The organism is Nocardiopsis dassonvillei, from assembly GCF_964273065.1.
GTDB lineage: Bacteria > Actinomycetota > Actinomycetes > Streptosporangiales > Streptosporangiaceae > Nocardiopsis > Nocardiopsis dassonvillei_B.
Genome location: NZ_OZ186815.1, coordinates 3,819,637 through 3,875,434, shown reverse-complemented (window position 1 = coordinate 3,875,434; position 55,798 = coordinate 3,819,637). Strand labels below are relative to the sequence as shown.

Below are 55,798 nucleotides of genomic sequence, written 5' to 3'. Positions count from 1 at the left end.
GCGGGCCGGGTTCCGGTCGAGGACATCCCGGGTGGAGAGGTCGCAGCCCTCGATCTGCGGCACCCGCGCGACGGGCACCCCCGTCGCCTCGGCGACCCGGGTCTGTGCGGGCCCGCCTCGTCCGCGCGTCTCGGCGAGCCGCCGGGCCCGCGCCTGCTCCCGCGGCCGCTCCACCTCTGCCTCGAACTCCTCGGGCCCCCGGCGCTCTCCACCGCCCGCTCCGGGTGGCCGCTGTCACGCCATCTGCGGTAGCCGCTCATCCGCCCGCCTCCTCTTTCCGATCATCACGGGGAGGGGGAGACGACGGGGAGGCCTTCGGCCTCCGCCGCCTTCGCCAGTCTCACGTCGTACGTGACGAAGCCGGTCAGGGCCGCGCCGAGTCCCAGGGCGCAGGCCACGTGCAACGCGTCGAGGGACCGCAGGCGGGTTCCCGGTCCCAGGTCGCCCGCCGTGTCGAACACCTGGGCGGGCATGTGCAGGTGGGCCGCCCTGGACAGCCACTCGGCAGCCCTGACCAGGGTCTCGGGCCGCGCGCCGACCGCGTGCAGAGCCCGACGAAGTTCGGTGCGGGTCAGATAGGAGGTGATCTGGCGGGCGCCGGCTTGGCCGTTCAACCAGCGTTCCAGAGCCTCCGACTCGGCCTCCTCCTTGAAGAGCTTGAGTGCGGCACACGCGTCCAGATAGACGAACCTCACCGGTCCTCTTCCTCACGCAGTTCCAGCAAGGCGTCGGATGCGAGACGGGTGCCGGGCGGGGAGGGCTCTCTGCGCATCCCGGCGGCCTCCTCCGCCATGGGCAGCGACTCCAGGTCACGGAGGTCGATGAGCCCGTTGTCCACGGCCTTGGCCAGTGCTTCCTCGGCCGGATCCGGCGGCACGAGGCGGCCGACGACCTCTCCGTGCCTGGTGATCAGGAAATGCTCGCCTCTGCGCGCGCGGTCGATGACCTCGGCCGTGTTCCGCTGCAGTTCGCGGATGGTGATCTGGTGTTCCATGAGCAGCATCTCCATACCGTGCAGCGTAGAGCCGAAGGCGGCTCCTTGTCTGACATTCTTCCCAGTTGACAGGCGGACACTCTATTCGCCGGACATCTCGGCTCGGTATTGGGTGGCACCGCGGGGGTGCCGCTGGCGGAGCTGCGCGAGGCCTACGAGTCCGCCCTGCCCGCCCTGCTCGGCGACCTGTAGGACCGGACCGTCCGCGGGGGCGGGGCGCCGTCGCGGCGCCCCGCCCCCGCGGCGTCGGACGGGGGGCGCCCGTTAGTCCGGCGCGGGTGGAGGTAGTGGTAGGACCGGAGGTGGTCGCCATGGGTCGGGAGAAGTTGCGGCGGGGACGGCTGAAGGGGCCGCTGGGCAGCCACGAGCGCCCGGCGAGCGCGCTGGGCTTCCGCCTGGTGCTGGCGGTGTTCGGCTGCCTGGTGCTGGCGGCGGGCACGGCGGCGGCGTTCGTGATGGACGCCCCGGTGTGGCTGGTGGTGGTGCTCGGCGCGGCGTTCGCGGCGTCCTGCGTGAACGTGTACTGGGTGGCCCGGCGGCTGCGGTACGAGCGGCCCGGCCGCTGATCACTCCAGGTCGAGGTCGACCGAGATCATCCGGTGGTCGGAGTGCGGCACGTCCGGGTTCTCCGGGTTCTCCGCGGTGAACTCCTCGGTGACGAGGATGTGGTCGATCTCCTGGGGCGGCCCCGCCAGGCTGGGGACGGTGTTGAAGGGCCTCTCGAAGGGGTCGTGCAGTCCGGCGTCGGTGAGGATCGACCACGCCGGGTTCTCCGGTCCGATGTTGAGGTCCCCGGCCAGGACGACCGGCCGCCCCTGGGCGCGGGCCCCCTCGACGACGGCCGCGAGGTCGTGCAGCTGGGCGCGGGCGCTCTCGGCGGTGAAGTCGTAGGTCTCCGGCTGCACGTGGGTGGCGATGACGCTGACCTCGGTGCCGCCGTCCCAGCGGACCACGGCCTCCAGCGCCTGGGCGCCGGTGGGCCCGCTGGGGGTGAGGGTGTGCCCGCGCACCTCGGTGACCTCGCGGGAGGTCAGCAGGGCGTCGCCCCACAGGGGGTCGGCCGCGGGCGCCCAGTAGGCCTGCATGCCGAGCTGCTCGGCGGTGAGGGAGAGCGCCTCGTGGCCGCCGTTGAGCAGCCATCCGCGGTCGACCTCGCTCAGGACGACGATGTCGGGGCGGTCCCGTTCCAGCAGCCCGATCTGCTCGTGCAGGGCGTAGCGCCCGTCCATGCCGAACCCCATGCGCACGTTGTAGGCGGCCACCCGCAGTCCCGGCACGGGTTCGCGGACCTCCTCCGCGCCGCCGCGGAAGGTCGCGTGCCAGGACGGCACGGCGACCGTGAGGACCAGGGCCAGCGCGGCCGCCCCCGCGGTCAGCCAGGGCCGCCCGGCGCGGGCGGGGACGGGGCCGCGGCCGCTCATCGCGACCGCCAGGGGCACCAGGGCCAGGAACGGCACCACCGCGTTGCCGTAGTACAGGTCGTAGGCGGCGTAGAACCCGAAGACCGCGACCGCCAGCAGGAACAGCCCGCCGGACGCGGCCCACCCGGTGGCGGCGCGGCCGGGCCGGCCGGTCCGGTGGACCGCCCACCCCGCGCAGCCCGCCAGGGCGAGCTGGCCGATCGGCAGCGCGGCCAGGGCCCAGGAGGGCCACACCCCGGGAACGCCCCCGATCTCGGTGGGCGACGCCCACAGCACGGCGAGCGCCGCCGCCAGGACGGCGAACGGGACCGCCGGGTGCCCGGTGGACCAGCGCGGGTCGGCGGCGACCATCACGGAGAGGACCGCGGTGGTGGCGACCAGCGCGGCGGCGACCGGTGTGTCCCCGATGACCTCGCCCACGGCCGGGTTGGCGGTGTAGAGCCCGGAGAGGAACAGCAGCGGGCCCAGGGCGAGCCAGGCCCGGGCGGGGGCGGGCCTGGGCCCGGCGTGGCCCGACCCGTACCGGTACGCCCCGGCCGCGGCCCAGGCGAACAGGGCGACCTCGACGGCGACCCCGGCCCAGGCCGCGGGGCCGTCCCGCCAGGCGAGGTCGACGGTGTTGAGGAGGGTGTGGACCACGGCGGTGGCGGCGACGCCGGTGACGACGCCGACCATCACCCCGTGCCCGGTGGCCCGGGGGTGGTCGACGGTGGTCATGGCGGAGGCGGTCAGCCACACCGTGCCGGTGCCCACCAGGAAGGACGCCAGGTAGAGCTGGGGTGCGCCGCCGTCGGCGGCCTGGAGGGCCAGGCGCCCGACGGCGAGCACGGCGCCCGCGGCCAGCGCGGTGCGCCCGGGGCCCAGGTACCGGGCCGCGGCGACGAAGGGGACGGGGGCGAGGAACCAGGCGAGGGCGTACAGGCCCATCAGTTCCGCCGGGGTCTCCCCCGCCCGCCCGAAGAGGGTGGTGAGCGAGGGCAGGAACACCCGCAGGGCGTCCAGGAACAGCACCGTTCCCACGGCCACGGCGAATCGGTCCCAGCGCATGGTCCTCCCGGGGGTCGGCCCGTTGAACATGAATGATTCTCACGTCTTGTGCGCACCGGGACAAGGGGCACGGATCACTCGATTCCCACGGAGAACGCCATCCATGCCGACCGAGACCGGGACGCGTCGTAAAAGCGACCTCCCCCCGTCCCTTCCGTGACCTCCGCGTTCACGGCCGGGCCCGGGGCGGCGCGCCCCGGGCCCGGTCCGGGGCGCGCGGGTCACCGGCCCTCGAACCCCTCCGGGATCCACGGCCGCCACACGTCCGGGTTCTCCCGCACCCAGACCTCCGCCGCCTCGGTGGGGTCCAGGCCCTCGTCGGCGATCATCCGGGCCACCGCGTTCTGGTCGGCGTTGCTCCACGTCCAGTTGTCGAGGAACCGGTACGCGGGATCTCCCTCCTCCACGAACCCGGCCCGGAAGATCTTGTTCAGCTCGTAGGCCGGATAGTCGCAGGGCACCGAGGCCGGATCGGCGTCACAGCCCTCCTCGTAGGGCGGGAGGTCGATCTTGACCAGGTCCAGCTCCTCCTGGAGCCACTGCGGGTCGTAGAAGTAGAAGAGCACCGGCTCCCGGGCGGCGTACCGCCGCCGCACCTCGGTGATCTGCGCGGGCTCCGAGCCGGCGAACACGATCTCCAGGTCGAGGTCGAAGGCGTCGATCATCCCCTGGTCCTGGGTGACGAACCCGGGCGCGCCGCCCAGGAACTCGCCCCGGTCCCCGGTCTCCGCGGTGCGGAAGATGTCCGTGTTCTCCCGGAGCCCCTCCAGGGTGGTGATCTCGGGGTACTCCTCCGCCACGTAGGCGGGTACGTACCAGCCGATCACCCCCTCGTTTCCGTTGGGGCCCCCGTCGACGGCGGTGCCGTTGCCCCCGGGGCCGTACAGCTCCATGAGGTCCTCGTGGCCCCAGTTCTCCACGATGACGTCGATGACGCCCTGGTCGATGGCCTGCCAGGACGGCTGCTCGTCCACCCGGACCAGTTGCACCTGGTAGCCCATCTCCTCGCGGAGGATGTACGCGAGCACCTCGGCGCTGGCCTCGTAGCCGACCCAGCCGTTGAGCGCCATGCGCACCGTGCCCGGGTCCCGGGCGACCTGGTCGGTGCGCACCGCGCAGGAGGAGACCAGTGCCACCGCCGCCGCGGCCGCCAGGATCCGGACGAGGAGTCCCCTACGCACGCTGCACCTTCCTTCCCTGGGTGACCCGGTCCAGGAACAGGCCCAGGCACACGATGGCCAGACCCGAGGCCAGACCCAGCCCCAGCTCGTTCTGCGCCAGGCCGAACACCACGTCGAAACCCAGCGACCCGGCGCCCACGAGGGCGCCCATGACCACCATGGACAGCACGAGGATGAGCCCCTGGTTGACGGCGAGCAGCAGCGAGCCCCTCGCCAGCGGCAGCTCGACCTTGGTCAGCAGCTGCCACCTGGTGGAACCCTGCGAGACCGCCGCCTCCAGGGCCGCCGGGGACACCCCCCGGATACCGTCGTCGACCAGGCGGATCACCGGCGGCAGGGCGAAGATGACCGCAGCCACCAGGGCGGGAACCCGCCCGATGCCGAACAGCGCCACCGCCGGGATGAGGTACACGAACGGCGGCAGGGTCTGCATGGCGTCCAGGACCGGCCGCAGGATCGCGGCGAACACGTCGCTGCGCGACATGAGCACCCCCGCGGCCACCCCCAGCGCGACGGTGAGCACCGACGCCACCAGCACCTGGGAAAGCGTGTCCATGGCGTTGGCCCACACCCCCAGCAGGCCCACGGCCAGGAAGGACCCCGCCGACACCAGGGCGGCGCGCGGGCCGGCGAAGATCCAGCCCAGCGCCGTGGCGCACAGCACCACCAGCCACCAGGGCGACCCGCCCAGCAGCGTGCTCAGCGGGCCCAGCACCCAGTCCAGCGTCCAGGCGCCCAGGGCCGTGGTGAGCGGGCCCAGCACCGCCTGGAGCCAGGCCTCGAAGGCGTTCACCGGGCCGCTGATGTCGATGGACACGTCGCGCGGCCAGCCCCCCGCCCCCAGCAGGCGGGACACCGACACGGTGGTGATGAGGACGATCAGGTCGGCGCCCAGCAGAGGCAGCCTGTACCGCTCGGGAATCGCGGCGGCGCCGCGCGAACCGTGCCCGACGGCGCCGGTCACCCGGTCCATGGCGATGGCGAGCATGACGATCGCCAGTCCGGCCTGGAGCGCCTGGCCCACGTTGACCTTGGACAGCGCCTGGTAGATGGCGTCGCCCAGCCCGCCCGCACCGATGACCGACGCGATGACGACCATGGACACGGCCAGCATGATGGTCTGGTTGACGCCCAGCAGGATGGTGCGCCGGGCGCCGGGCAGCTGCACCTTGGTGAGGATCTGCCAGGGCGTGGAACCCAGCGAGGTGGTCGCCTCGATCGCGCCCTGCGGGACCTCCCGGATGGCCAGCGCGGTGATGCGCACCGCCGGGGGGATCGCGTAGACGGCGGTGACCACGGCCGCCGCCGGGTCGCCGATGCCGAACAGCAGCACGAACGGCAGCAGGTACGCGAACGCGGGCATGATCTGCATGAAGTCCAGCACCGGCCGGACGGCGCGCTGGAAGCGGTCGCTGCGCCCGGCCAGGACGCCCAGCGGGATGCCGAACAGCAGGGCGATGGACACCGAGGTGACGATCAGCGCCAGCGTCCTCATCGACTCGTCCCACAGCCCGGTCAGGGCGAACACCCCGAAGGTGGACAGGACCAGCAGCGCCACCCGCCATCCGGCCACCCGCCAGGCGAGGATGGTGCCGAGCACCGTCACACCGGGCCAGGTCAGGAACTCCAGGAACCGGTTGATCAGCACGACGGCCGACCCCAGCCCCACCGAGACGTAGTTGAAGAAGTACAGGAACAGCGGGCTGTCGTTGCGGTTGACGACGATCCAGGCGTAGACGCCGTCCAGCCACGCCATGAACCGCTCGCCGGTACCGGTGGGGAAGCCGGGTCCGCCTCCCCAGGCCAGGCGGGCGATCCAGTGGCCCGCCACCAGGACGGCGACCGTCAGCAGCGCCCACGGCCAGGGGGACCGCAGGAGCGCCCCCGGGTCGCGGCGCGTTCGCTCCCGGGTCCGCGTGCGCCGGTCCTCCCGGTCCCGGTACACCCGGCCGGGCCCGCCGGAGCCCCCGGGCGGGGTCGTCACGGCCATGTCAGCCACCCGCCCCGGTCGGTGCGGGACCGCCGTGGCCCCGCGGGCCGGCCCCGGGGCGCGGCGCCGCCGGGCCCCCGCCGCCCCGCCGGCCCGGGCCCGGTGCACCGGCTCCGCCCGCCGGTCCGCCGGAGCCGTGGTCGGCGTCCGACAGCTCCCCCAGCGTCTCCTCCTCGATGGCGGCGGCCACGGAGGCGTCGGCCAGCTGGTCCTCGGCGATGGCGCGCAGCACGTCGTCGCGGCCCACGTAGCCGAGCAGCATCCCGTCCTCCACCACCCGCACCGGTGCGGTGCTGGCGGCGAGCACCGGCAGGACCTCCGCCAGGACGGTCCCGGGCGCGGTGACCGGCCCGTCGGTGCTCTCCCCGGGGAAGGGGTCGCGCACCAGCCAACGGGCGGTGAGCACGGTGGTGCGGGCGACGTCGGAGGTGAAGTCGGCGACGTACGCGTCGGCGGGCCGCCCCACCACCTCCTCGGGGGTGCCCACCTGGACGAGCTCGCCGTCGCGCATGATGGCGATGCGGTCGCCCAGCTTGAGCGCCTCCTGGAGGTCGTGGGTGATGAACACCGAGGTCTTGGCCAGCTCGCGCTGGAGCCGGACGACCTCCTGCTGCATGTCCCGGCGGATGAGCGGGTCCAGGGCGCTGAACGGCTCGTCGAACAGCAGCACCTCGGGGTCCACGGCCAGGGCCCGGGCCAGGCCGACGCGCTGCTGCATGCCGCCGGAAAGCTCGCCCGGCCGGGAGTCCTCGTAGCCCGAGAGGCCGACCATCTCGATCATCTGCTCGGCCCGCTCGTAGCGTTCGGGGCGCGCCATGCCGCGCACCTCGAGGCCGTAGGCGACGTTGTCGATGATCCTGCGGTCGGGCAGCAGGCCGAAGTGCTGGAAGACCATGGCGATCTTGTGGCGGCGCAGCTCGCGCAGCCGCTGCGGGGTGGCCTCCCCGATGTCCTCGCCGTCGAGCAGGACCTGCCCGGCGGTGGGCTCGATGAGGCGGCTCAGGCAGCGGATGAGCGTGGACTTGCCCGAGCCGGACAGGCCCATGACCACGAAGATCTCGCCGGGCCGGACGTCGAAGGAGACGTCGCGCACCGCGACGGTGCAGCCGGTCTCCTCCTTGATCCGGTCCCGGTCGGCGCGTTCCAGGTCGCTTCCGATGATGCCGCCGGCGTTCCTGCCGAAGATCTTCCACAGGTTGCGGACGGAGAACATGACGTCCTGCGTGCCGCCCCGCGGCGCCGCGGGTCCGGTCGTCGGGGCGCTCATCGGGCCTCCTCCCGGCGGTGGTCCTCGCGCACCAGGTCGGCGGCGCGTTCGCCCAGGGCCAGGACCATGACCATGGGGTTGGGGGTGGGCAGGGTCGGGAAGACGGACGCGTCGGCGATGCGCAGCCCGCGCAGGCCCCGGACCCGCAGCCGCGGGTCGACCACGGCCAGCGGGTCGTCGGCGGCGCCCATCCGGCAGGTGCCCGCCGGGTGGTAGACGGTGTGGGCGGCGCGGCGGCCGTACTCCGACAGCTCCTCGTCGGTCCGCACCCCGGGGCCGGGGGCGACCTCGGCCTCGATCCAGGAGCGGAACGGCTCGGCCTCGGCGACCCGCCGGGCGATCCTGAGGCCGTCGACGATGGTCTGCTCGTCGTAGCCGTCGGGGTCGGTGAAGTAGCGGAAGTCCAGGGCGGGCTTGTCCCGCGGGTCCGCGCTGGTGAGGTAGAGCCTGCCTCGCGAGCGCGGACGCGGGATGTTCGGTGTCATGCAGACCGCGTGGCCGTCGGGCGGGGATTCGTAGCCCAGCCGCTTCGTGTTGTCGTCGAAGGGGATCTGGTAGATGTGGAACATCAGGTCCGGGCGCGGGTCGGAGTCGTCGCGCCGGACGAACAGGGCCGCGTCGGAGTCCATCACCGTGTTCTCCGGGACGGGCCTGCCGGTCTTCCACATGATGATCGTCTCGGGGTGGTCGAGCAGGTTCTCGCCCACGCCCGGCAGGTCGTGCCGGGGCTCCACGCCGACCTCGCGCAGGTGCCCGGCGTCGCCCACGCCCGAGAGCAGCAGCAGCCGGGGCGTGTCGACGGCTCCCGCGCACAGGATCACCTCGCGCCGGGCCGACACCGAGAGGCGCTCCCCGTCCCTGCCGGTGGCCTCCACCCCGGTGGCGCGGTCCCCGTCCAGGACGACCCGGTCCACCCACGTCTCCAGCAGGACGGTGAGGTTGTCGCGCACGTCCATGATCGGGTGCAGGTAGGCGACCGACGCCGAGGAGCGGTACCCGGTGTAGGGGTCGTACGCGACGGACAGGAACCCGGCGCCCCCGGCGAACCCGCCGCCGTGCGAGGTCAGGGCGTTGAAGTCCTCGACGACCGGGACCCCGGTGGCCTTGGCCGCCGACTCCACCCAGTCGCGGACCATGGCGTTGCGGTCCTTCTCGGCGACCGGGACGATGTTGCACTTGATCCGGTCGGCGTAGGACTGGACGGTGGCGTTGTCCCAGCCCTCGGCCCCGGCGGCCACCCAGTCGTCGAGGTCCTCGGCGAAGGGCCGGAAGCTGATGAGCGTGTTGTGGGAGGAGCACCCGCCCAGCACCCGGGCCCGGGAGTGCAGGATGTGGGAGTTGCCGCGCGGCTGCTCGGTGGTCGTGTACCGCATGTCGAGGTCGCCGCCCAGGACGCTCAGCCAGTCGCGCAGGCGGAGCACGTGCTCCAGGTCGCGGTCGTCGGGGCCGGCCTCGATCAGGCAGACGGTGGTACCGGGGTCCTCGGTGAGCCGGTCGGCGAGCACCGACCCCGCGGTGCCGCCGCCGACGATGACGTAGTCGTAGGTGTGGTCGTGGGACACGGCCTGATTCCTCTCGTTGGTCTCTCGGGGGAAGGGGGAACCGACCCGTGCTGTCGTCTTCGTCCGTCTCCCGGTGCCGTCGGGGCGGGTCCGCGGCGGCGTCCCGCCGCGGACCGTGCGGTCAGCCGAACCAGCGCTGCGGTTCGGGCGACAGGTTGCGGTAGATGTGCTTGGCCTCCCGGTACTCCGCGAGCCCGGTCGGGCCGAGCTCGCGGCCGATGCCGCTGCGGCCGAAACCGCCCCACTCGGCGCCGGGGAAGTAGGGGCCGTAGTCGTTGATCCAGACGGTGCCGTGGCGCAGGGCCGCGGCCACGCGCTCGCCGCGCGCGGTGTCGTCAGTCCACACACCGCCCGAGAGCCCGTAGTCGGTGTCGTTGCCCAGCGCGATCGCCTCGTCCTCGGTGCGGAAGCGCTCGACGGTGACGACCGGGCCGAACACCTCGGTCCGCACGATGTCCATGGAGCGGTCGCAGTCGACGAACACCGTGGGGCGGTAGAAGTAGCCCGCCCGCAGCTCCGGCTCGTCGGGCCGCCTGCCGCCCGCGATGATCCGGGCGCCCTCCTCGACGCCGCGGGCGACGGCGGCCTCGACCTTGGCGCGGTGCTGCTCCGACACCAGCGGTCCGCAGCGCACGCCCTCGTCCTGGCCGCGGCCGATGCGGATGGCGTCGGCGCGGCGGGCCAGCTCGGCGGTGAAGGCGTCGTGGACGTCCTCGTGCACGATGAGCCGGGCCCCGGCGGAGCAGACCTGGCCGGAGTGGAAGAACGCGGCGGCGAGCGCGTAGTCCACGGCGGTGTCCAGGTCCACGTCCGGGAAGACGATGTTGGGGTTCTTGCCGCCCAGCTCCAGCGCGATCCTCTTGACCGTGGACGCGGCGGCCGCCATGATCCGCCGCCCGGTGGCCAGCCCGCCGGTGAAGGACACCAGATCCACCCCGGGGTGCTCCGCCAGGGCCGCGCCCGCCTCCGGGCCGCTGCCGGTGACCACGTTGACGACGCCGGCGGGGACGCCCGCCTCCGCCACGAGTTCCATGAGCTTGAGGGTGGTGACCGGGGTGACCTCGGTGGGCTTGATCACGCAGGTGTTCCCCGCGGCCAGCGCCGGGGCGAGCTTCCAGGCGAGCTGGAGCAGCGGGTAGTTCCACGGGGTGATGAGGCCGCAGACGCCGACGGGCTCGTACACGATCCGGCTCTGCACGCCCTCGGGCGCGGACACCAGGCGGCCGGCGTCCTTGTCCGCCAGGCCCGCGTAGTAGCGGAAGACCTCGGTGACGTCGTCGACGTCGATGCCGCCCTCCTCCACGGTCTTGCCGGTGTCGAGGGACTCCTCCAGGGCGATCTCGGCCCGGTCCCGCTGGAGGAGGTCGGCGATGCGCTCCAGCAGGCGGCCGCGCTCTCCCGCGGCGGTGCTCCGCCAGGGACCGGCGAAGGCCCGCCCGGCGGCGGCGACCGCGTCCTCGGCGTCGGCCCGGCCGCCCTCGCTGACGACGGTCAGCACGGAGGCGTCGGCGGGGTCGATGATCTCCCGCACCCGGCCGTCGCGGGCGGCTCGCCACTCGCCGTCGATGTGGATGCTGGTGGCGCGGGTCGAGCCCGGGAGCGCCAGGTAGGGCGCCTCCGGGAGGGTGTCATGGCGTTCGTTCACGGGCCCGGTCTGCCCTCGTCCGCTGGTCACAAACAACCCCTTCTCATGGAGCACTTGCGTCGCAATGCCCACAAAACGGCTCTGAGCAGCGAAAAGGCCCGCATGAGACGCGACGGCCCGTGGTCCGCGTCACGCGGCCCCGCGGTCGGAGACTACGTCCGGCCAGGGGGCCGACCGGGACGGACATCCGCACCTGGGGAATACGGGGAAGAGTCTTTGACGTACATTTAGGTGTACCTAAGTGGGTTCGCCCGGTCCTCGGGCGCCCAGCACCGGCGGCCCGCCCTCGGGCCGCGCCCGCGCACGCCTTGAGGAAACATGCTGCTGGAACAGGAACGCCGGGACGTCTGCCTCACCGCCCGCACCCTCGCCGCCCTCCCCGGTATCGCCCCCGGCGAGTCCGCCACCCTCAGCGTGCGCAGCGGCGACCTGGTGGTCGTCACCCCGCACGGGGTCCCGCTGGACCAGATCCAGCCCGCCGACTGCCCGGTGATGTCGCTCGACGACCGGATGCTGGAGGGCCGCCGCGACCCGGCGGCCGAGACCACCCTGCACATGGCGGTGCACCGTCAGGCCGCCGGCCACGGCCGCGAGACCACCGCCGTGGTGAACGCGTTCACCGCCGACACCGTCGCCGTGTCGTCGGTGCTGGTCGAGCTGCCGCCGATCCACCACCGGGCCGCCGCCCTGGGCGGGGCGATCGCGGTCACCCCGTACACCACCTACGGCACCGGCGACATCGCCGACCAGGCCGTCAAGGCGCTCAAGGGCCGCGACGCCGCCCTGCTGTCGGACCACGGCGGGGTCGCCCTGGGCCGGGGCCTGGAGCACGCACTGGAGAACCTGCGCCTGCTCGACTGGCTGTGCGCCGCCTACCTGCGCGCCCGCCGGCTCGGCGAGCCCCGCGTCCTCTCCGAGGACGAGCTGGCCGCCGTCGCCCAGCGCGACACCTACGGCTGGGCCGGCCCCGACATCTGGTAGGCGCTACTCCTCCTCGTCAGGGCGGGTCCAGGCCAGGTAGCAGGCCGGGAAGAGGTTGTGCAGCGCCAGCACGGTCCACACGGCCACGGACGCCAGGCCGATCGGCACCTCCGCCACCACGCCGAGGACGTCCCTGGTGACCAGGTGCGCGATCCCGCCCAGGGCCGCCAGGGCCGTCATCATCCACTCGGTCACCGTGTGGCCCAGAGCGCGGGCGTGGTCGGTCTCGGCACGCTGGCGCTCGTCCACCACCCGCTCATAGCCCCTGAGCACACGGGCTCCGGCGTTCAGCCGCTGGGCGAGGGGTGCGTGGAAGACCAGCACGATGACCAGGACCAGCGCCGAACCGATGACCAGCGCGCCCGACCGGGCGGCCACCATGACGGCGAACGCCGCCGTGCCCAGCAGGGCCGTACCCAGGACCAGCGCGACCAGGCGCAGCCGGGTGGAGCGGCGGGCCCAGGCGGCCCGGGCGCGGGGCTCCTCCATCTTCTCGGTGAGGATCTCGTCGGCTGTGCGAACGCCGTCGGGCAGGCCGGCGGGGCGGTGGGGGGTGTTCACGGGGGCTCCTCTTCGCGTCGGAGGGTTTCTAGGCGTCGTCTTCGTCGTCGGGGACCTCGTCGGGGCGGGTCCAGGCCAGGTAGCAGGCCGGGAACGCGGCGTGGGCCATGGCGGTGAACACCACCAGCGGCGCCAGCACGGCGAGCGGGAGCTCGGCGCCCATGTCGGTCCCGGGCGCCGCCGTGGCGAACCCGGCGGCCACCGCGATGAGCAGGGTCGCCATACCGGCGGTCACGTGGTGGCCGAGCCGGGTGGCCCGGTCCATCTCCGCCCGCTGGAACTCGTCCAGGCCCCCGTAACCCACCACCCAGCGGGCCGCGATGTTGATGTGGGTCGAGATCACGGCACCCGCGACCAGCAGGGCGACGAACCCGACGAGCCCGGCGGTGGACCACGACTCGCCCACGACGAGGGGCAGGGCGAGGAAGGCCGTCGCCGCCAGCGTGACGGCGACGAAGACGACCACCGCGGCGCGGCGGCGCGAGCGGGCCGCCCAGAACGCCCGCCTCCGCGGGTTCTCGATCATGGCGCGGATGCGCTCCTGGGTCCGGCTGTCGGGCTGTCCGATGAACATGGTGATCCTCACTGGTCGTGCGGTCGGCTCAGCCGCCGATGCGGGGGAAGGGCTCGGTGGAGAACACGACCTCCACCGGGACCTCGAAGTAGCGGGCGATCCGCAGGGCCAGGTGGAGGCTGGGGCTGTACTCGCCCCGCTCCAGGTAGCCCACGGTCTGGTAGTGCACCCCGAGTGCTTCGGCGAGCTGGCGTCGGGAGACGTCCCGCTCCGCCCGCAGCATCGCGATGCGGTTGTAGATGGCCTCGGCGTTCCCGGCCCTCTTCTTCTCAGTAGGCACGCTGCATCGCTTTCTCCCGGGCCTGCTGGACCCTCGATCCGGACGTCTTGCGGGTCATCCGGCGCAGCACCCGCTGCGCGACCGCGAACCCGGCCACGGACCACAGTGCCAGCACTCCTGCGGCCTGGGGCAGCTGCCAGGAGCCCGTGAGCTCGGCGGCGGCGTGGGCACCGGGGAGCAGGGCGGCGCGCACCCCCATGCCCGACCAGTAGACCGGGAAGACCTGGGCGACCGCCTGCACCCAGGACGGCATCACCGAGATCGGGAACAGGACCCCGGACACCAGGGTCAGCCCCATCACCGGGAGCATGGTCAGGCCGACCCCGGTACGCGGGTTGCTCAGGGTGGCGCCGATGACCGCGCCGATCGGCGCCAGCGCCGTCATGGACAGCAGCGACACCCACACCAGGGTGAACACCCCGGTCGCGCCCTGGACCGCCAACCCGTCGACCAGGAGGAGGCCGGGCAGCAGCATGAAGGCCAGGGCCGCCGCGCTCATGGTGACCAGGTGCCAGGTCTTGCCCACCGCGTAGCCGACCATCCCGTCGGGCGCGACGCGGGCGCGCAGCAGGGTGCCGTCCTCGCGCTCGCTGCCGATGAGCTGGGCGACGGTGGCGGTGCCCAGCATGAGCAGCAGCATCGTCACCCCGCCGGTCATCATCATCGCGGCGACGGGGACGTCCGCGCCCTCGACCGTGTCGTCCCCGACGAAGAAGGTCAGGGCGACGAAGACGGCGGGCATGGCGAGGTACCCGCCGATGACCTCGCCCGGGTCGGCGAACGAGTTCCTGAACTCGGTCCAGCCGCGCGAGAACCCGGCGCGGGCGGCGTTGAGTGCGGGGTTCATCGGATCTCCTCGGCGAACTCGGCGGCGGCGCGGTCGGCGTCGCCGGACTCGGAGCGCTGGACCAGGTCCAGGTAGACCTCCTCCAGCGAGGGGCGCAGGACCCTCAGGTCGGCGATGGCGTCGCCGTGCACCCGGTGCAGTTCGGCGACGTGCCGGGCCGGGTGGTCGGTGGTGTGCACGTGGCGGGCGCCGTCGACGGTCCAGGTGACCTCGCTCTGCATGCCGACCAGGGCGGAGAGCCGGTCGGCGCTGCCGTCGGCGACGATGCGCCCGCCCGCGAGGATGAGGATGCGGTCGGCGAGCTTCTCCGCCTCGGCCAGGTCGTGGGTGGTGAGCAGGATGGTGGTGTCGTCCTCGTCGGCGAGCCGGTGGATCAGCTCGTGGAAGTCGCGCCTGGCCCGGGGGTCCAGTCCGGTGGTGGGCTCGTCGAGGAAGAGCAGTTCGGGGCGGCCGACCAGGCCCAGGGCGACGTCGACGCGGCGGCGCTGGCCGCCGGAGAGGGTGCGCAGCCGCTTGTGCGCGTGCCCGGTCAGGCCCAGGGCCGCCAGCAGCTCGTCGGTGTCGTAGGGGCGGGGGCGGCCGGGCTCGGAGTAGGGGGCGTGGAACCGGCCGAAGTGGTGGACGAGGTCGCGCACCTTCCAGGAGGCGTGGTCGCGCCAGGACTGCATGACCACGCCGATCCGGGCCCGCCAGCGCTCGTCGCCGCGGGCGGGGTCCGTGCCCAGCACCTCGACCTCCCCGGCGGAGCGGAGGCGGAAGCCCTCCAGGATCTCGATGGTGGTGGTCTTGCCCGCGCCGTTGGGGCCGAGCAGGGCGACGACCTCGCCGCGGCGGGCGGTCAGGTCGACGCCGCGCAGGACCTCGGTCGTCCCGTAGTTCATGCGCAGGCCGCGCACGGTGACCGCGGCCTCGGCCGGAGTCCCGTCCGCCACCTCCCGGGCCACCGATCGTGCTCCGGCGTCCGCCATGGCCGTGCCTCCTTCGTTGTCTCTCTACTGCGATAGATAGTACATGTACTACAAGGAAGACAACAGTCGCTATACATCGATGTAGAGGTGGTACACCCTGCCGCAGACGGGCCATGGGCCGCCCAGGCGCAGCTCAGCACGGCCGCCGCGGCCGCGTCCGGACGACTTCCGGAAATCTCCCGGCCCCGTGCCGGAACCCCTGGGGCCCCCGAAACCGGGTACGGATACTCAGGTAGGACTTGACCCGAGACCCCACACTGGTGCGGAAGACCGCAGATCCCGCTGGGAGGCCCCCAAGATGCGCTGCAGCTACATCCGGCTCCTCGTCAACGACTACGAGGCCTGCTTCCGCTTCTACTCCGACGTGCTCAAACTCCCCGTGCTGCGCGGCGACGAGTACAGCCGCTACGCCGAGTTCGACGTGTCCTCCACCACCCGCCTGGCGCTGAACCAGCGCGAGGTCATGGCCGAGGCGCTGGAGACCGACACCGCCGACCCCGAGCTCCCCCACCAGGACCGCATGGCCGTGGTGTTCGAGGTGGACGACGTGGACGCCACCGCCGCCCGGCTGGTCGCCGACGGCGCGCGCCAGGTGATGGCGCCGCGCGACTGGACGGCCTGGGGGACCCGCGCCGCCCACTTCCGCGACCCGGACGGCTACCTGCTGGAGATCAGCAGCCCGCTCATCTGAATCACGGGGCCACGTGCTCCGCCAGCAGCTCGTTGACCCGGTCCGCCCGCTCCACCCCGAGCAGGTGGGCGGCGCCCGCGACCACCTCGAACCGGGCGTCGGCGATACCGTCGGCGAGCCTGCGCCCGTGCCCGGGGGGCAGCATCGGGTCGTGCGCGGCCGACACCACCAGTGCGGGCACCCGCACGCCCGCGACCAGGTGCCGCTGGTCCATGGCCTGCATCGCGTCGCACACCGACGCGAACGCGCCGGGGTCGACCCGGCCCAGCTCGCCGACGAGCGCCTCCACCACGTCGGGGCGCTCCTCGACCAGGTCGGGGGTGAACCAGGGCAGCGACACGTCGGCCAGCACCGACTCCATCCCCGCCTCGCGCACCCGGTCCGCCAGGCGGTCCCACCGGTGTGCGGGGGGCGTGCGGGGCGCGGCGGCCAGCAGGGCGATCCGCTCCAGGGTGCGCGGCGAGTTGGCGGCGATCCACACCACCAGCGAGGCGGCGAGGCCGGCGCCCACCGCCGACACCCGGGACAGCTCCAGCCGCTCCAGCAGTGCCAGCACGTCCAGTGCCAGGTCCTCGACCCCGCACGGCCCGCCCGCGGCCGGCGAGGAGCCGTGGCCGCGGTGGTCGATCCGCAGGACCCGTCGGTTGCGGGTCAGCTCGGGCATCTGCGGCTCCCACACCGACAGGGTGGTGCCGAACGGCGGGACGAGCAGCACGACGGGAGCGTGCCGCGGTCCGTCGATCCGGTACTGGAGCGGAATGGTCATGAGGCCTCCGAGTCGCCAGAACGCCAGGGTATCCGCAAGCGTCGGAACCCTCTCGATTTTCGTTCCGACTGGAGGACAGGAACTGACCTACAGCCTTCCTAGGGTGGAACCACCGACACACCGAAGGCGAAGGCGGTACACCATGGCGACGGCGACGATGGCGGACACCGAGCGCACCTCCCTCCTGAAGATGCTCTCCGACCAGCGCGGCTTCCTCCTGCACACCCTCGGGGGGCTCGACGAGGAGCAGGCGACCCGGCGCACCACCGCCAGCGAGCTGACCCTGGCGGGGCTGGTGAAGCACGTGACGGCGGCGGAGCGGAACTGGATCCGGTTCGCCCAGGACGGTCCGCCGCGGAGCCGGTCGACTACGAGGACCCGGAGAGCTGGAAGGTGCAGGCCGACAGCTTCGCCCTGCTGGAGGGCGAGACCCTGGAGGGCGTGCTGGCCGAGTACGAGCGGACCGCGGCCGCGACCGAGGAGTACGTCCTCTCCCTGCCCGACCTGGAGGGGAGCCACCCGCTCCCGGAGGCCCCGTGGTTCGAGGAGGGCGCCTCCTGGTCGGTCCGCGACGTGCTCCTGCACATCCTGAGGGAGACCGCCCAGCACTGCGGCCACGCCGACATCATCCGCGAGTCCCTCGACGGCCAGAAGACCATGGGCTGACCTGCGCGTTCTCCATCTCATGGTGGTGTACCCGACCTGTACCGGCCGGGTACACCACCATGAGGCGGCCACGGCCCTGACCCGGATCGACATCGACGATGAGGCGCTCCAGGCGGCCACGGGACTCTCCGGAGCACGCACCGGGAAGGAGACCGTCGACCCCGCTCCCAGGGAGTACGCCGCCCGACACTCTCCGACGTGCGGGAACACTCCGTGCGGGACGTCGCCCGAAGCGGAGTGGGAGGGATCTCCGTGTCCGGGGTGACAACCGTCATCCCGGACCGGTGACAACGGCTTCTACCGGCCCGGAGTCCCGGCGGCGAGGATGGTGCACATGACGAAGACACAGAGCACCTCCCCCGACTGGACCCTCGGCCTCTCCCTCGGACTGGCGATCGGCATGGGCTTCGCCGCCGTCCTCACCGACCTCCTCCTGGGCGTCTCCCTCTCCGCCTGCTTCGGCGTCGCCCTCTCCTACGCCCTCCCCCTGGCCCGGAACGCCGCGGGCACCGCCCGGTGACCCCGGACACGCGGACGGGGTGCGCCCGAAGGCGCACCCCGCCGGAAAAAGCGGCGGGGGCCGCTTCCGCATCCCCCCTCAAAGTACGGAAGCAGCCCCCGCTCTGGGAAACGGCCTGCGACTCCTCCCCCCTGGAGTCGCGGCCTGGAAGGTCCGCACGCGGTCGGCTCGGTGCGCTCGGTGCCCTGCGGCTCCGGAGCGACTTTGTCGTTCCGCGTTGGTAGAGACACTACCCACCCCGACCTCACCAGACAACCCTAAGTCACGGGGAATTACTTAAAGTGATCGCCATTCCTCCGTCCATCCCGCCCCAAGCCGCCGCGGCCAGCGTCAAACCGGGGTCATGACCGGCCCCGCCGGAGGCGGACATAGCCTGGTCGGGTGAGATCACCGCTGCTCAGTCCCCGATGGATCGGCATCCACCTCGGCATCCTCCTGGTCGCCGCGGTGTGCGCCGCCGGCACCTCGTGGCAGTTCGTCCGCGCCTTCGAGCCGGACCGCGAGGTCATCACCAACCCCGCCGAGGACCTCGCCGACGCCGTACCGCTCGACGGGCTCCTCGAACCCGGCGAGTACATGCACCCGGACACCTTCGCCAACACGGCGGTCACCGTCACCGGGCGCTACGCCCCCGAGGACACCCTGCTGGTACCGCGCACCCAGGACGGCGCCCGCGGCCACGACGTGATCCTGCCGCTGGTCACCGCCGACGGTTCCGCCGTCACCGTCGCCCGCGGCTGGGTCCCCGAGGGGGCGCAGGCCCCGGAGGTCGCCGGCGGCGAGGTCTCCGTCACCGGCTGGCTGCTGCCGCCGGTCTCCGACGGCGGGTTCACCCCCGTCGCCACCGAGGAGGGGACGGTGGAGCGGATCGCCACCTCGCTGCTGGTCAACGAGTGGGACCACCCGCTCTACGAGGGGTACGTGGTCCTGCCCGAGGGCGACCCGGCGACCGCGGGTCTGACCCCGGTGCCGCCGCCCGAGCCGCCCACCGGCTTCACGGTCAACTGGCGCAGCCTGAGCTACACCGTCCAGTGGGCGATGTTCGGCGTCTCCGCCCTGGTGTTCTGGGTCCTGCTGATGCGCCGGGAGCTGGCGGACGCGCGGACGGCCCGGAACGCGGAAGGGGCCCCCTCCGCGTCGGAGGAGGCCCCGGAGGGCGATGGTCAGCCCGCGGCGGCGGGTTCCTGAGCCGGGGCGCCGCCCGCCCCGGCCTCCTTGGCCCTCTCCGCCCCGACCACCCTGTGCTCGACCACGAAGCCGAGGACCGGGATGGTCCCGGCCAGGACCACCCCGAGCGTCTTGGGCGCGCTCCAGCGCCGGTCCAGGGCGACCCACAGCACCACCAGCACGTACACCATGTAGATGTAGCCGTGCGGCATGGCGATGAACAGCATCAGCGGCGACTCGGGGCCGAACCAGTGCTCCAGCCCGGCCGGCGCGGCCATCAGGGAGAACCGCGCGGTCTCACCGATGAGGTACTTGGCGGGCATGGCCACGAAGGTCAGGCCCAGCAGGAAGACACCGGTCACATAGGCCAGCACCCGGTACAACGCCAACGAAACCCGACTCTTGTCCACCGCTACTTCACACCCACTCAGACGACTCGCACCCCGAGGAGGGTCGGGGTCCCTTCCCCGAGGCTAAACGCTGTCCGGAACCGGCCGTCCCCGGGGTGGCGCGTGCCGTCCCTCACCCCCTCCCCCGGCCGGGGTCACTTCTTGGCGACCCGGTCCGGGCTGGCCCACCGGCCGTCGGAGTCGGCGGTCCACGCCTTCGGGAGCATCCTGAGCGTGATGAACGCGTCCACGACCCGGATCGGGAAGAAGAGCAGCCCGTACACCAGGTACGACGGCCGCCGCCGGATCGCGGTCATGACACAGGTGAGCATGTAGTCGGGGATGAACAGGCCCATCGCGAGCGCCGTCAGCGGCAGGAACGCGGTGACCGCGGTGAAGGAGGTCCCCACGAACGGCACCGCCACGAACGCCTCCCCGGCGAGCGTGCCGACCAGGACGAACACGGCGACGACCGTGGTGAGCAGCAGGATGGCCGAGACCACCACGACCTCGAGGATGTACAGGCCGAGGAACACCCAGAACGTGCTGGGCCAGATGCCGTGGCGCCGCACCGTCTGCCAGAACCCCAGGGTCCACCGGCCCACCTGCTTGCGGTAGTCGGAGAAGGTGAACGGGTCCTGGCTGTACGCCTTGGTGTCCGGCCGCATCGAGATCCGTCCCAGGCGCTTGTGCTGCACCTCGAACGTCATGTTGAAGTCCTCGATGACCAGGCCCTTGGGGTTGACCTCGATCTGCCGCAGGGCCTCGGTGCGGTAGACGCTGGCGAAGCCGGGGACGATGAACGACGCGTTGGTCCCGCGCCAGGTCTGCCCGAACCGCATGAAGTACTGGAGCATGAAGTACAGGCGGTCGCGGTAGGCCGAGATCATCCGCCCCACGAAGCTGCGCTCGCGCGGCTTCCACTCCGACACCACGAACCCGGCGACGGCGGCCACCTTGGGGTCCTGGAGCTGGCGGCGGACCCCGTCGACGTACCCCTCGTCGAGCTCGGTGTCGGCGTCGAGGATGAGGACCGCGTCGTAGTTCTCGGTGAGCGCGAACTCCTCGATGACGGCCTCGATGGCCCCGGCCTTGCCCCGGTTGGTGAGCAGTTCCAGGACGTTGACGCCGGTCTTGGCGGCGATGTCGGCGGTGGAGTCCTTGGAGGAGTCCGACACGACGTAGATGTCCCACCGGGGGAACAGGCCGAGCGCCGAGGAGATGGCCCCGCCGATGACCGGCTCCTCGTTGTGCGCCGGGATGATCACGGCGATGGTGGCGGTCCCGGGGCCCTCCCCGGCCCGGGCCGGCCCGGCGTCGGTGCCGGCCGCGTCGTCCGCGGGACCGCCCGAGCCGACGAGGACCCGCTCGCGGGCGCGGACGGCGCGGCGCTCGCCGACCGGCGTCTCACGCCGCAGCACGGCCCGGACGGAGTCGTCGCCCAGGCGCAGCAGCCCGACGGCGGTCCAGAGCAGGAGGTTGGCGCCGAAGGCCAGCCACAGGAACACGTACCCCAGGGGTCCGAGTCCGGCCGCGGCCGCCATGTCGGTCGCGAAGTCGAACCAGAGGACGAAGAGTGCGGCGGCCAGGGCCAGGGCGATCAGCCCGACCAGCAGGCCGCCGACGAAACGCACGATACGCACAGCCTTGGGACCCCTCCCGAAAGTGATCGGTTTCGGACCGACATTAACCCGCTAAGTCGACGATAGGTTGACGCCCTGTCACCTGGAAGGGTTCACCCGAGTTCGCGTCCTATGTAGGCCACGGAAATCGTATACACGGGCTTGCGTGAAGTGGTACCCATTAGAAGATATTTGGGACCGGGGACCGGGGGCGTACGCGCCGTCGGTTTATCCCCGGCCGGCCCGGGCCTCCCGGGCCCCGCGTGATCCGCGACGGACGGAGACAAGGAGAGTGCACGGCGTGATCGGCGATTCTGCTTCTCCATCACCCGAACCCGCTCCGACCGACTCGGGTCGAGAACCCGGTACCGGCCCTCTGACCGGTACGGACTCCTCCCCGGACCGGCGCGTCCGGGTGGCGATCCATCAGCCGCACTACCTGCCGTGGCTGGGAACGATCGACAAACTCGACCGCTGCGACCGTTTCGTCATCCTCGATACGGTCCAGTTCGAACGGCGAGGCTGGCAAAACCGCAACTATGTGGCCGGACGTGGCCGTCCGACACTATTGACAGTTCCGGTGACACAAGGCAGCCGAGACGACCTGATTCTGGACAAAGTCATTGACAACAGCCAGAAATGGAGGGAGAAGCACTACAAGGCACTGGCGGAGCACTGCTACCCCAAGACGCCCTACTGGAACCAATACAGGGAAGAAATCGCCCACCTGTACGAAACGGAGTGGGACAGCCTCGCGGACCTCGCCATCGCGACCACCCGGATGGTGATGCGCGGCTTCGGCATCGACACGCCGATCCTGCGCGCGAGCGAGATCGGTGACTTCCCGGGCCGCAAGAGCGAGCTGCTGGCCCAGATCTGCACCAAGGCCGGAGCGGACGTCATGCTGTCCGGCGACGGCGCCCGGGACTACCTCGACCCGCAGATCCTGCTGCGCTACGGGATCGACGTCGAGTGGCAGGGGTTCCGGCATCCGGTCTACCGCCAGCACCAGCGTGAGGCCGACGACTTCGTTCCCCGGCTGTCGGCGCTCGACCTGCTGCTCAACGCAGGTCCCGACGCCCTGGAGATCCTCCGCCGGGCGAGAGCACAGGACTGATCTCCACACGAACCGATCTCTCCGTGGCGGCCGCGACCGCCGTGTCACAGGCGCCCCGCGACCGCCCCGCCGACCGCGGGCGCGCATCCCCCATTCGGTAGGCAAAGGACGGGAAAGCAGCATGACAACGGACTGGTGCCAGGAACGCATCCTGGTCTTCGCACCCCACCCCGACGACGAGACGCTCGGCTGCGGCGGCCTCATGAGCAAGGCCAAATCCGCGGGCGCCGAGGTCTTCGTGCAGTTCATGACCGTCGGGGACACCGCAGACCAGTCGCCGAAGGGCTTCTCCACCGCGGAGGAGCGCTACGCCGAGATCAAGAAGGTCGCGGACCACTTCCGCTGGGACGACTGGCACATGGCCCTGCCCGGTGACGAGTACCACCTGCGCCTGGACGCCGTCCCCCGCGTGGACCTCACCCAGATCATCGAGAGCACCAGTCCGCTCTCCATCTCCCGGCTGCGCCCCACCATGGTCGTGGCCCCCCACAGGACCAGCTACAACCAGGACCACCAGGTGACCGCCGAGGCGGTGCACACCGCGCTGCGCCCCTCCGACCGGACGGTGCGGCACCACCCCCGCCTGGTCATGGCCTACGAGGAGGCCGCCGACCAGTGGCGGCTGGAGCAGGCGCCCTCCCCCAACCTCATCGTCGAGCTGTCCGAGAAGGAGATGGGGGACAAGCTCCTCGGCATGGAGCTGTACGGGTCCCAGAGCCACCGCCATCCCCACACCCGCTCGGAGCTGACCCTGCGCAGCCTGGCCGTCCTGCGCGGCATGCAGGCCGGCGTCGCCTTCGGCGAGGGTTTCCACATCCTGCGCTGCCTGGCCTGAGCGGCGCCGGTCCCCGCCCCGGCACCGAAGACTCCCTCACCCATCCCGTTTCGCGCCATCACCCCCGTGAAGAAGACGAGTTCCAACGCCTGAAAGTGGAGGGGAAACCATGAAGGCCGTAGTCACCGGAGGAGCCGGGTTCATCGGCTCGCACCTGTGCGACCACCTGGTCGCACAGGGACACGAGGTGGTCGTCCTGGACGACCTGTCGACCGGGTCCCTGGAGAACCTGGTCCAACTGCGGGACGTGCCCGGCTTCCGCTTCGTACAAGGGGACATCCTGGACCGGGCCCTGGTCGACGACCTGGTCGCGGAGGCCGACACCGTGTTCCACCTGGCCGCGGCGGTGGGCGTCTACAACATCGTGGACAACCCTCTGCGGTCCCTGCGGATCAACCTGCACGGCACGGAGAACGTGGTGGAGGCCGCGGTCGCCCACCGGGTGCCCTACATGGTCGCGTCCACCAGCGAGGTGTACGGCAAGAACGACGCGGACGGGCTCAAGGAGGACGACGACCGCATCTACGGTTCGGCCACCAAGAGCCGCTGGTCCTACGCGGCCGCCAAGGGCCTGGACGAGCTGGTGGCCTACGTGCACGGCTCCGAGTCCGGTGTCCCGTGCGTGATCACCCGCTTCTTCAACGTCGTGGGCCCGCGCCAGACCGGCCGCTACGGCATGGTCGTGCCGCGGTTCGTCGACCAGGCGCTGTCCGGGCGGCCCATCACGGTGTACGGAACGGGGGCCCAGCGCCGCTGCTTCGGCTCGGTGTACGACGTGGTGCCCGGGATGCTGCGGCTGATGGACACCCCGGCGGCCTACAACCGGGCGGTCAACCTGGGCGGGCACGAGGAGGTGTCCATCAAGGGGCTGGCCGACCGCGTGGTGGAGCTGACCGGTTCGGACAGCGAGATCGTCTACATCGACTACGACGAGGCCTACGGCGAGGGCTACGAGGACATGCAGCGCCGCTACCCGGACACCTCGCTGGCCAGGGGCCTCGTGGGCTACGAGCCCGTCCACGACCTCAACGCCATCATCGGCTCGATCGTGGAGCACCGCCGGGCGCAGGACACCGTTCCGCAGCCCGTCTGAGAACCGGCCCGGCCGCTCTCCGCCCGCCCCAGGGCAGGAGCGTGAGCCCTCCCGCCTCACCGCCCGCCAAGGGCATCCGCTCCATCCCCGCTCATGGAGACCCCGCCCCTCTTCAGGGGGCAGGCCTCCCCCCTGCCCCGGGGAGACCACCCGCGCCGCACCGCGGGAACGATCGTCCGCACGCCTGCCCGGGCCCGCCCCCGGCGGCGCGGAGCGGACGGGCCGTGACGGCGGCCCCACCGCCCGGGACCCCGTCCGGTCCACACGGCCGACCGCGCAGGGCCCGCCCCGAACGCCCTCCGCGGGTACCCGTCACCGCTCGGCGGCGGACCGCGCCACCCCGCCCGCAGGCCCGCCCGGCCGCCCCCCACCACGTTCCGGCACAGGCTCGTTCCGGCACAGGCGCGAACCCCTCCCCCCGTCGGCCGCCGCGGCTCCCGCGTCCCGGCCCCCACACGGCCCCGGCCCCGTCCGCCTCCGGCCGCCCCCACCACGTTCCGGCACAGGCGCGGACGCCGTCCCACGGAGTTCCGCGCCCCGGCGAGCGCCCAGCGCCGCCGCGGAGCCCCGGTCCGCGCCCCGACCGCGGCGCTCGGACACGGTGCCGCGCCGTTCCGGGCGGACTCAGCCCAGGAGTACGGCGAGGATCTGCACGGCGCTCAGGACCAGGACCGCCGAGCAGAGCAGGATCATCGCCCAGGGCGCGGCCACCGCGGGCGGCGGCCCGCCGGTGCCCGGGTCGCACAGCCCGTTCCGGCTGCGCCGCCACCTCAGCCACAGGTGCAGGCCCACGATCCCGGCGACGAACAGGAAGCCGATCATCAGCGCCATCCGCACCAGGGGCGGCGCCTGGGGGACCGCCGTGGTTCCCGCCGCCAGCTCTCCGCGCAGGAACAGCAGCCCCACCACGACCAGCAGGATCAGGGTGCGCTGCCACGCGAGCAGGGTGCGCTCGGGTTGCAGTCCGGGGTCGTCCCGGTCGATCGGGCTGGTCACAGCAAGTGTCCCAGCAGGACCACCAGGCACACCATCCCCACGGCGAACGTGGTCAGCAGCGGCAGCACGCTCAGCCTCAGGGTTCCGCCGTTGCGCATGATGCGCTGGACCCGGTACCAGCGCATCGGTGCGTAGACGGTGATGATCGCGGCCAGGGCCGCCAGGGTCAGCCCGACCACCGTCCGCGGCGCCTGGTCCCAGCCCAGGGGGAGCAGGTGCAGCACGGCCACCGCCCCGGCCAGCAGGGCGAGCGCGGTGCGCACCCAGGCCAGGAAGGTGCGTTCGTTGGCCAGGGTGAAGCGGTAGTCGACGGGGTCACCACCCGCCCCGGTGTCCCCGTCAGCGGCGTCGGCGCTCATCGGAACTCCTTCGTCTCGTCCGTCCCGTTCCTCGACGGTAGTCTTCCCTCGACTTTCCGCCCAAACAGGCATGCACCACGTGTCGAGTAGGAAACTTCCAGGCCGACGAGCCGCTTCGGACACGCTCCGCGGGCATGTGGAACAAACGAGTGGGCACGATCGCTGTAGTGCACCGAAGAGGAAGGCGGCCGGGCCCCGGTCCGACCGACCGACACCGACAGACGGCAGGAGAACCCGTGGCCACCCTCGAACTCACCAAGGACAACTTCGCGGACACGTTGCAGAACAACGACTTCGTCCTCATCGACTTCTGGGCCGACTGGTGCGGACCCTGCCGCCAGTTCGCCCCGGTCTTCGAGCAGTCCTCGGTGAAGAACGCCGACATCGTGCACGCCAAGGTGGACACCGAGGCCGAGCGCGAGCTCGCCTTCGAGTTCAAGATCCAGTCCATCCCGACGCTGATGATCGTGCGGGACCAGACCGTGATCTACAGCGAGCCGGGCGCGCTGCCCTCCGAGGCACTGGAGAGCCTGATCACCCAGGCCCGCGAGCTGGACATGGACGAGGTCAAGCAGAAGATCGCCGAGCAGTCCGGCGAGGCGGGCGCCTGAGGGCCGCCCCGCCGTCCCGGAACCGGTGCCCCGGCCCCGCGGCCGGGGCACCGCCGTGTCCGGATCCGGCCGGGGCGGGCCGTGGCCGGCAGCGGACCCGGCGCCCGCCCCGGCCGGGGAGAAAGCGGTCGGAGGCCGCACCGTGCGCGGTACGGTGACCGTCGTCGCGGTGGGTGCGCACGGGCCCGCCGCCCCCTGGCCGCGCTGCTGAGGGACGCGCACTCCGACCTGTCCGGCGGGGCCCCGACCGCACCGGCCCCGGTCGGCACACGTCCTCGAACCGTTCCCCACCGGCCCCGGCCCGGTGTCGCGGGCACCGTGCCGGTGCACCCTGCCGGAACGGGAGGAGCACGACCTCCCCGCCCGCCCGGGGCGGCCGACGGCCGAAATCACCGTGAAGCCGGCCGCGCGCGCCGCGGAGACCCCCGGCCCGGGCCCTCCACCAGGCAGGACCCGACCTGATGGAGGCGGACAGGCCGCTTCGGTGACGGGAGGGCAACGGTCCGCGTCATCACGGATCCGAGTTCACCGCCCACGTTCATTCAGGCAACGGGGATCGTTCACCTGAGCTTCACACGGACATATTTGCATGGGTTCGACCGCGCTCCGCCGGTTGACCCTCCATGAGCCCGCAAGCACCGTCCGACCCGGAAGTGGCCCCATGTCCATCAGCAACACCGCGTCCGCTCGCGGCACCGACTCCGGTCGCGGAGTCGCCCCCGACACCATCCGGTACAACCGCGAGGTGCCCGGACTGGGCGACCCCGTCTTCGACGTCTCCGGCCTCTCCATCTACTACGGCTCCAACAAGGCCGTGCGCGACGTGGACCTCAAGGTCGGCCCGCGTCAGATCACCGCGATGATCGGCCCCTCCGGCTGCGGCAAGAGCACGGTGCTTCGCACGCTCAACCGGATGAACGACCTCATCCCCGGTGCCCGCATCGAGGGCAGGGTCGAGTACCACGGCGAGGACCTGTACGCCCCGCACGTGGACCCCATCGAGGTGCGCCGCCGCATCGGCATGGTCTTCCAGAAGCCCAACCCGTTCCCCAAGTCGATCTACGACAACGTCGCCTACGGCCCGCGCATCAACGGCGTGCGCGGCAACATGGACGACCTGGTCGAGGAGACCCTCACCAAGGCCGCCCTGTGGGACGAGGTCAAGGACAAGCTCAAGGAGAGCGCCTTCGCCCTCTCCGGCGGCCAGCAGCAGCGGCTCTGCATCGCCCGGACGATCGCGGTGAACCCCGAGGTCATCCTCATGGACGAGCCCTGCTCGGCGCTGGACCCGATCGCCACGCTCAAGATCGAGGACCTGATGTACGAGCTGGCGGCCGAGTACACGATCGTCATCGTCACCCACAACATGCAGCAGGCCGCCCGCGTCTCCGACCGCACCGCGTTCTTCACCGCGGGCGTCGACGAGCAGGGCGAGCGCTACGGCAGCCTGGTGGAGTTCGACGAGACCGCGACGATCTTCAGCAAGCCCGCCGACCAGCGCACCGAGGACTACATCTCCGGCCGCTTCGGCTGATCGGAGCCCCTACCCGCCCAGGCCTCTTCGGCACGCCCCTCCGACGAAGTGGAACCACGACCATGACCGCGCTCTCCGCCTCCACGTCCGTGCCCCGCCCATCGGGCGCCCCGGACGACGCGGTGGAGCGCGCCGAGGGTCCGCTGCGGGTCCTGCTGGTGGAGCCGGAGTCCGAGCAGTCCCACCAGCTGGTGCTCTCGCTCAGCGGCCACGACGTGGACATCACGGTGTGCGTCGACGGCGCCGAGGCTCTGCTGCGGGTGGGGCTGATGCGCCCGGACACGATCGTGACCAGCGCGACCCCGCCCGAGGTGGACCTGGAGACGCTGGTGCGGGTGACCCGGCGGGCCACGGACATCCCGATCCTCATCGGGGTGGGCCCCGGCGACTCCCAGCGGGCGCTGCGCGCGCTGGCCGCCGGGGCCACCGCCTGCGTCAACCGCCCGTACCGCATCCCGGAGCTGGCCGCGCTGCTGCGCGGTTCGCTGCCGGGATCGGACGGCGGCGGCCACCTGGAGCAGGTCACCGCCCCGGGGACGTCGCTGCGCTCGGGCGCGCTGGAGCTGGACGCGCTGGGGCACCGGCTGTTCGTGGACGGCCACCCGGTGGACCTGGCGCTGCGGGAGTTCGGGATCATGGACTTCCTGCTGCGCAACCACGGCCGGGTGGTCAGCCGTGAGGAGCTGTGGACCGAGGTCTGGCGCAAGCCGCTGCCCCCGGTGAACAACACCATCGCCGTGCACATCCGCCGGCTGCGCCACAAACTGGGCGACTCCGAAGCCCGCCCCAGGTTCATCCACACGGTGCGCGGGATCGGTTATCGGCTGGACACTGCGAACGGCGGATAAGCATGGTCTGATCTTTCCTCCAGGGTCGCCCGACACACCGGGGCGGCCCCTTGTTCATGTTCGCGTCACTTCATTCGAAGGCACACGCGAAAGTGAATGAGGAAAAAAACCCGAACATCGGTACGATGACCGCCGACTCCCCGCCATACTTGGCATACCCGCAGGTAATCACGGTGTGATGCGTCACGGCGACAGCCCGGGCACGGCACGGCCACACGCGGCTCGTTACCTAAATGTGACCCCCATTCACTCGCCATTCACCCGACTTCCACTAATTGTCTCCCATTTCGATGGCGACACGACTTTCTCCACGTTTAACGTCGTTTCACGTCAGCCCCGACAGCGGTGATTCAACGAGGAGAACTTCGACATGCGCAACGGGCGTTCCAAGCTCGCCGTCCTGGCGGCCATCCCCCTGCTCGCCACTGCGTGCGGCGGTGGCGGTGACACCGGCGGCGGCGACGCCGGCGGCGACTCCGGCACCGAGCAGCTCAGCGCTTCGCTGACCGGCGCGGGCGCCAGCTTCCCCGACCCGCTCTTCCAGGACCTGATCTACACGTACAACAGCGACGTGCAGCCCGGCGTCCAGATCAACTACCAGAGCGTCGGCTCCGGTGCCGGCGTCGAGCAGTTCCTGGAGCAGACGGTCGACTTCGGCTCCTCCGAGGAGTACCTGGACGAAGAGGACCTGGCCGCCGCCGAGGAGGCCCGCGGCTGCGCGGCCGTCCAGTTCCCGGTGGTCTTCGGCGCCGTCGTCATCGCGTTCAACAACGAGGCCCTGGACGGCCTGGTCCTGGACGCCGAGACCATCGCCAAGATCTACGACGGCCAGATCACCACCTTCGACGACGACGCGATCGCCGAGCTCAACCCCGACATGGAGCTCCCGAGCGACGAGATCATCCCGGTCCACCGCTCCGACAGCTCCGGCACCACCTACGTGTTCAGCCACTACCTGACCACCGAGGTGGACTGGTGGGCCGACAAGTACGGCGAGGGCAAGGAGCTCGACTGGGCCGACGGCCTGGTCGGCGGCCAGCAGAACGACGGCGTCGCCCAGGGCATCACCCAGAACCCCGGCGGCCTCGGCTACGTCAACCAGTCCTTCGCCCAGGAGGCCGGCCTGGCCGTCGCCCAGGTCGTGAACGAGGACGGCACCCCGATCGAGCCCACCCTGGAGGCCACCATCGCCGCCTCCGAGGAGCTCGACATCCCCGACAACTTCCAGTTCGCGATCGACAACGTCGGCGGCGAGGGCTACCCGATCGCCGGCTCCAACTGGATCTTCACCTACACCTGCGGCTACGAGCAGGCCAACGCCGACGCGATCATCGACTTCTGGACCTGGGCGCTGACCGACGAGGGCGCCCGCTCCCTGGCCGGTGAGCTGGGCTACGCCCCCCTGGGTGAGAGCCTGACCGAGCGCGTCGTCGCCGAGCTGGAGAAGACCAACTCCTCCAACTAGCGGCCCCCTCCGCGGGGGCGGGGATCCCCCGCCCCCGCGGAGACCGCCCGCGGCGGCCGGGCCACCGGCCCGGCCGCCGCCCCAGACCCTCCTCCGCCCCGTGGTGCCGGGGCCGGAACGCTCTCCACTCCCCACGAAAGCCACAGAGGAGAAGCACATGCCCACCGAGGCCCCCGAGGCCCCGCAGGCCCCCGAGGACTCCCCGCGGAGGACCTTGGCGTCCGGCAGAGGGCGGCTGGCCGACCCGATCTTCAAGTGGACCGTCGCCGCCTGCGGGACCATCGTGCTGGTCATCCTGGCGCTGATGGTCATCCGGACCACCACAGAGGCGTGGCCGGTGTTCGCCAAGGAGGGCTTCTTCGGCTTCCTCCTCGGGGAGGACTGGTCGGCAGGCGGCTCCCGTACCGAGATCACCGGTACCTACGGGGCGTGGCCGTTCATCTACGGCACCCTGATCACCGCGGCCATCGCGATCACCATCGCGCTGCCCCTGGCCATCATGGTCGCCCTCTACCTGACCCACCTGGCCCCGCGCCGCCTCGCCAAGCCGCTCTCCTACACGGTGGAGCTGCTGGCGGCGGTGCCCAGCGTCATCTTCGGCCTGTGGGGCCTGCACTGGTTCCTGCCGAACGTGATGCGGCCCTTCTTCGACCTGGTCGAGTCCACGCTGGGATGGTTCTTCCTCTTCGAGGGCCCGGTGCGCGGCGTCGGCTACTTCCCCGCGGGCATCGTGCTGGCCATCATGATCCTGCCGATCATGACCGCCATCATCCGCGAGGTCATCGCGGTGCAGCCGCTGGAGCAGCAGATGGCCGGCTACGCGCTGGGCTCCACCCGGTGGGAGGTCATCACCAAGGTCGTGCTGCCCTCCAGCTTCTCCGGCATCGTCGCCGCGACCATGCTGGGCCTGGGCCGCGCCCTCGGTGAGACGATCGCCGTCCTGATGCTGATCGGCGGCTCGCAGTCGTGGGGCGCCAGCCTCTTCGGCACCGGCAGCAGCATGGCCTCGCACATCGCGGCGACCTTCGGCGAGTCCTCGCCGGAGACCCGGACCGCGCTGATGGCGATCGGTGTCGCCCTCTTCCTCGTCACGATGATCATCAACGTCCTGGCCCGCGTCGTCGTGTGGCGCCTGGGGCAGTTCACGGGAGACGCCGCAGTATGAGCACCGCGACCACCACACCCCCGACCCCGGCGCAGCACGTCCCGCTGAGCGTGCGCCCGCCCGGCACCGGCTACCGGCGGTTCAAGAACCGCGCGGCCACGGTCGTCCTGACCGGCGCGATGATCCTCGCGATGATCCCGCTGCTCCTCATCATCTTCGAGGTCACGCGGCGCGGCATCGGCGTGGTGAACCTGGAGTTCTTCACCGCCACCGAGCCCCCGCCCCGCCGCGAGGGCGGCGGCTACGCGGCCGGGTTCTTCGGCACGCTGTACATCATGCTGCTCGCCGTCGCGATGTCGATCCCGTTCGGCATCGCCACCGCCGTGTACATCGTGGAGTACGGGCCCAACCGGCTGACCGGCGCGATCCGCTTCTTCACCGACGTCATGACCGGTATCCCGTCGATCTTCGTGGGTCTGTTCGTCTACGGCCTGCTGGTGATCGGCTGGGGCGGGATGGGCTTCGGCACGTTCGTGGGCGCCGTCGCGATCGCGGTGATGATGCTGCCGATCGTCACGCGCTCCGCCGAGGAGATGCTCCGCCTGGTCCCGAACGAGATCCGCAACGCCAGCTACGGCCTGGGCGCCCGCAAGTGGCAGACCATCGTGCACACGGTGCTGCCCGCCGCGGCCCCCGGCCTGACCACCGGCTCGATGCTGGCGGTCGCCCGCGGCATCGGCGAGACCGCGCCGCTGCTGCTGACGGCGTTCGGCACCGGCATCATCGTCACCGCGTTCCAGGGCTCCCCGCAGGGCGCCGTGCCGATGCAGCTGTACCGGGGCGCGGCCCAGCCGTTCGAGGCGGGCATCGACCGCGCGTGGGGCGCGGCACTGTGCCTGTTCGTGCTGGTGCTGCTCTTCACGGTGATCGCCCGCTGGATCGGCTCCCGGGCGTCCGTCGGCAAGTGACCCCGGCGGTACCCGAGGGCCGCACCGGTGCGCGAACCGCCCGGCGCGGCCCTTCGTCCTACCTGTAGCCTTTTGCGCACCAACGGACCCCCGACTGGGAGAGACAATGCCCGAGACCTCCGAGTACGCCGCCACCTTCGCCCTCGTCGACAGCGACGGCGACGGCCGCATCTCCGCCGACGAGCTGGTCGCCCTCATGCGCAACCTGGGTGACGAGTGCACCGCGGAGCAGGCCGCCGACACCGTCCGCGCCATGGACTCCGACGGCGACTCCCGTATCTCCCTGGAGGAGTTCGCCCGGTTCATGTCCTCCCGGAGCTGAGCCCGGCCCGCCGGGCTCAGGGCTCCCGGGCCAGGTAGACGGTGTCCGGGACGCCCCGGGCCACCGGCACCTCGAGCACGTCCACCCGGGCGAAGCGCTCGCGCAGCAGCGCCTCGAAGGAGTCCACCGCGTTGGCGCTCCAGAACGCCAGCACCCCGCCCGGGGCCAGCAGCCCGCCGAGCAGGTCCAGCCCCGCCGCCCGGTACAGGCGGTCGTTGGCCTCGGTCACCGTCCAGTCCGGGCCGTTGTCGGTGTCCAGGCAGATCGCCTCGTAGCGCTGCGACCGCCCGGCGGCCGCCTCGGTCCAGGCGACGATGTCGGCGTTGTGCACCCGGCAGCGGGGGTCGCGGTGCACGTACCCCGCGGCCTCGCCCAGTTCCCCGTCGTGCCAGGCGATCACGTGCGGCTCCAGCTCGACGACCTCCACCAGGGAGACCCGGGGGTCGTCGAGCGCCTCCCGGGCCGAGAAGCCCACCCCCAGGCCGCCGATGAGGACCCGAGCCCGGGAGCGGCCCCGGGGCAGGGCGGCCAGGCTCGCGCGGACCATCTCCCGCTCGGAGGTACCGTCCCGGGTGTCCATGAGGAACACGCCGTTGCTGTAGATCTCGTAGTGCGCGCCCTCCCGGCGCAGCACCAGGTCGCCGCCCGTCTCCCCCGTGACCCGGGCGAGCGTCTCCCTCTCCTCCGTCACCTGCCGTGTCTCCATCCCGCCATTGTGCCCGCCCGGGGACCCTTCGTGTCGGCGGCCCGGGAAAGCGCCGCCGCCGGACCCTTCCGCGTTCCATGGCTCCCGGGTGTCGTGATGGGGAGACCGCACACGGCCGCCCCGTACCCGCCGGGCGGCCTGTTCCCGGCGTCGGGCGCGCCGCACTCCGCGGTTCCCGAACCGTTCGGGGCGATCATGCCGCGGTCCCCGCCCGCACCGCGCGCCCGGGTGCACGCAGGGGCGTCGCCACCGGGGACGCCCGGCCCGCAGCCCGCCGACGGGCGGATGGCGCTGGACCCGGGCACGGGGCGGCCGTCCGACAGCCGCCCCGTAGCCCGGGGGCGCGTCCCCCTCCAGATCCCGCCGGCCCGGGCCGCCCTCCGGTCGCGCCCCGTCCCGGAACCCATCGCCCCCTGAGTCGTGCCCCCCGGGGCCGCACCAGGCGGGCACGGGTGCCCGGCGGTCAGGACTTCCAGGAGGGGCCCCAGCCGCTGCTGTCGGAGACGCCCTCCGGCATCGGCTCCAGCAGGCCGGCGCCGGGCGGCTCGCGATCCGCCCCGGGGCCCTCGGCGATCGACGGCTCCGGCTCGACCTCCCACTTGTCGGCGGGGGGCGGCGGCACCAGGGAGGCCCCCGGCGGCACGGCCGCCGAGCCGCTCCCGGGGGAATCCCAGGACTCCTGGGCACCGGTGGCGTACCGCCCGCCCGAGGTGTCGGTCCCCCCGAGGGGCCCGCCGTGCCCGGAGTCACCGGAGACGCCCTCGTAAGCAGGGGCACCGTGCGCACCGGTGGCCGCCGAGCCCCCGCCCTGAGCAGGCGCACCTCCGACGCCGCCGTACCCGGAGGCATCATGGGCACCCCAGGTCCCGGCGGGCGGTCGGGCGGCCGGAGCATCACTCACGCCCGAAGGCCCACCCTGCCCGGACGGACCGGCAGCACCGCCGTATCCAGGGACACCGTGGGCGCCCGAGGTTCCGGCGGCACCCCCGTGAACAGAGGAACCTTCAGAACCGCCGTACCCAGGGGCACCAGCAGACGGCTGCCCACCCGAAGCACCACTCGCACCCGAAGGCCCAGCAGGCCCACCGTGCGCGGGCCCTCCGGCAGGCCCGCCGTACCCGGAGGCACCATGGGCACCCGAAGCCCCCGCAGCACCGGGTACCCCAGCGGACGGCCGACCACCCGAAGCATCACTCACGCCCGAAGGCCCACCCTGCCCGGACGGACCGGCAGCACCGCCGTATCCAGGGGCGCCACCGGCCAGCTGGCCCCCGGAAGCACCACCCGCACCGACAAGCCCGCCGTACCCGGAGGCGCCATGGGCACCCGACGTCCCGGCAGCCCCTCCGTGAACAGAGAAACCTTCGGTACCGCCGTACCCAGAGGCACCAGCAGACGGCTGCCCACCCGAAGCACCGCCCGCACCCGAAGGCCCAGCAGGCCCACCGTGCGCGGGCCCTCCGGCAGGCCCGCCGTACCCGGAGGCACCATGGGCACCCGAAGCCCCCGCAGCACCAGGCGTCCCAGCGGATCCACCGTGCGCGGCCTCTCCGGCAGACCCGCCGTACCCGGAGGCGCCATGGGCACCCGACGTCCCGGCGGCACCGCCGTGAACAGAGGAACCTTCAGAACCGCCGTACCCAGAGGCACCAGCAGGCGGCTGCCCACCCGAAGCACCACCCGGGCCCGCCGGGTCCCCGGTTCCCGAAGCCCGGACGGAGCCCCAGGAGTCGTCATCGCCCGAGCCCCGCTCGGACCGCGCCTCCCAGGGTTCGGGCTGCGCCGGCGACCGGGGCTCCTGCGTCGGGTTCCACGAGTCGAGCCCGCCGCGGCCGTCCCGCGCCGGAGGCGCGTCGGCGGCGGGGCTCCACGGCCCGGGCGTCTCCTCCGGCGGCACGTCGACCACCGGGGACGTCTCCTCCTGGCTCTGCACCAGCGGGTGCACGACGGTGCCCGCCGGGTGCACCCTCCCCCACCAGGCGGCGGCCTCGTCGCGCCCCAGCTCCTCCTCGACCCACAGCCGTCCCGGGATGTGCGGGTGGCGGCGGCCGGTGCGCCAGGTGTGCTTGAGGGAGATCTGCTCCAGCACCAGCACCCGCTCGCCGTTCACCACCGGCACCGCGCCCGGCGTGGCCTCGTTGCCCACCCAGGTCCCGTCGCCGCCGACCAGGTCCCACTGCCCCTCGACGATCGACAGCCGCGGGTCGTCCTGCAGGTCGGTGGCCGAGGCCACCCAGTCCGGCATCGGCCGCTGCCCCGGCACGCCCCGCCCCTCCGGGCCGATGAGAGCGTCGGCCAGCAGCGTGTGCAGCTGGAAGTTGTCCCCGACCCCGTCGAAGCGCACCCGGAAGGCACGCCCCGAGGCCCGGTCCAGGACCAGCAGCCGGTCGGTCTCGGCCATCAGCAGCAGCTCGTGGACCTCGCCGAACTCCTCGACGTGGCGGCTCATCCGGGCGGCCAGCGCCAGCAGCTCGGCGAACCCCCGCGGGTCCTCGCGCAGCGCGGCGCGCACCCCGGCGTCGCCCAGCACGGCGCGGATCGCGATCCCGTACGGCTGCATGGTCGCCCACGAGGCGAGCGAGTACATGTCGGCGTCGCCGAGCACCGGGGTCACCCGCGCCCGGTGCGACTCGCCGGTCTCCCGCGGGTGGGGCGGCGCGTCGCCGCCCGTGCTCTCCCAGGCGTCCGCGAACCGCAGCGCCTGCCCGCCCACCTCGCGGGCACGGCGGGTGATCTCGACCCCGGCGGGCCCCGCGGGGGTCCCCACCTCGACGAGGGCGCCGCACAGCACCGACAGGTCGGCGACGGCGCCCAGGGCGATCCGCTCCGGCGTGCGGAGACGTTCGGCGATGGCGGCGAGCGCCGCGGCCCGCTCCTCGACGGGTACGTGCCCGGCCAGCTGGAACAGCGTTCCGGCGAGCGGTAGAACGTCGTGGGGCCTCGACTGGGCGGCCTCCACGACGTCGGCGACGGCGCGGCGGAAGTCTTCGATCATTCGGGCATCGTGACACAGTCCTCCGTCAGTGCCGGAGTCCTCCCCCGGAAACGACCACCTTCGGCCACGGGGGATCACTGGGGACGAACCGTGCGTGAACACCATCGAACCGACGGATGACGGGTTCGGGTGCGACCGAAACCCCGACCCGGGTGGGCCTTCAGCCCGCGGCGGCGACCCGGGGCCGGACGGCGAGCCGGGCCGCCCCGCAGATCCAGCCCAGTGTCGAACCCCACAGCAGCCCGGTGACCAGCCCGCCCGCGAGCATCGCGTACCACCCGGCGGGCCCGAGCCCCATCTCCCAGGCGGGGACCAGGGCGCGGGGCGCCCCGGCGGCCGCGGCCCCGAGGGCGAACGCGCCCCACCCGGCGAGGAACGCCCGCCCGGCGGAGGCGTCGGGCCGGCGCGCCACGGACCGGGCCGTCGTCCACCACACGACGGCGACGAGCACGGCGACCCCGGCCAGTTCCGTGAGCAGCGCCGACAGCGGCTTCTCGCCCAGCGGCGCGAAGCGCAGCCCGGGGACGGCGAACGGCGCGCCCAGGGCGCTGGGCAGCAGCAGCCAGGCGTTCCACGCGCCCAGCAGGGTCAGGAACCCGCCGGAGCCGAACAGCAGGCACGGGAGCAGCGCGGCGGCGGACGTGGCCGCCGGGATATTGCGAATAAGATTCACGTTTTGCAGGATAGTGACGTACGTCTCCCTTCCCCACCCCCCCGAAGGACGCGACTTGCAACGTCTCCCGGCGGTCCTCGCCGTCCTGATCCTGCTCCCCGGCCTGATCGCCGTGGCCACCCGGAACGACCCGGGCCCCACCCGCTACATCACCGACGACCGCGGGCGCGCCCTGTTCCTGCACGGCTTCAACACCTCGGGATCGGCCAAGTCGGACCCGGCCCGCCTCCCCTGGATCACCGAGGAGGCCGTGCAGACCGAGTACGACCTCATGGGCACCAACTTCGTCCGCTTCCTCATCCAGTGGCAGGCCCTGGAGCCCGAGCGCGGCGTCTACGACGAGGCCTACCTCGACGCCGTCGCCGAGCGCGTCGACTGGTACGCCGAACGCGGCTACCACGTCCTCCTCGACATGCACCAGGACCTCTACGGCCGCCACACCAGCCCCGAGGAGCACTCCGGCAACGGCGCCCCGCGCTGGGCGACCCACAACGACGGCCTGCCGGTGGAGTCGCGGGACATGTGGGAGCTGGTCTACCTGGAGCCGGGCGTCGTGCGCTCCTTCGACCACTTCTGGAACACCACCGGCGACCACCCGTACCTCATGGACGACTACGCCGCCGCCTGGAACCACGTGGCCGCCCGCTTCGCCGACGAGCCCGCCGTCCTGGGCTACGACCTCATGAACGAGCCCTTCGGCGGCAGCCTCCAGGGGCCGGACTTCGAGGCCGGCCCCCTGGCCGAGCTGTACCGCCGCTGCCTGGCCCGCATCCGCGAGGCCGACCAGGACGCCTGGATCTTCGTCGAGGGCCAGGCGGTGGGCGTGAACTGGGGCTTCCCGTCGGCGCTCCCCCACCTGGAGGACCCGCGCGAGGGCGCGCCCCGCATCGTCTACGCCCCGCACGCCTACCCGCTGCCCATGGACCTGGGCCGGGCCTACGAGGGCGACTCCCGCGCGACCGTGGACACGAGCATCGACCTGTGGTCGGACAGCGTCCGCACCACCGCCGAGCGCCTGCGGGCGCCGATCGTGCTGGGCGAGTTCGGCCTGGACATGTCGGGTCCGGGCGCGGACGCCTACGTGCGCCGCATGCTGGAGGAGACCGAGGAGACGGCCTCGGGCCGCGCCTACTGGTCCAACGACCACGACGGCTGGGGACCCTGGGCGGACACCGGCCTCACCCCGGGGCCGCTGGTGGAGGTCATGTCCCGGGCCTACCCGCGGGCGGTGGCGGGCCGGCCGGTGGAGGTGTCCTACGACGCCGGCTCAGCGGAGTTCCGGCTCCGGTTCACCGAACGCGAGGGGGTGTCCGGCCCCACCGAGGTCCACCTCCCCGAGCACGCCTTCCCCGACCACGAGCTGACCGTGGACGCCCCGGACGGGTGGACCTCCGCCTGGGACGGGGAGCGCAGGGTGCTGTCCGTCCACATCCCGGACCACGGGGACGGCACGGAGTACACCATCACCGTCGTCCCGGCCTGAAGTCCCCGGGCCCGCCGGGCCCCCGGCCCGGCACCGGGGAACGCGAAGGGGCCCGCGGCGCACCGCGGACCCCTCGCACACCCCCGCCCCTAGAGGCGGCAGGCGTAGATGTCCGTCACCAGGATCGCCCGGGCGCCCAGCTGCCACAGGTCGTCCATGATCCGCTGGGCGTCCCGGCGCGGCACCATCGACCGCACCGCCACCCAGCCCTCCCGGTGCAGGGGGGACACCGTGGGGCCCTCCATGCCGGGGGTCAGCGCCACCGCCGCCTCCAGGCGCTCGGCGTGCACGTCGTAGTCCATCATCACGTAGTCGCGGGCGACCAGGACTCCGCGCAGCCGCCGCATCAAAGTGTCGAACTTGGGGTCGGGCTCGGCGTCCACGGGGCGGATCACCACCGCCTCCGACACCAGGATCGGCTCCCCGAACGTCTCCAGCCCGGCCTGGCGCAGGGTGGTGCCGGTCGACACCACGTCGGCGACGGCGTCGGCCACCCCCAGCTGGACGGAGCTCTCCACCGCCCCGTCCAGGTGGATGACGCGCGCGTCGACGCCCTGCCTGTCCAGGTAGGAGCGGAGCAGTCCGTCGAAGGAGGTGGCGATCCGCTTGCCGTCGAGGTCGGAGACCTTCATGTTCGCGCCGTCGGGTGCGGCGAACCGGAACGTGGAACCGCCGAACCCCAGCGGCAGCACCTCGTCCACCGGGGCCCCGGAGTCCAGCAGCATGTCGCGGCCGGTGATCCCGGCCTGGAGGATGCCCTCGCCGACGTACACGGCGATGTCCTTGGGGCGCAGGAAGAAGAACTCGGTGTCGTTGTCGGGGTCGACCATCACCAGGTCGCGACTGCTCTTGCGCTGCCGGTACCCGGCCTCGCGCAGCATCTCGACGGCGGGCTCGGACAGCTGGCCCTTGTTGGGCACGGCGATTCTCAGCATGTCGGGCATGTGTCTGGCTTTCGTGTTGGCTCTGCGTGTACGAAGACGTCGAGCGGCCGTACGCGCCGTGGTCGGGGCGCGCCGACCTACAGATGCTTGTAGACGTCTTCCAGTCGCAGGCCACGGGCCAGCATCAGGACCTGGAGGTGGTAGAGGAGCTGCGAGATCTCTTCGGCGGCCTGTTCGTCCGATTCGTACTCGGCGGCCATCCAGACCTCCGCGGCCTCCTCGACGACCTTCTTTCCGATGGCATGGACACCGGCGTCGAGCTGGGCGACGGTCCCGGACCCCTCGGGTCGGGTGCGCGCCTTCTCGGACAGCTCGGCGAACAGCTCTTCGAAGGTCTTCATGGTGTCTTTCCTCGACCGACAGTGCACCGACAAGCCTAGGCGGTGCGGCGACCATCCGCTGCACGCGGGGGCAGGAGTCTCAGCATGCGGGCACGGAACACGTCACACCATGCGGCGGGCGAGCACCCGCACCAGGGAGCGCGGCAGGACCTTGAGCAGACCGTCGGCGGTCTTGTACTGGGGGCCGGGCACCACGTGGGACCGACCGGCCGCCCACGCCCGCAGCGAGTCGCGGACGATGTGCTCCTTGGGCACGAACGCGAACTCGGGCAGGCCCTTCTCCTGCACGCCCCGGGTCATGTCGGTGCGCACGAACCCGGGCAGGACCACGGTGACGGATACCCCCCTGCCGCGCACCTCGGCGGACACGCTCTCGCTCCACAGGGTGAGGAACTTCTTCCCCGCCCCGTACACCGAGCCGCCGGGGTTGGCGGCGGGCTCCCCGGCCAGCGAGGACACGGTGATGACGCCCAGGCGGGCCTGCTCCCCGGCCTCGCGGCGGGCGATCTGCACGGGCAGCACGGCGCGGGTGAGGTGCAGGACGGCGCGCACGTTGAGGTCGAGCATGGCGTCGATCTCGGCGGGGTCCTGTTCGGCGAACACGCCGCCGTCACCGCGCCCGGCGTTGTTGACGAGCAGGTCGACGGCGGGTCGACCGTCGGTCCCGTCGGCGGCGAGGCGCCCGGCGACCGCGTCCACCCCGGCACGGGAGCCGAGGTCGGCGGGGAGCACCTCGACGGCGGTGGAGTAGAGGTCGCGGATCTCCTCGGCCAGCGACTCCAGCATCTCCTTGCGCCGGGCCACCAGCACGAGGCCGTAGCCGCGCTGGGCCAGGCGGCGCGCGTACTCCTCGCCGATCCCGGAGGAGGCACCGGTCACCAGCGCGGTCCGGGGGTGCTCGGTTCCGGTGGCCTGCTCCGCTTCGCTCATGGGGGCCAGCCTAGCCGCGCCGGGTCCGCCGTGCCCGGGCGGCGGCCGCCCCCGGCGGTTCCCGAACCCCCCGTGGGATGGTCCACACCGGTAATTCACGGCACGGCACCGCCGCCGCCTCCCATCGCGGACCGCCAGGGGTTAGCGTTCGGGTTATGTCCGAGACAAAGAGCACCGCCGGACCCCTGGCCGCCCTCGACGAGCGCCTGCGTGACACCAGGCTGTTCTTCACCCAGGCGCTGCGGACGTTCCACGCCACCGGCTCCATCGTGCCCAGCAGTCCCGCACTGGCCCGGGCGATGGCCGAACACGTCCGAGTCCGTCCGGTCCCCGACGAGCCGCTGCGCATCATGGAGGTGGGCGCGGGGACGGGCGCGATCACCCGCGGGATCGCCCCGGCCATGCGCCCGGGCGACACCGTGGACCTGGTGGAGGCCAACCCCGAGTTCGCCGCCCACCTGGAGAACCTGCTGGAGACCGACCCCGTGCTGTCGCCGATCGCCCCGCAGGCGACGGTGCACGCCAAGCTGGTCGGCGACATGGGCACCGACCGCACCTACGACGTGATCCTGTCGGGGCTGCCGTTCGCGAACTTCACCGCCGACTCCGTCCGGGAGATCCTGGAGTACTACTTCGAGGTGCTGCGCCCGGGCGGCCACCTCTCCTTCTACGGCTACCTCTACACGAAGGAGGTGAAGGCGGTCATCGCCCGCCGCGAGGACTACCTGCGCCAGGCGCGCACCAGCTGGGTGGTCCAGGAGTGGATCGACCGGTACGGGGTCCGGTCGGACCGGGTGCTGGCCAACATCCCGCCCGCGTTCGTACACCACCTGCGCAAGCCCGAGAAGACGTCGTGACCGCCGGGGCCCGTCCCCGGGCGGGCCCCTCGTCCCCTCCCCCGATCCGCGCGGCCGGCGCCCCCGCGCACGGAGGGATGCGACGCCGGGCCGTGCCGGCGGCCGTCCCGGGCGTACCGCAGTGGAGCCCCGCACGCAGAGCGGGCGTTCTCGCAGGTCGATGACTCGTTCGAGCCCCGGAGCAGGGTGTCGCATGACACAGCGCCCCTTTCCCCCGGGAAGAGGACGCGTTCCTGTCGCGACGGCTTCGCCCCCCCTTTCCCCGCACCCCCAGCGGCGGGAAACCCCATCCCATCCCGGACAAGCCTCCGCTATCACCTCGAAACACCTATAGAGTGATCTCCATCACGCTCCCCACGGGCCTCAGGGGCAACAGACCGCAGGTAGTCTCGCGTTGACTTCCGGGAGACCGGATCTTGACGCTGCGCGCGATCCCTTTCATCCACATCCGCGTTAAAAGTTCCTGAGATCTGTTCCAAGTCCCCCGAAGCCCCACCCGTGCCACAAGCCCCGGGTTCTACGTTTTCCACACCAATCAACGTGAACCGGATGTATGCGCGCGGAGTCCTACAGATCACCCATTTCCCCAGGTCGTTGCGTGGACCAGCGGAGGAGGCACAGTGACGCTCACCCAGGCGGTGGACGCGGTTCCGGACATGCCGGAGCAGCCCATCGGAGTGACCCCCGAGCCCTTGGCCACCGATGTGCGGCGCCGCGTGTCCGCGCTGGCCCGGACCTCCCGTCTGCTGGTCGCCTGTGACTACGACGGCGCCCTGGCACCCCTGGACGCCGACGCGCACCCCGACCGCCGCCCCCTGCCCGAGGCGGTGCGCGCCCTGCGCGAGCTGGCCGAGCTGCCCGGCACGGTGTGCGCGGTCATCTCCGCCCGGCCCCTGCGCGACCTGGCCGCCCTGTCCCGCCTGCCCGCCGAGGTCCGCCTGGTGGGCGCGCACGGCACCGAGTTCGACACCGACCTGACCCTGGACCCCTCCGCGCACGGCAAGGCCGAGGCGCTGGAGGTGCTGCGCGGCCAGGTCGAGGCCACCGCGGTGCTGTACATGGGCGGCGGGGACGGCGAGGAGCCCGTGTTCCTGCACCTGACCGGGGCCGACGCCGGGATCCGGGTCGGCGACACCACCGAGCCCTCCGTGGCCGCCCACCGGGTCGCCGACACCCCCTCCGCCGCCCAGCTGCTGGCCCTGCTGGCCGCCGAGCGCCGCTCCTGGGTGTTCGGCGAGCGCCCCACGCCCATCGAGCGCATGTCCCTGCTCTCCAACCAGGCCTCGGTCGCCCTGGTGGGCCCCGACGCCCGGCTGCTGTGGCTGTGCCACCCCGAACCCGACTCCCCCGCCCTGTTCGCCGAGCTCCTGGGCGGGCGCAGCGCGGGCGTGTTCGCGATCTCCCCGGCCCACCGGGGCCTGCCCCTGGGCCAGCGGTACGAGCGCGACACCATGACGGTGCGCACCCGCTTCTCCCGGCTGGAGGTCATCGACTACCTGGCCGAGGCCACCGACCCGGGCCGCACCGACCTGGTCCGGGTGATCACCGGCACCACCCCCGCGGTGGTGGAGTTCGCCCCCCGTCCCGACTTCGGCCGGGCCCCGGTGCGCATCACCCCCAAGGACGACGGACTGATCGTCGAGGGCGCCGAGTTCCCGATCGCCCTGCACTCCCCCGGGGTGGCCTGGCGCATCGACCACGACGGCGTCGACGACATCGCCTACGCCACCGTGCAGCCCACCTCCGAGCGCCCCGTGGTGCTGGAGCTGCGCTGCGGCACCGACTCCCTGGCCGCGTCCGCCCTGCCCGAGGCCGAGCGCCGCAGCAGCGGCGAGCGCGAGTGGTCGCGGTGGCTGAACGGCCTGGACCTGCCCGAGACCGAGAAGCGCCTGGTGGCGCGTTCGGCGCTGACCCTGCGCGGGCTGTGCACGCCCGGCGGCGGGGTCATGGCCGCGGCCACCACCTCCCTGCCCGAGGAGATCGGCGGGATCCGCAACTGGGACTACCGGTACTGCTGGCTGCGCGACGGCGCCCTGACCGTCCAGGCCCTGGTCGACCTGGGCTCCACCACCGAGGCCGAGGCGTTCCTGGACTGGGTGCACCGGGTCGTGGAGACCCTGCCCGGCCCCGAGCTCCTCAAGCCCCTGTACTCGCTGCGCGGCACCGACCTGGGCCCCGAGGAGGTCATCGAGTCCCTGTCCGGCTACGCGGGCTCGCGCCCGGTCCGGGTGGGCAACCTCGCCGACCACCAGGTCCAGCTGGACGTGTTCGGGCCGGTCGTCGAGCTCATCGCCCACCTGACCCGGGCCCGCGGCACCCTGGCCGACCGGGACTGGCACCTGGTCCAGGACATGGCCCACGCCGTGGCCCGCCGCTGGCACGAGCCCGACCACGGCATCTGGGAGGAGCGCGACGAGCCCCGCCAGCGCGTGTACTCCAAGGTCATGTGCTGGGTCACCCTCGACCGCGCCCTCACCCTGGCCGCCGAGCACGGCCGCACCCCGGACCCGTCCTGGGAGCCGCTGCGGGAGCAGATCGCCACCGAGGTCGTCACCAGGGGCTGGAACGATCAGGCCCAGGCCTTCACCACCGCCTACGACGGCACCGACCTGGACGCGGCCTCGCTGCACATCGGCCTGTCGGGACTGATCGACCCGTCCGACGAGCGCTTCCAGGCGACGGTGACCGCGATCGAGGCCGAGCTGCGCAACGGCCCGACCGTGTACCGCTACCACCGCGACGACGGCCTGCCCGGCGGCGAGGGCGGCTTCCACCTGTGCACCACCTGGCTGATCGAGGCCTACCTGGCCACCGGGCGGCGCGCGGAGGCCGAGGAGCTGTTCGCGCACCTGGTGGACTGCGCGGGCCCGACCGGGCTGCTGCCGGAGGAGTTCGACCCGGTGAGCGAGCGCGCCCTGGGCAACCACCCGCAGGCGTACTCCCACCTGGGCCTGATCCGCTGCGCCCGGCTGCTCGACCGGGACTGACCGGCCGGTCGGCCCCGAGCGCATCCCCGCCCGGCCACAGGGCCCGCGCCCCCGCCGCCGCGGACCGCCTCCGCACCGGTCTCCACGCACCCGACCGGACGGCCCGGACGGCGCCCCGGGGCCGCCGCTCGGCCGGTCGGCACGCCCGTCCGGACACGGCGGGGAGCACCGCGTCCACCCGCCGCCGGACGCGGCACCGCCGGGATCCCGCCCCGGGCACGGCGGAGGCCGCCGGCACCGCGCCGACGGCCTCGACTTCCGTGTTCCGGTCCCCGGGACCGGGGTCAGCCGCGCACCCGCTCCGCCGCCAGCATCACCACGCGCTCCAGGTCCTCGCGCGGCACCTCCTCGCCGTACGCGATCGCCGTCACGTACAGCTCGCCCGGCAGCGACAGGTACAGGTGGCGGGTCCTGCCGTCCACAGTGCCCACGTACTCGAGGTCGCCGCCCAGGGAGTCGGCCTCGTCCGTGTGGTAGGTGTCGACGTCCACGTCGATGTCCACCTCCCAGTTCATCTCCTCCTCCGCGCCCGGCACCGCCACCACGTCGGGGCTCAGGCTCGGGTCGACGTTGAGGGTGAACACCAGCGTGAACGTGGCGGCGCCCGGCGCCCCGGTGCCGTCGCTGAACGAGCAGGTCAGCTGCTCCGCGTCGGCGAACCCCTCGACCTCGCCGCGGTCCTCGGCCAGCACCGTCCCCGGCGCCAGGTCCCCGACGACCTCCGCGGCGCCCGCCTCCGCGCACGACTCCGGCAGTGCGTACCGCGCGGTCTCCTCCGGCTCCTCCTCGCCCTCCGGGCTCGGCTCGGCGCTCGCCTCCGGGCTCGGGGACGCCTCCTCGTCCCCGGAGAAGAGGCTGAAGTCCGTGTCGAACTCGTCGAACGCGACGACGTCACAGCCGACCAGGACGAATCCGCCGATCACGGCGGCGACGGCGGCCGTGCCCAGGCACGACAGGGGGGAGGACGGGATCAGTCGCATGGGTGGCTCTCGATGTTCGGAAGGGCGCCGGACGAAAGGGGACGGTTCCGGCGGGGGACACAGGGAAACTTAGCAAGTCCGCCACCGGTCCGGCACAACGGACGAGGCCGCCCCGGACGGCGGCCCGCCGTCCGGGGCGGCACGGACGGCGGGCCGCGGCGCCCCTCCCGGGTCAGGCCCGGTGGAGGGTGATGTCGCCGTGGACGCTGCGGGCGCGCACCCGGAGGGTCCGCTCGGTGGGCGCGGGGGCCTCCGCCGCCTCCAGGGAGCTGCGCACGGCCCCCTTGCCGGAGAGCGCGTCGAACCAGGTGGCGGTGCCCTCGGGCACGCCGATCTCGATCTCGCCGTAGGAGGTCTCCGTGTCGACGCCGTCCTCGCCCACCCGGCCGAGCCGGATGTTGCCGTAGGTGGTGCGCGCCGTGACGGACGACAGGGCCCGGTCGACGCTGATCTCGCCGTGCGCGGAGTTCGCCCGGAAGTCCCCGGTCACCTCGCCGATGGTGATGCCGCCGGTCGTGGACTTGACCACGGCCGAGCCGTCGATCTCCCGCACGCGGATCCAGCCGTGCGCCGTGGTGAGCCCGGCGCCGCCCGCGATGCGGTGCGCCGTGATGTTCCCGCTGGAGACGGTGATGTCGGACGGGCCCAGGGTGCCGGTGCAGCGGACGTTGCCGTAGCCGCTCGTGACGCGCAGGCGCGACCCCGCGGGCAGTTCGACGGCGATGTCCACCAGGCCGTTGCGGAGCAGGCGGCCCAGTCCCGAGCCCTGGGGGGGGTCGGTCACGGTGAGGTGGCCGTCGGCGTAGGAGACCTCGACCTGCTCGGCGGCGCGTACGTCGCTCTCCCTGTCGGCGACGCGCGGACGGACCTCGACGACGGTCTCGGACCCGTCGCCGGCGGCGACCTGGAGGGCTCCGGCGACCAGGCCTATGTCGGCGGTGATCGGCTCGGGGGTGTCGAAAACGGGCATGGCTGTCTCCCTGTTACGGCGCTGGTGGTCGTCTCCGCTGGGGAGACGCGGTGGTGGGATCCGCGGGGTGCGGTCAGCGGACCCAGCCGGTGTAGCCGCGGCCGACCTGGCGCGCCCGGGTGTCGGGCCGGGGCCCGCCGCCGTCGAGCGCGGCGGACACGGCGCGCACGAGCCAGGCGTTGACCGACAGGCCCTCGCGGCGGGCCGCGTCCTCGACCCGCGGCTTGAGGCGTTCGGGCAGGCGCAGGGTGATCCGCGCGGTACCGCCCTCATCGGCCTCCGCTCCGTGGTCGCCGACGGGGGCCCGCCCGCCCTCCGACGCCTCACCCGGGTGGAGCGGTACCGGTCCGGTCCCGCCCTGCTCGTCGTCCCCGAACCCGGGTGACGTCACGATGAAGTCGATCCGCCGCCCGCGCAGCCGGACCTCGACGGAGCCGGGCGCGAGGTCCCGGGTGACCTCGTCCATGGCGGCGGACAGGGCTTCCAGCAGGGTCAGCCGTGCGGAGGGCTCCAGCGCCGCGCTGAGGCGCTCGGCGATGAGCCGGGTCTCCCCGTCCCCGGCTTCGGCGGCCACCAGGAGCTGGCGGCGGAGTTCGTCGACATACGGCATCAGGTCCATGACATCATGCTGAAGTCATCGATGACGTCATGTCAAGCGCGCGACGCCGGGCCGGGCCGGCTCCCGGAACGCGAAGGAGGGCGCCGGGAACCGGTGCCGCACCGGTCCCGACGCCCTCCGCCGGATCCTCCGGGGACTCCGCGCCCCCGAGGGCGGCTAGAAGTTGATCATGTGCCCGGACAGGCCGTGCACGGCCTCCTTGACGGCCTCGCTCAGCGTCGGGTGGGCGTGGATGTTGCGGGACACCTCGTGGACCGTCAGGTCCCACTGCTGGGCCAGGGTCAGCTCCGGCAATAGCTCGGTGACGTCGGGGCCGATCATGTGGGCGCCCAGGATCTCCCCGTACTTGGCGTCGGAGAGGACCTTGACGAACCCGCGGCTGTCGCCGACGCCGTGCGCCTTGCCGTTGGCCATGAACGGGAACTTGGCGACCTGCACGTCGAACCCGGCCTCGCGGGCCTCGGCCTCGGTGTAGCCGAAGCTCGCGATCTGCGGCTGGCAGTAGGTGGCGCGCGGGATGAACTTGTAGTCGATCTCCTGGGTCTCGGCCCCGGCGATGGTCTCCACCGCGACGATGCCCATGGCCTCGGCGGTGTGCGCCAGCATCAGCTTGGCGGTGACGTCGCCGATCGCGAAGATGTGCGGGACGTTGGTGCGGCCCCGGCCGTCGATGGCGATGGCACCGCGCTCGGTGAGCTCCACCCCGGTCTTCTCCAGGCCGTAGCCCTCGACGTTCGGCGCGAACCCGATGGCCTGGAGCAGCTTGTCGGCCTCCAGCACCTGCTGGGAGCCCTCGGTGGTCGTGACGGTGACCTTGACGTTGTCACCGGTGTCCTCGACGCTCTCCACGCGGGTGGAGGTGAGGACCTTGACGCCGAGCTTCTTGTAGGCGCGGGAGAGCTCCTTGGAGACCTCCTCGTCCTCCAGCGGGACGATGCGGTCGAGGAACTCGACGATGGTGACGTCCACACCGTAGTTGGCCAGGACGTAGGCGAACTCCACGCCGATGGCGCCCGCACCGGCGATGATGATGCTGCCGGGGAGCTCGGACTCGAGGATCTGCTCCTCGTAGGTGACGACCCGCTCGGACAGCTGCGTGCCGGGCAGCAGCTTGGTGGAGGAGCCGGCGGCGATCACCGCGTTGTCGAAGGTGACGGTCTCGCTGGAGCCGTCGCCGCCCGCGACCTCGATGGTGTGGTCGTCGACGAACGTGCCCCGGCCGTCGATCTCGGTGATCTTGTTCTTCTTCATGAGGAAGTGGACGCCCTTGACGCGGCCGTCCGCGACCTCGCGGCTGCGGCTGAACGCCTTGCCGTAGTCGAACTCGACCTTGCCGTCCACCTTGATGCCGAAGAAGTCGGCCTCGTTGTTGAAGAGGTGGGCCAGCTCGGCGTTGCGGAGCAGGGCCTTGGAGGGGATGCAGCCCACGTTGAGGCAGACGCCGCCCCAGTACTTCTCCTCGATGACGGCGGTGTTGAGGCCGAGCTGGGCGGCCCGGATCGCGGCGACGTAGCCGCCCGGGCCCGCGCCGAGAACCACCAGATCGAAGTGTCGCTGTCCCATGACGGGATCTCCTTGAGTGTGCTCGTGACTCACCCAGCGCGGTCGGCCTGCCGGGGTGTCGGATTGCCGAACGCCAGCCTAGTCGGGTCGGCGCTCCCTGTGGGAGATCACGGGTTCCGTGCCGGTCCCCCGGCCGGACCCGCACGTTCGTCCGCGCACCCCCGCGCCCGGACGCACCCCCCGGTCCGGCGTGTCGGAAGGGGCCCGGGTGCGGACGGGGGAAGGCGCGGGGAAAGGCGCACGGGAAGGAACGCGGGAAGCGCGCGGAAAGAGGTGCGGGCGGCAGCGGGAGGACGCGGAGGCCTCACGGGAAACCGCACGGAAAGGGGCGCGGGAGGGCGCGCACGCCGCCGCGCCCCCGCCGACCGGCCTTCCCGGTCCCGCCGGGCCGGCCGGCGAAAGCGCGGCGGCGCGGCCCGCGGAGCGGGCCGCGCGTATGCGCCCGGCCGGTCAGGCCCCGGGTACCGCCCCGGGCGGGGGCGGCCACTTCCAGCCCGGCGCCCACGCCCAGCTGTCCGACACCCCCGGCGGCAGCGGCGGCATCAGGTGCGCGCCCGGCGGCCGGCCGTCGTCGGGCGGGATGTACCCGCGGGTTCCGGGCTCCTGCCGGAAAGCGGCCCAGGGCTCGGGCTCCGGGTCGGCCGTCCACGGATCCTGCCCGGAAGCGATCGGCCAGGGTCCGGGCTCGGAGACGATCGGCCAGGGTTCCGGCCCGGAGGCGACCGGCGGCGGTTCCTGACCGGAGGAGGCCGCCCACGGCCCGGGGTCGGAGACGGCCGGCGGCGGTTCCGGCTCGGAGGCGGGCTCGTCCGCCCACCCCACCGCCTCGCGCGGATAGGCCTCCGACCACGGCCCGTCCGGCGGCACCTCCTGCGAGGAGTCCCCCGACGGATCGGCCTCCACCTCCGGGTCCAGTGCCGGGAACGTCGACGACAGCGGCCCCGAGTCGACCTCCTCGAAGTGCGCCGCCACCCCGAAGTGCCGGGGCGGCCGGTGCGCGCCGGTGTCCCCGTGTTCGATGGCGGGCGCCAGCGGGTGGCGTACCGACCCGGCGGGGTGCATCCGCGACCACCACGAGGCGGCCTCGTCCGGGTGCAGCTCCTCGACGACCGTCACGCTGCCCGGGATGTGCGGGTGGCGGCGCCCCGCCCGCCACGAGTGGGCGAGGCTCTGCGGCTCCAGCACCAGCACCCGCTCCCCGTCGACGAAGGGGATGTCGGCCGGGCACGCCTCGTTGCCGACCCAGGTGCCGTCCCCGCCCACCAGGTCCCATTCGCCGCGCACCACGTCCGCCAGCGGGTCCGGGGCGCCGGCCAGGCAGGCCGCCGTCCAGCGCGGGTCCGGGCGGGAGCCCGGCAGGCGCCGCCCCTCCTTGCCGATGAGCGCGTCGGCCAGCAGGGTGTGCAGCTGGAAGTTGTCCCCGATGCCGTCGAAGCGGATCCGGAACCCCCGCCAGGAGGCGCGGTCCAGCACCAGCACCGTGTCCGCCTCGGCCATCCGCAGAAGCTCGCCGACCTCGGTGAACTCGGGCAGCCGGGTGGACAGGGCGTGCACGATCTGGCTCAGCCCCTCCAGGGCGCCGGAGTCGGCGCGCACGGCCGCCCGCACCCCGGCGTCACCGAGCATGGCCTTGGCCGCGAGTCCGTACCGCAGGCAGGTCCACCAGCCGACGGTGGCCAGGGGCGCGTTCTCGCCCAGGACCTCCTCGACCCGCTGCTCCTCGGCCTCGCCCACCTCGCCCGGGTGCGGCGGAGCGCCCCCGCCGGTCTTGTCCCAGGCGTGCATGAACGCGACCGCGGCCTGCCCGTAACTGCCGAGCTGGCGCAGCACTTCGAGCCCCACCTGCCCGGCGGGCGCCCCGGCCTCCACCAGCGCGCCGGCCAGGACCGCGAGGTCGGCGGCGATACCGGCGGCGGACTCGCAGTCGGACAGCACGGGGGCCAGCGCCTCCATGGCGGACGTCAGCTCCTCCTGCGGGACCTGCGAGGAGAGCCGGAAGACGTCGTGCACGGCCGCGGGAAACCCGGGAGCCTGCTCGGCGGCGGTATCGAGCACACGTTGGAACGCGGCACGGAACTCTTCAGTCACCCGAGAATCCTTCCATATCACCCCGTATTGTCCGTGGTCCGGATACATACGTCCACATCAGGGCGCTTTTACTCGGAACGGACGGGTGATACCGGCCTGGGATCCGTGCACGGATCAGGGTTCGACGAACCGGATCCCGCGCCCCTCGGGCTCCAGGAAAGCCAGGGTGCGCTCGCCCTCGGCGGCGACCGCGTCGCGGTCCGCGGCGCTGACGGGCTCGAACAGGGAGACCTCCAGAAGGGGCGCGGACCCCTTGGGGCGCACCACCTTCCAGGAGGCGCGCACGAACCCGTCCACCAGGACCGTTCCCGGGGGCATGCCGTTGCGGGAGGCCAGCAGCGACCGGTGGGCGTGCGGCAGCACCCGGCTCCGGTCGGCGTGGCCGCGCAGGACGTTGTCGAAGTCGTAGAGGAACCGGACGGGGGCGTCGACGTCCTCCCCGGGCCGGGGCGCGCCGGGGAGGTCGAACAGGACGCTGCCGTCCTCGGCCCGCAGTTCCACGAGGCGGTCGCGCAGCCCGGCGAAGACCGACGCGTACCGGGTGAGCGAGGACCACGCCTGGAAGTCCTTGACACCGGCCGGGCCGAACGCCGCCAGGTAGCGCAGCACCAGGCCCTCGGGGTCGGGTTCGGCGTCCATGGCCAGCCCGGTCCAGGTGTCCGCGGGCGCGAACGCGGGCGCCCCGGTGGCGCCCCACACCCCGCGCGGGGGGATCTGCACCAGGGGGATCCGGTCCTTGACCGCCTGCGCGAGGTGGTCGCCGGACACCTGCGGCCACTGCTCGACCAGGCCTTCGCCCAGTTCGCGCGGGGTCATCGGGCGGTCGAGGAGGAGCTTGTACCCGGCCCGGGCGACGGCGTCGAGGTCCATGCCGCGGGTGGCCTGGCCGTGACTGCTGCCGGAGAACCCGCGGTCGATGGCGGGCTGCACGGTGGCGCGCAGGAAACGGCAGTCCTGCGGGGTGACCAGGTGGATGGTGCCGCGCATGAGGGTGACCCGGACGAGGCCGCCGTCGGTGAGGATGCCGCCCACCCGGTGGGGGTCGAGGTCCTCGATGCGGTTCTCCAGGCCCAGGTACCAGGTGTGGGTGGTCTGGGCCTGGAGGCCGACCAGGTGCGTGACCACGTCGGCCGCGGGCAGGCGCGTGCGGGAGAGGAGGAGCTGCCGGTCGAGTGTGGCCCGGTTCAGCGCGCGGGTGCTGAGGACGGTCCCGGCCATGGATGGCTCCCTCGACGGACTCGGCGGCGGGCGTTCCCCGCACCTTATCGCCCGGCCCGGACATTCCCCGGGGCCCGGGCGCCGGGGAGGGTCCGGGCCGGGCCCGGACTGCGCGGCGCCCCGGACGGACTCTGGCCGTCCGCACACGGAGCCGGACCGCACGGAGACCGGGCCGGGCCACCGGCGGCCGCGGAGCGCCACCCCCGGAGCCGGCCGCCCGGACGGGGCCGGTCGCGCAGGCGGAGCCGGACCGCGCAGGGACGGCGCCGCGCCCCCGAGGGGCTCGGAGCCGGTCGCGCAGCCGACGGCGGACCGTTCGGATGTGGAGCCGGGTCGCGTGCGGACAGGGGTCGACGTCGCACGGACCGGAGCCTGGTCGCTGTCCACAGGCGGCGAGGCGCGGGTGGCGTGTGGCGGGGCGGGGGCGGACCATGGATTCGGGGGACTCGCACTCCGCCTGCGCCGGGACGCACTCCCCCCGAATCCATACTCGCCCACCCTCCCCGCCCCCGTCCCGTTGTTCACAGGCTGTGGACGGCCGCCCTCGGCCTCAGCCGCGGACGTCGTCGGGTGCCGCCGCGCCGGCCGCCCGGCCGGCGGCCAGCGCGTGGACACCGCCCGCCGCCAGTGCGGCGAGCGCCAGCGCCGCCGCCACCAGCACCGGGCCGTGCGCCCCGGTCGCGGCGAAGGCCATCCCGCCCAGCACCGGCCCGGCGGCCGCGCCCAGGTTGAGTGCCGCCGTCGCGAACGAACCGCCCATGGTGGGCGCACCCGCCGCGTTCGCCATGATGCGCGCGATGAGGGTGCCGCCCACGGCGAACGACAGCGCACCCTGGAGCGGGGCCAGGACCACCACCGCCGCCGGGTGCGCCGCCGCGGCGGCCAGCAGGGCCCACCCGACGGGCAGCGCGCACCCGCCCCGGACGAGCAGCGGCCGCCAGTGCCGGTCCGCGAGGCCGCCCGACACCCGGATCCCGGCGAAGGCCCCGACCCCGAAGAGCGCCAGCACCACCGGCACCACGGCAGGGGAGAGCCCGGCCGTGTCCGTCACCAGCGGCGCCAGGTAGGTGAACACGCAGAACGTCGCCCCGTTGACGAGCACGGCGAGCAGCAGGACCACCTGGAGCCCGCGGCGGCCGAGCACCGCGAACTCGGCGCCCGGCCCCGGCGCCCCGGCCCGGGACCGGGCGCTGCGAACCGCGGGGTCGCCGCGCTCCGGTGCCGCGTCCGGCCCGGATCCGTCGACCCGGTCCGGGGTGGCGGCGAGCACCGCGACGAGCGCGGGCACCGACACCGCGGCCACCGCCCACAGAGTCGAGCGCCACCCGAGTCCGGCGCCCAGGAGCGCCCCCAGCGGGACTCCGGCGACCAGTGCCAGGGTGGTTCCGCCGAGCACCACCGCCAGTCCGCGGGCCCGCAGGCCGGCGGGGACCACGGCGGCGACCACGGCCAGGGCGACCGCCAGGAACCCGGCGTTGGCCAGGGCGGCGACCACCCGGGTGGCGAGCAGGACGGCGAAGTCGCCGGTGAGGGCGCCCACGACGTGGGCGGCGGTGAACAGGCCGAGGAGCCCGGTCAGGGTCCACCGCGGCGGCCACCGGCGGCCCAGCGCGGCCATCAGGGGCGCGCCGACCACCATGCCGACGGCGAAGGACGATGTCAGCAGCCCCGCCTGCGGGATGGGAACGCCCAGGTCGGCGGAGATCGCGGGCAGCAGCCCGGCGAGCATGAACTCCGAGGTGCCCTGCGCGAAGACCGCGAGGGCGAGCATGTACAGCAGAAACGGCACGGGTGTCTCCCGAGAGCGTCGTGTGAAGGGAACGCGGGCGCGCGGCACCGCCGGAGTTCACGAGCGCATGGGAGACGGACCCCGCGGCGGGGGTCCGGGATCTCGGCCGACGGCGAGGGGCGTCGGCGGCGTCACGTGCCTACCGGCGGACCGGCGGCACGTGTCTGGACGCTTCGGGAGAGGACACGGCCCGAACCTACCCTCCGCCCCGGGGCCGGTGTCCAACCGTTTTCGGCGGCCGCCCCGGAAGACCGGTCCTTTCGGATCCACCCTGTGGACAACCGCTCCCCGCCCCCGATCTCCGGCACCCTGGAACCATGGACGTCACCGAGGTATTCACATGGCACGGACACCGGATCGCCTGGGGGCGGCGGGGCGAGGGCCCGCCCCTGGTGCTGTGCCACGGCACGCCGTGGTCCTCTCGCCTGTGGTCGCCGTTCGCGGACGCGCTGTCCCGCGACTTCACCGTGTACCTGTGGGACATGCCGGGTTACGGCGCCTCCGGGAAGAACGCGGAGCACCCGGTCGACCTGGGGGTGCAGGGGGAGGCCTTCGCGGCGCTCCTGGACCACTGGGAGCTGGACCGCCCACACGTCATCGCCCACGACTACGGCGGGGCCGTCTCGCTGCGCGCGGCGCTCCTGCACGGTGCCGTGTACCGGGGGCTGTGCCTGGTGGACGTGGTGGCGCTGCGGCCGTGGGGGTCCGCCTTCTTCCGACTGGTGCGGGAGAACGCGGCGGTGTTCGCACAGCTCCCGGAAGCCGTGCACGAGGGGGCGGTGCGCGCCTACATCGCCGGTGCGTCCCATCGGGGGCTGCGCGGTGAGGACCTCGACATGCTGGTCGGCCCGTGGCTGGGCGAGGAGGGCAAGGCGGCGTTCTACCGGCAGATCGCCCAGGCGGACGAGCGGTTCACGGAGGAACTGGAGCCGCGTCTGGCGAAGCTGCCGTGCCCGGTGCACATCGTGTGGGGGACGGAGGACGCGTGGATTCCGGTCGACCGCGCGCACCGGCTGCAGGCGGCGATCCCGGGCAGCACGCTGTCGCTGATCCCGGAGGCCGGGCACCTGATCCAGCTGGACGCGCCGGTCGCCCTGGCCGACGAGCTCCGCCGCTGGGCCACCACCCGACCAGCCACGTCCTGAGCAGGGGCCCGGCGGTCCTGCCGGGCACGGCCGGCTCTCCGGACACACCCGGTCCGCCGCAGTCGGCCAGGCGGCACCGGCCACGGGCGAGGTCGGCCGCCGGGCGAGCCGGACACACGCGGCCCCCGGCGGGCGGCCCCGGTGAGGGCCACGGTCGGCTCCCCGGACACGCTCGAACCCCGCAGCCGACCAGGCGGCACCGGACTCGGGGCGAGACCGGTCGCAGAGAGAGCCGGACACACCCCTGCGCCGAGGCGCTACCGGGCCTGCGTCGGGGACGGAGCCGAGCGCCTGGGAGGAGGGCCGGCCAGGCCGTCCGGACGATCGACCGGCGGCAGCGGTGGCAGCGGTGGCAGCGGCGGAACAGGCGGGGCCGGCCGGGTCGGCCCGGCTCACAGGGCTGCTCAGCGATCGGCAAGGGGACGGGCTGGACCGAAGGGCGGTAGAAGCGGCAGGCGTCACCGGTGAACGGGATGGAGGTGGTCGATCGCCGAATGCGGAACGGGCTCGGTGTGGAGGGCGCGCAGGGTGCGCACCAGGCGGAGGATCGCCTCCGCGTCCTCCGCGGTGCCCTCCGCCAGGTCGTACACCATCTCCAGGGAGGCGATGACCTCGCCCAGGGTCGGCTGCCCGATCGGCCACTCCCACCCGGTCGTCCGCACGCCCGCCTCCCGGCGTGCGCCCCGGGCCGCGTTCTGTCTCTCCTGCAGCATGAGCATCGCCTCGTACAGCGACGCGGGCTCGCCTCTCACGATGCCGGACCTCCGTGCGGGAGGCCCACGGCCTCGGGCTCCGCGCGCACACGGGGAGGGCTCTGCTCCCGGCTCCGGGACCGGCCGCCCACGGGGCACGGGTGTGCCATGGGGTTGACCGAGGACCACGAGCACCCCTGCGCCGGGCAGTTCCAGTACCCGTCCGCCAGGGGCTCCCCCGGGATCACCACCGGCCGGGCCACGGTACGCGGGCCCCGCAGCCGCGCGGTCGCGATGTGCAGGTCCGGGCCGGTGCCGATGGCGGCGCGCACGGCGGGGCCCGCGGGCGCCGGCACGGGCACGACCGTGGGGCCGGTACCGGCGCGCGGGAAGGCCGGCCCGGAACCGACACCGGGATGCGTGGGA

Annotated in this window: 53 protein-coding genes and 1 pseudogene; 21 read left to right on the top strand and 33 right to left on the bottom strand. The window is 73.0% G+C overall.

Annotation, left to right across the window (positions count from 1 at the left end):
- Window positions 1–284: 284 nt before the first annotated feature.
- Together ACSUPR_RS17265 and ACSUPR_RS17260 are read right to left on the bottom strand one after the other, a co-directional pair.
- Window positions 285–695 carry a type II toxin-antitoxin system VapC family toxin gene (locus tag ACSUPR_RS17265; RefSeq protein ID WP_436885634.1) on the bottom strand — a complete coding sequence of 137 codons (411 nt, stop codon included), beginning with the start codon at window positions 693–695 and terminating at the stop codon, window positions 285–287.
- On the bottom strand, window positions 692–1,009 hold the full coding sequence (locus ACSUPR_RS17260; RefSeq protein ID WP_436885633.1) for a type II toxin-antitoxin system Phd/YefM family antitoxin: 318 nt from the start codon (window positions 1,007–1,009) through the stop codon (window positions 692–694). Before ACSUPR_RS17260 ends, ACSUPR_RS17265 begins: the two co-directional genes overlap by 4 nt.
- A gap of 296 nt (window positions 1,010–1,305) precedes the next feature.
- Between ACSUPR_RS17260 and ACSUPR_RS17255 the strand changes: the two genes are divergently transcribed.
- Complete coding sequence (locus ACSUPR_RS17255) at window positions 1,306–1,560, top strand: hypothetical protein (protein WP_436885632.1); 255 nt, start codon at window positions 1,306–1,308, stop codon at window positions 1,558–1,560.
- Here ACSUPR_RS17255 and ACSUPR_RS17250 read toward each other — a convergent pair whose 3' ends face one another.
- The 6 genes from ACSUPR_RS17250 to ACSUPR_RS17225 all read right to left on the bottom strand — a co-directional run bounded on the left by ACSUPR_RS17250 (window position 1,561) and on the right by ACSUPR_RS17225 (window position 11,107).
- On the bottom strand, window positions 1,561–3,462 hold the full coding sequence (locus ACSUPR_RS17250) for an endonuclease/exonuclease/phosphatase family protein (RefSeq protein ID WP_436885631.1): 1,902 nt from the start codon (window positions 3,460–3,462) through the stop codon (window positions 1,561–1,563).
- Window positions 3,463–3,683: 221 nt separating this feature from the next.
- The gene (locus tag ACSUPR_RS17245) at window positions 3,684–4,643 is read right to left on the bottom strand and encodes an ABC transporter substrate-binding protein (protein WP_436885630.1); all 960 of its coding nucleotides are present in this window, start codon (window positions 4,641–4,643) and stop codon (window positions 3,684–3,686) included.
- A complete protein-coding gene (locus ACSUPR_RS17240; protein WP_436885629.1) occupies window positions 4,636–6,633 on the bottom strand; it encodes an ABC transporter permease in 1,998 nt (665 codons plus the stop codon). The genes ACSUPR_RS17245 and ACSUPR_RS17240 overlap by 8 nt, the downstream gene beginning before the upstream one ends.
- A 1-nt stretch (window position 6,634) precedes the next feature.
- On the bottom strand, window positions 6,635–7,900 hold the full coding sequence (locus ACSUPR_RS17235) for a quaternary amine ABC transporter ATP-binding protein (RefSeq protein ID WP_436885628.1): 1,266 nt from the start codon (window positions 7,898–7,900) through the stop codon (window positions 6,635–6,637).
- On the bottom strand, window positions 7,897–9,462 hold the full coding sequence (locus tag ACSUPR_RS17230) for a GMC family oxidoreductase (RefSeq protein WP_436885627.1): 1,566 nt from the start codon (window positions 9,460–9,462) through the stop codon (window positions 7,897–7,899). The genes ACSUPR_RS17235 and ACSUPR_RS17230 overlap by 4 nt, the downstream gene beginning before the upstream one ends.
- 121 nt (window positions 9,463–9,583) lie before the next feature.
- The gene (locus ACSUPR_RS17225; RefSeq protein ID WP_436885626.1) at window positions 9,584–11,107 is read right to left on the bottom strand and encodes an aldehyde dehydrogenase family protein; all 1,524 of its coding nucleotides are present in this window, start codon (window positions 11,105–11,107) and stop codon (window positions 9,584–9,586) included.
- Between the two features lie 318 nt (window positions 11,108–11,425).
- Here ACSUPR_RS17225 and ACSUPR_RS17220 point away from each other — a divergent pair, with 318 nt between their 5' ends.
- Window positions 11,426–12,088, top strand: a complete 663-nt coding sequence (locus ACSUPR_RS17220) for a class II aldolase/adducin family protein (RefSeq protein WP_436885625.1) — start codon at window positions 11,426–11,428, stop codon at window positions 12,086–12,088.
- A 3-nt stretch (window positions 12,089–12,091) separates the two neighbouring features.
- Here ACSUPR_RS17220 and ACSUPR_RS17215 read toward each other — a convergent pair whose 3' ends face one another.
- Genes ACSUPR_RS17215 through ACSUPR_RS17195 form a run of 5 tightly spaced genes read right to left on the bottom strand, consistent with a single transcriptional unit; the run spans window position 12,092 to window position 15,318 of the window.
- Complete coding sequence (locus ACSUPR_RS17215; RefSeq protein ID WP_436885624.1) at window positions 12,092–12,649, bottom strand: hypothetical protein; 558 nt, start codon at window positions 12,647–12,649, stop codon at window positions 12,092–12,094.
- Between the two features lie 28 nt (window positions 12,650–12,677).
- On the bottom strand, window positions 12,678–13,223 hold the full coding sequence (locus ACSUPR_RS17210; protein ID WP_436885623.1) for a hypothetical protein: 546 nt from the start codon (window positions 13,221–13,223) through the stop codon (window positions 12,678–12,680).
- Window positions 13,224–13,251: 28 nt separating this feature from the next.
- The gene (locus ACSUPR_RS17205; protein ID WP_255647155.1) at window positions 13,252–13,446 is read right to left on the bottom strand and encodes a helix-turn-helix transcriptional regulator; all 195 of its coding nucleotides are present in this window, start codon (window positions 13,444–13,446) and stop codon (window positions 13,252–13,254) included.
- Window positions 13,447–13,492: 46 nt separating this feature from the next.
- The gene (locus tag ACSUPR_RS17200; protein ID WP_436885622.1) at window positions 13,493–14,350 is read right to left on the bottom strand and encodes an ABC transporter permease; all 858 of its coding nucleotides are present in this window, start codon (window positions 14,348–14,350) and stop codon (window positions 13,493–13,495) included.
- Window positions 14,347–15,318 (bottom strand): ABC transporter ATP-binding protein, encoded by a 972-nt coding sequence (locus ACSUPR_RS17195; RefSeq protein WP_436885621.1) that lies wholly within the window; start codon window positions 15,316–15,318, stop codon window positions 14,347–14,349. Before ACSUPR_RS17195 ends, ACSUPR_RS17200 begins: the two co-directional genes overlap by 4 nt.
- A gap of 298 nt (window positions 15,319–15,616) precedes the next feature.
- Between ACSUPR_RS17195 and ACSUPR_RS17190 the strand changes: the two genes are divergently transcribed.
- Window positions 15,617–16,009 carry a VOC family protein gene (locus tag ACSUPR_RS17190; protein WP_436885620.1) on the top strand — a complete coding sequence of 131 codons (393 nt, stop codon included), beginning with the start codon at window positions 15,617–15,619 and terminating at the stop codon, window positions 16,007–16,009.
- Window position 16,010: 1 nt separating this feature from the next.
- On the opposite strand, the gene ACSUPR_RS17185 is transcribed toward ACSUPR_RS17190, so the two are convergent.
- Entirely contained in the window at window positions 16,011–16,775 is a 765-nt protein-coding gene (locus ACSUPR_RS17185) for an alpha/beta fold hydrolase (protein ID WP_436885619.1), read from the bottom strand.
- Between the two features lie 142 nt (window positions 16,776–16,917).
- Here ACSUPR_RS17185 and ACSUPR_RS17180 point away from each other — a divergent pair.
- The 4 genes and pseudogenes from ACSUPR_RS17180 (at window position 16,918) to ACSUPR_RS17165 (ending at window position 19,149) form a co-directional block, all read left to right on the top strand.
- Window positions 16,918–17,441: pseudogene (locus tag ACSUPR_RS17180) on the top strand (DinB family protein).
- Window positions 17,442–17,460: 19 nt separating this feature from the next.
- Complete coding sequence (locus ACSUPR_RS17175) at window positions 17,461–17,706, top strand: type II toxin-antitoxin system VapB family antitoxin (RefSeq protein WP_436885618.1); 246 nt, start codon at window positions 17,461–17,463, stop codon at window positions 17,704–17,706.
- Window positions 17,707–17,775: 69 nt separating this feature from the next.
- Window positions 17,776–17,961, top strand: coding sequence for a hypothetical protein (locus tag ACSUPR_RS17170; RefSeq protein WP_436885617.1), 186 nt, complete (start codon window positions 17,776–17,778; stop codon window positions 17,959–17,961).
- A 381-nt stretch (window positions 17,962–18,342) separates the two neighbouring features.
- Window positions 18,343–19,149, top strand: a complete 807-nt coding sequence (locus ACSUPR_RS17165) for an SURF1 family protein (RefSeq protein WP_436885616.1) — start codon at window positions 18,343–18,345, stop codon at window positions 19,147–19,149.
- Here ACSUPR_RS17165 and ACSUPR_RS17160 read toward each other — a convergent pair.
- Both ACSUPR_RS17160 and ACSUPR_RS17155 read right to left on the bottom strand, forming a co-directional pair.
- Entirely contained in the window at window positions 19,125–19,538 is a 414-nt protein-coding gene (locus ACSUPR_RS17160) for a DUF3817 domain-containing protein (protein ID WP_436885615.1), read from the bottom strand. The two genes, ACSUPR_RS17165 and ACSUPR_RS17160, sit on opposite strands and share 25 nt — an antisense overlap.
- A gap of 134 nt (window positions 19,539–19,672) precedes the next feature.
- Window positions 19,673–21,160 carry a glycosyltransferase family 2 protein gene (locus ACSUPR_RS17155; RefSeq protein ID WP_436885614.1) on the bottom strand — a complete coding sequence of 496 codons (1,488 nt, stop codon included), beginning with the start codon at window positions 21,158–21,160 and terminating at the stop codon, window positions 19,673–19,675.
- A gap of 394 nt (window positions 21,161–21,554) precedes the next feature.
- Here ACSUPR_RS17155 and ACSUPR_RS17150 point away from each other — a divergent pair, with 394 nt between their 5' ends.
- From ACSUPR_RS17150 to ACSUPR_RS17140, 3 genes are all read left to right on the top strand, one after another.
- Window positions 21,555–22,256 (top strand): WbqC family protein, encoded by a 702-nt coding sequence (locus ACSUPR_RS17150; RefSeq protein ID WP_436892043.1) that lies wholly within the window; start codon window positions 21,555–21,557, stop codon window positions 22,254–22,256.
- 121 nt (window positions 22,257–22,377) lie between these two features.
- Window positions 22,378–23,091, top strand: a complete 714-nt coding sequence (locus tag ACSUPR_RS17145) for a PIG-L deacetylase family protein (protein WP_436885613.1) — start codon at window positions 22,378–22,380, stop codon at window positions 23,089–23,091.
- A gap of 109 nt (window positions 23,092–23,200) precedes the next feature.
- Entirely contained in the window at window positions 23,201–24,184 is a 984-nt protein-coding gene (locus tag ACSUPR_RS17140) for an NAD-dependent epimerase/dehydratase family protein (RefSeq protein ID WP_436885612.1), read from the top strand.
- Window positions 24,185–24,808: 624 nt separating this feature from the next.
- Here the strand turns inward: ACSUPR_RS17140 and ACSUPR_RS17135 are convergent.
- A complete protein-coding gene (locus ACSUPR_RS17135; protein WP_436885611.1) occupies window positions 24,809–25,180 on the bottom strand; it encodes a DUF202 domain-containing protein in 372 nt (123 codons plus the stop codon).
- Window positions 25,177–25,539: a YidH family protein gene (locus ACSUPR_RS17130; protein ID WP_436885610.1), complete on the bottom strand. Its 363-nt coding sequence runs from the start codon at window positions 25,537–25,539 to the stop codon at window positions 25,177–25,179. The genes ACSUPR_RS17135 and ACSUPR_RS17130 overlap by 4 nt, the downstream gene beginning before the upstream one ends.
- Before the next feature lie 236 nt (window positions 25,540–25,775).
- Here ACSUPR_RS17130 and trxA point away from each other — a divergent pair, with 236 nt between their 5' ends.
- From trxA to ACSUPR_RS17095, 7 genes are all read left to right on the top strand, one after another.
- On the top strand, window positions 25,776–26,150 hold the full coding sequence (trxA, locus tag ACSUPR_RS17125) for a thioredoxin (protein WP_436885609.1): 375 nt from the start codon (window positions 25,776–25,778) through the stop codon (window positions 26,148–26,150).
- Between the two features lie 661 nt (window positions 26,151–26,811).
- Window positions 26,812–27,684 (top strand): phosphate ABC transporter ATP-binding protein PstB, encoded by an 873-nt coding sequence (gene pstB, locus ACSUPR_RS17120; protein WP_436885608.1) that lies wholly within the window; start codon window positions 26,812–26,814, stop codon window positions 27,682–27,684.
- Between the two features lie 62 nt (window positions 27,685–27,746).
- Window positions 27,747–28,532, top strand: coding sequence for a winged helix-turn-helix transcriptional regulator (locus ACSUPR_RS17115; protein WP_436885607.1), 786 nt, complete (start codon window positions 27,747–27,749; stop codon window positions 28,530–28,532).
- 370 nt (window positions 28,533–28,902) lie between these two features.
- A complete protein-coding gene (gene pstS, locus ACSUPR_RS17110) occupies window positions 28,903–29,997 on the top strand; it encodes a phosphate ABC transporter substrate-binding protein PstS (RefSeq protein ID WP_436885606.1) in 1,095 nt (364 codons plus the stop codon).
- A 157-nt stretch (window positions 29,998–30,154) separates the two neighbouring features.
- The gene (gene pstC, locus ACSUPR_RS17105) at window positions 30,155–31,162 is read left to right on the top strand and encodes a phosphate ABC transporter permease subunit PstC (RefSeq protein ID WP_436885605.1); all 1,008 of its coding nucleotides are present in this window, start codon (window positions 30,155–30,157) and stop codon (window positions 31,160–31,162) included.
- Window positions 31,159–32,070 carry a phosphate ABC transporter permease PstA gene (pstA, locus tag ACSUPR_RS17100; RefSeq protein ID WP_436885604.1) on the top strand — a complete coding sequence of 304 codons (912 nt, stop codon included), beginning with the start codon at window positions 31,159–31,161 and terminating at the stop codon, window positions 32,068–32,070. The genes pstC and pstA overlap by 4 nt, the downstream gene beginning before the upstream one ends.
- 106 nt (window positions 32,071–32,176) lie before the next feature.
- Complete coding sequence (locus ACSUPR_RS17095) at window positions 32,177–32,392, top strand: EF-hand domain-containing protein (RefSeq protein ID WP_436885603.1); 216 nt, start codon at window positions 32,177–32,179, stop codon at window positions 32,390–32,392.
- A 16-nt stretch (window positions 32,393–32,408) separates the two neighbouring features.
- Here the strand turns inward: ACSUPR_RS17095 and ACSUPR_RS17090 are convergent, their stop codons facing one another.
- The 3 genes from ACSUPR_RS17090 to ACSUPR_RS17080 all read right to left on the bottom strand — a co-directional run bounded on the left by ACSUPR_RS17090 (window position 32,409) and on the right by ACSUPR_RS17080 (window position 36,766).
- On the bottom strand, window positions 32,409–33,098 hold the full coding sequence (locus ACSUPR_RS17090; protein WP_436885602.1) for a spermidine synthase: 690 nt from the start codon (window positions 33,096–33,098) through the stop codon (window positions 32,409–32,411).
- A 463-nt stretch (window positions 33,099–33,561) separates the two neighbouring features.
- Window positions 33,562–36,093 carry a hypothetical protein gene (locus ACSUPR_RS17085; protein WP_436885601.1) on the bottom strand — a complete coding sequence of 844 codons (2,532 nt, stop codon included), beginning with the start codon at window positions 36,091–36,093 and terminating at the stop codon, window positions 33,562–33,564.
- 160 nt (window positions 36,094–36,253) lie between these two features.
- Complete coding sequence (locus tag ACSUPR_RS17080; RefSeq protein ID WP_436885600.1) at window positions 36,254–36,766, bottom strand: hypothetical protein; 513 nt, start codon at window positions 36,764–36,766, stop codon at window positions 36,254–36,256.
- A gap of 55 nt (window positions 36,767–36,821) precedes the next feature.
- On the opposite strand from ACSUPR_RS17080, the gene ACSUPR_RS17075 reads away from it, so the two are divergent.
- The gene (locus ACSUPR_RS17075) at window positions 36,822–38,249 is read left to right on the top strand and encodes a cellulase family glycosylhydrolase (RefSeq protein ID WP_436885599.1); all 1,428 of its coding nucleotides are present in this window, start codon (window positions 36,822–36,824) and stop codon (window positions 38,247–38,249) included.
- A gap of 89 nt (window positions 38,250–38,338) precedes the next feature.
- On the opposite strand, the gene hisG is transcribed toward ACSUPR_RS17075, so the two are convergent.
- The 3 genes from hisG to ACSUPR_RS17060 form a co-directional block, all read right to left on the bottom strand.
- On the bottom strand, window positions 38,339–39,193 hold the full coding sequence (gene hisG / locus ACSUPR_RS17070; RefSeq protein ID WP_436885598.1) for an ATP phosphoribosyltransferase: 855 nt from the start codon (window positions 39,191–39,193) through the stop codon (window positions 38,339–38,341).
- 77 nt (window positions 39,194–39,270) lie between these two features.
- Window positions 39,271–39,534, bottom strand: a complete 264-nt coding sequence (locus ACSUPR_RS17065; protein WP_306367642.1) for a phosphoribosyl-ATP diphosphatase — start codon at window positions 39,532–39,534, stop codon at window positions 39,271–39,273.
- A gap of 102 nt (window positions 39,535–39,636) precedes the next feature.
- Entirely contained in the window at window positions 39,637–40,464 is an 828-nt protein-coding gene (locus tag ACSUPR_RS17060; RefSeq protein ID WP_436885597.1) for an SDR family NAD(P)-dependent oxidoreductase, read from the bottom strand.
- Between the two features lie 155 nt (window positions 40,465–40,619).
- Here ACSUPR_RS17060 and ACSUPR_RS17055 point away from each other — a divergent pair, with 155 nt between their 5' ends.
- Together ACSUPR_RS17055 and ACSUPR_RS17050 are read left to right on the top strand one after the other, a co-directional pair.
- Window positions 40,620–41,321: a class I SAM-dependent methyltransferase gene (locus ACSUPR_RS17055; protein ID WP_436885596.1), complete on the top strand. Its 702-nt coding sequence runs from the start codon at window positions 40,620–40,622 to the stop codon at window positions 41,319–41,321.
- A gap of 620 nt (window positions 41,322–41,941) precedes the next feature.
- Window positions 41,942–44,308, top strand: a complete 2,367-nt coding sequence (locus ACSUPR_RS17050; RefSeq protein ID WP_436885595.1) for a trehalase-like domain-containing protein — start codon at window positions 41,942–41,944, stop codon at window positions 44,306–44,308.
- Between the two features lie 284 nt (window positions 44,309–44,592).
- On the opposite strand, the gene ACSUPR_RS17045 is transcribed toward ACSUPR_RS17050, so the two are convergent.
- The 7 genes from ACSUPR_RS17045 to ACSUPR_RS17015 all read right to left on the bottom strand — a co-directional run bounded on the left by ACSUPR_RS17045 (window position 44,593) and on the right by ACSUPR_RS17015 (window position 53,535).
- On the bottom strand, window positions 44,593–45,288 hold the full coding sequence (locus ACSUPR_RS17045; protein WP_436885594.1) for a hypothetical protein: 696 nt from the start codon (window positions 45,286–45,288) through the stop codon (window positions 44,593–44,595).
- Window positions 45,289–45,460: 172 nt separating this feature from the next.
- Entirely contained in the window at window positions 45,461–46,258 is a 798-nt protein-coding gene (locus ACSUPR_RS17040; protein ID WP_436885593.1) for a DUF4097 family beta strand repeat-containing protein, read from the bottom strand.
- A 73-nt stretch (window positions 46,259–46,331) separates the two neighbouring features.
- Window positions 46,332–46,877, bottom strand: coding sequence for a histidine kinase (locus ACSUPR_RS17035; RefSeq protein WP_436885592.1), 546 nt, complete (start codon window positions 46,875–46,877; stop codon window positions 46,332–46,334).
- A gap of 156 nt (window positions 46,878–47,033) precedes the next feature.
- Window positions 47,034–48,440 (bottom strand): dihydrolipoyl dehydrogenase, encoded by a 1,407-nt coding sequence (gene lpdA / locus ACSUPR_RS17030; RefSeq protein ID WP_436885591.1) that lies wholly within the window; start codon window positions 48,438–48,440, stop codon window positions 47,034–47,036.
- 450 nt (window positions 48,441–48,890) lie between these two features.
- The gene (locus ACSUPR_RS17025; protein ID WP_436885590.1) at window positions 48,891–50,528 is read right to left on the bottom strand and encodes a hypothetical protein; all 1,638 of its coding nucleotides are present in this window, start codon (window positions 50,526–50,528) and stop codon (window positions 48,891–48,893) included.
- Between the two features lie 114 nt (window positions 50,529–50,642).
- Window positions 50,643–51,746 carry a winged helix DNA-binding domain-containing protein gene (locus ACSUPR_RS17020; RefSeq protein WP_436885589.1) on the bottom strand — a complete coding sequence of 368 codons (1,104 nt, stop codon included), beginning with the start codon at window positions 51,744–51,746 and terminating at the stop codon, window positions 50,643–50,645.
- A 550-nt stretch (window positions 51,747–52,296) separates the two neighbouring features.
- Entirely contained in the window at window positions 52,297–53,535 is a 1,239-nt protein-coding gene (locus ACSUPR_RS17015; RefSeq protein ID WP_436885588.1) for a Cmx/CmrA family chloramphenicol efflux MFS transporter, read from the bottom strand.
- 317 nt (window positions 53,536–53,852) lie between these two features.
- On the opposite strand from ACSUPR_RS17015, the gene ACSUPR_RS17010 reads away from it, so the two are divergent.
- Window positions 53,853–54,680: an alpha/beta fold hydrolase gene (locus ACSUPR_RS17010; RefSeq protein ID WP_436885587.1), complete on the top strand. Its 828-nt coding sequence runs from the start codon at window positions 53,853–53,855 to the stop codon at window positions 54,678–54,680.
- A 458-nt stretch (window positions 54,681–55,138) separates the two neighbouring features.
- Here ACSUPR_RS17010 and ACSUPR_RS17005 read toward each other — a convergent pair whose 3' ends face one another.
- Both ACSUPR_RS17005 and ACSUPR_RS17000 read right to left on the bottom strand, forming a co-directional pair.
- Entirely contained in the window at window positions 55,139–55,432 is a 294-nt protein-coding gene (locus tag ACSUPR_RS17005) for a hypothetical protein (protein ID WP_436885586.1), read from the bottom strand.
- Entirely contained in the window at window positions 55,429–55,728 is a 300-nt protein-coding gene (locus tag ACSUPR_RS17000; protein WP_436885585.1) for a hypothetical protein, read from the bottom strand. The genes ACSUPR_RS17005 and ACSUPR_RS17000 overlap by 4 nt, the downstream gene beginning before the upstream one ends.
- Window positions 55,729–55,798: the final 70 nt, after the last annotated feature.

What these genes read in the sequence shown, in the direction of transcription:
- ACSUPR_RS17260 (WP_436885633.1), bottom strand. Translation starts at nt 1,009, where the DNA reads ATGGAGATGCTGCTCATGGAACACCAGATCACCATCCGCGAACTGCAG.
- ACSUPR_RS17255 (WP_436885632.1), top strand. Translation starts at nt 1,306, where the DNA reads ATGGGTCGGGAGAAGTTGCGGCGGGGACGGCTGAAGGGGCCGCTGGGC.
- ACSUPR_RS17250 (WP_436885631.1), bottom strand. Translation starts at nt 3,462, where the DNA reads ATGCGCTGGGACCGATTCGCCGTGGCCGTGGGAACGGTGCTGTTCCTG.
- ACSUPR_RS17240 (WP_436885629.1), bottom strand. Translation starts at nt 6,633, where the DNA reads ATGGCCGTGACGACCCCGCCCGGGGGCTCCGGCGGGCCCGGCCGGGTG.
- ACSUPR_RS17235 (WP_436885628.1), bottom strand. Translation starts at nt 7,900, where the DNA reads ATGAGCGCCCCGACGACCGGACCCGCGGCGCCGCGGGGCGGCACGCAG.
- ACSUPR_RS17220 (WP_436885625.1), top strand. Translation starts at nt 11,426, where the DNA reads ATGCTGCTGGAACAGGAACGCCGGGACGTCTGCCTCACCGCCCGCACC.
- ACSUPR_RS17210 (WP_436885623.1), bottom strand. Translation starts at nt 13,223, where the DNA reads ATGTTCATCGGACAGCCCGACAGCCGGACCCAGGAGCGCATCCGCGCC.
- ACSUPR_RS17205 (WP_255647155.1), bottom strand. Translation starts at nt 13,446, where the DNA reads ATGCTGCGGGCGGAGCGGGACGTCTCCCGACGCCAGCTCGCCGAAGCA.
- ACSUPR_RS17200 (WP_436885622.1), bottom strand. Translation starts at nt 14,350, where the DNA reads ATGAACCCCGCACTCAACGCCGCCCGCGCCGGGTTCTCGCGCGGCTGG.
- ACSUPR_RS17195 (WP_436885621.1), bottom strand. Translation starts at nt 15,318, where the DNA reads ATGGCGGACGCCGGAGCACGATCGGTGGCCCGGGAGGTGGCGGACGGG.
- ACSUPR_RS17190 (WP_436885620.1), top strand. Translation starts at nt 15,617, where the DNA reads ATGCGCTGCAGCTACATCCGGCTCCTCGTCAACGACTACGAGGCCTGC.
- ACSUPR_RS17185 (WP_436885619.1), bottom strand. Translation starts at nt 16,775, where the DNA reads ATGACCATTCCGCTCCAGTACCGGATCGACGGACCGCGGCACGCTCCC.
- ACSUPR_RS17175 (WP_436885618.1), top strand. Translation starts at nt 17,461, where the DNA reads ATGGTGGTGTACCCGACCTGTACCGGCCGGGTACACCACCATGAGGCG.
- ACSUPR_RS17170 (WP_436885617.1), top strand. Translation starts at nt 17,776, where the DNA reads ATGACGAAGACACAGAGCACCTCCCCCGACTGGACCCTCGGCCTCTCC.
- ACSUPR_RS17145 (WP_436885613.1), top strand. Translation starts at nt 22,378, where the DNA reads ATGACAACGGACTGGTGCCAGGAACGCATCCTGGTCTTCGCACCCCAC.
- ACSUPR_RS17140 (WP_436885612.1), top strand. Translation starts at nt 23,201, where the DNA reads ATGAAGGCCGTAGTCACCGGAGGAGCCGGGTTCATCGGCTCGCACCTG.
- ACSUPR_RS17130 (WP_436885610.1), bottom strand. Translation starts at nt 25,539, where the DNA reads ATGAGCGCCGACGCCGCTGACGGGGACACCGGGGCGGGTGGTGACCCC.
- pstB (WP_436885608.1), top strand. Translation starts at nt 26,812, where the DNA reads ATGTCCATCAGCAACACCGCGTCCGCTCGCGGCACCGACTCCGGTCGC.
- ACSUPR_RS17115 (WP_436885607.1), top strand. Translation starts at nt 27,747, where the DNA reads ATGACCGCGCTCTCCGCCTCCACGTCCGTGCCCCGCCCATCGGGCGCC.
- pstS (WP_436885606.1), top strand. Translation starts at nt 28,903, where the DNA reads ATGCGCAACGGGCGTTCCAAGCTCGCCGTCCTGGCGGCCATCCCCCTG.
- pstC (WP_436885605.1), top strand. Translation starts at nt 30,155, where the DNA reads ATGCCCACCGAGGCCCCCGAGGCCCCGCAGGCCCCCGAGGACTCCCCG.
- pstA (WP_436885604.1), top strand. Translation starts at nt 31,159, where the DNA reads ATGAGCACCGCGACCACCACACCCCCGACCCCGGCGCAGCACGTCCCG.
- ACSUPR_RS17095 (WP_436885603.1), top strand. Translation starts at nt 32,177, where the DNA reads ATGCCCGAGACCTCCGAGTACGCCGCCACCTTCGCCCTCGTCGACAGC.
- ACSUPR_RS17090 (WP_436885602.1), bottom strand. Translation starts at nt 33,098, where the DNA reads ATGGAGACACGGCAGGTGACGGAGGAGAGGGAGACGCTCGCCCGGGTC.
- ACSUPR_RS17085 (WP_436885601.1), bottom strand. Translation starts at nt 36,093, where the DNA reads ATGATCGAAGACTTCCGCCGCGCCGTCGCCGACGTCGTGGAGGCCGCC.
- hisG (WP_436885598.1), bottom strand. Translation starts at nt 39,193, where the DNA reads ATGCCCGACATGCTGAGAATCGCCGTGCCCAACAAGGGCCAGCTGTCC.
- ACSUPR_RS17065 (WP_306367642.1), bottom strand. Translation starts at nt 39,534, where the DNA reads ATGAAGACCTTCGAAGAGCTGTTCGCCGAGCTGTCCGAGAAGGCGCGC.
- ACSUPR_RS17060 (WP_436885597.1), bottom strand. Translation starts at nt 40,464, where the DNA reads ATGAGCGAAGCGGAGCAGGCCACCGGAACCGAGCACCCCCGGACCGCG.
- ACSUPR_RS17055 (WP_436885596.1), top strand. Translation starts at nt 40,620, where the DNA reads ATGTCCGAGACAAAGAGCACCGCCGGACCCCTGGCCGCCCTCGACGAG.
- ACSUPR_RS17045 (WP_436885594.1), bottom strand. Translation starts at nt 45,288, where the DNA reads ATGCGACTGATCCCGTCCTCCCCCCTGTCGTGCCTGGGCACGGCCGCC.
- ACSUPR_RS17040 (WP_436885593.1), bottom strand. Translation starts at nt 46,258, where the DNA reads ATGCCCGTTTTCGACACCCCCGAGCCGATCACCGCCGACATAGGCCTG.
- ACSUPR_RS17035 (WP_436885592.1), bottom strand. Translation starts at nt 46,877, where the DNA reads ATGGACCTGATGCCGTATGTCGACGAACTCCGCCGCCAGCTCCTGGTG.
- lpdA (WP_436885591.1), bottom strand. Translation starts at nt 48,440, where the DNA reads ATGGGACAGCGACACTTCGATCTGGTGGTTCTCGGCGCGGGCCCGGGC.
- ACSUPR_RS17020 (WP_436885589.1), bottom strand. Translation starts at nt 51,746, where the DNA reads ATGGCCGGGACCGTCCTCAGCACCCGCGCGCTGAACCGGGCCACACTC.
- ACSUPR_RS17010 (WP_436885587.1), top strand. Translation starts at nt 53,853, where the DNA reads ATGGACGTCACCGAGGTATTCACATGGCACGGACACCGGATCGCCTGG.